Origin of the sequence: Rathayibacter sp. AY2B3 (assembly GCF_002931755.1) — a bacterium.
Lineage (GTDB): Bacteria > Actinomycetota > Actinomycetes > Actinomycetales > Microbacteriaceae > Rathayibacter.
Window position 1 is genome coordinate 1 of the sequence record NZ_PSUG01000004.1, and the last position, 51,029, is coordinate 51,029.

Consider the following 51,029-nt stretch of genomic DNA (forward strand, 5'->3'; position numbering starts at 1 on the left):
CCTGCACAACGCACCGCGTCCTGCAGATCGCACTCCGGGAGCCTGCAGAGCGCACGCGGGCCTGCAGATCGCACGGAAGCCTGCAGAGCGCACGCGCGGGAGCGGCGCCGCGCGGTCAGAGCTGCGAAGCGCTGAAGGTGTCGCAGCTGGTGGCGTCGCCCTCGAAGCCGGCCTGGAACCAGCGCTGGCGCTGCTCGGCCGAGCCGTGCGTCCACCCCTCCGGGTCGACGGTGCCGGTGGCCTGCTCCTGGATGCGGTCGTCCCCGACGGCGGCCGCGGCGCCGAGCGCGTCCTGGTACTCCTGCGCCGTCACCGGCTTGAGGTAGGGGGTGCCGGTCTCGTCGGGCACCGTCGAGGCGTCGCCCACCCAGGCGCCGGCGAAGCAGTCGGCCTGCAGCTCGAGGCGCACCGAATCCGACTCGGGGCCGGTGCCGGAGCGGTCCGCCGACTCCATCGCGCCGGTCAGGTTCTGGATGTGGTGGCCCCACTCGTGGGCGAGGATGTACATCTGCGCGAGCGATCCGCCCGAGGTGTCGAACCGGGTGCGCAGCTCGTCGAAGAAGTCGGTGTCGAGGTAGATCGTCCGGTCCGGCGGGCAGTAGAACGGGCCGACCGCGGCGGACGCACTCCCGCAGCCGGTGGTGGTCTGGTCCTCGAACAGGTCGACGCCGGTCGGGGTCGTGTAGGCGACTCCGAGGGTGAGCGTCTGCTCGCCCCAGTAGCGGTCGAGCGACTCGGCCGCGCCCTCGAGGCGGCAGTCGACCTGCGTGTTGGCGTCGGCGCCGCTGTCGCAGGCCACCGCGGTGGAGGTGACGCCCTCCGGCGAGGAGCCTCCTCCGCCGAACACCTCGCCGAGGCCCGAGAGGTTCACGCCGAGCAGCTGGGAGAGCAGCGCGAGCACGACCACACCCACCGCGCCTCCGCCGACGGCGATGCCGGTGGTGCGGCCTCGGCGGCGGACCTTGCCGCCGCTGAGCTGGGAGTCGTCGTTGAAGGTCATGCGGACGAAGCTAGCGCTCCGCGGAAGGGCGCCGCTCGGGCTTGCGGTCAGCCCCAGCGCGACTCGCTGGCAGAGCGGATGATCTCGAGCAGCGCCTCGCGCAGGGGGCCGTGCTCGAGCGAGCCCGGGAACATGTCGACCTCGAGGCGGTGCGCCCGGCGCCAGGCCTCGCTGCCCGCGGCGGTGAGCGCGACCAGCTGCCGGCGGCGGTCGGACGGATCCGTGGTGCGCGAGACGTGCCCCTCGCGCTCGAGGCGCTCGATGGTGCGCGACATGGTCTGCACCTCGACGTGGGCCGAGGCGGCCAGCTCCTTCTGCGCGACGGGGCCCGCCTGCAGGAGGTGCAGCACGATCAGTCCGGCGTGGGTGAGGCCGATCTCGGCGAGGGCGCCGTGCCAGGCGTGCTCGACCATCCGGGAGGCGGTGGAGAGCAGCCGGCCGGTGGGCCAGTCCTCCATCCCGGAGGAGTCGTCCGCGCGCATCTGATCAGGGTAGACCCGCTCCCGGGGCGCGACGGCACCGGGCGCGGGACACTCAGGCGCTGACGCCCCGCGCCTCCCGGCCGCGAGCCGCGGACGGGCCGACCGTCACGACGCGAAGCGGTCCGTCGCCTCGATCAGCGCGTCGAGGATGCCCGGCTCGTCGAAGGCGTGGCCCGCGTCGGCGATCATCCGGAAGTCGGCCTCGGGCCAGGCCCGGTGCAGGTCCCAGGCGGTGAAGGCCGGCGTGCACATGTCGTAGCGGCCCTGCACGATGACGGCCGGGATGTCGCGGAGGACGCCGGCGTCGCGGATGAGCTGCCCCTCCTCCAGCCAGCCCTTGTGCACGAAGAAGTGGTTCTCGATTCGGGCGAAGGCGAGCGCGAAGACGGGATCGGACCAGTCCGCGATCAGCTCCGGCTTCTGCAGGAGGGTGATGGTCGACGCCTCCCAGGTGGTCCAGGCGACGCCGGCGGGACCGTGCACCGCGGGGTCCGCGTCGTGGAGGAGGCGGTAGTACGCCTCGATGAGGCCGCCCCGCTCGCCGGCCGGGACGACGGAGGTGTAGCCCTCCCAGAGATCCGGGTAGACCGCGGCGGCGCCCCCCTCGTAGAACCACTCGAGCTCGGCGCGGCGGAGGGTGAAGATGCCGCGGAGGACGATCTCGCTGACCCGCTCCGGGTGGGTCTCGGCGTAGGCGAGGGCGAGGGTCGAGCCCCAGGAGCCGCCGAGCACGAGCCAGCGCTCGACGCCGAGGTGCTCGCGGAGGCGCTCGATGTCGGCGACGAGGTACCAGGTGGTGTTGGTCGAGAGGTCGGCCTCCGGCTCGCCGGCGTGCGGCGTGGAGCGGCCGCACATCCGCTGGTCGAACAGCACGATGCGGTACTTCTCGGGGTCGAACAGTCGGCGGTGGGCGGGCGAGGTGCCGGCTCCGGGGCCGCCGTGCAGGAACACGACGGGCTTGCCCTCGGGGTTGCCCGAGACCTCCCAGTAGAGCGAGTGGCCGTCGCCGACGTCGAGCATGCCGGAGTCGTGGGGCTCGATCTCGGGGTACAGAGTGCGCATGGCCCGCACCCTACCGACTGTCAGGGTCGCGGTCCGCGAGGCGGGCGGCCCGGCCCCGGAGAGGGCGGGAGCGCCCGCGTCCACCCGGCGCACCCGCCTCCCGCGGTCGTTACTGTGGAGCGGACCTGCACGCCCCCGTCGAAGGAGCCCCCATGCCCACCACTGTGCGCGGCGTCATCGCCCGGTCGAAGGGCGCTCCCGTGGAGCTCGTCGACATCGTCGTCCCCGACCCGGGCCCGGGCGAGGCCGTGGTCGACATCGAGACCTGCGGTGTCTGCCACACCGATTTCCACTACCGCGAGGGCGGGATCAGCGACGACTTCCCCTTCCTCCTCGGGCACGAGGCGGCCGGTCGGGTCAGCGCGATCGGCGAGGGCGTCACCCACGTCGCGGTCGGCGACTTCGTGGTCCTCAACTGGCGCGCGGTCTGCGGCGAGTGCCGGGCCTGCACCCGGGCCGAGCCCTGGTACTGCTTCAACACCTTCAACGCGACGCAGCGGATGACCCTGGAGGACGGCACCGAGCTCAGTCCCGCCCTCGGGATCGGGGCGTTCGCCGAGAAGACCCTGGTGCACGCGAAGCAGTGCACGAAGGTCGATCCGGAGGCGGACCCCGCCGCGGTGGGCCTGCTCGGCTGCGGGATCATGGCCGGCCTCGGCGCGGCGATGAACACCGGGAACGTGACGCGCGGTGACTCCGTCGCGGTCATCGGCTGCGGAGGAGTCGGCACGGCGGCCGTGGTCGGCGCCGCTCTCGCGGGCGCCGGCACGGTCATCGCGATCGACCGGGACCCCAAGAAGCTGGTCGTGGGCGAGAAGCTCGGCGCCACGCACGTCATCGACTCCAGCGGCCTCGACGAGGCGGGCGTCGTCGCAGCGGTGCAGGCCCTGACGAACGGCTTCGGAGCGGACGTCGTCATCGACGCCGTGGGCCGCCCCGAGACCTGGCGTCAGGCGTTCTACGCCCGCGACCTCGCCGGGACCGTGGTGCTGGTCGGGGTGCCGACTCCCGAGATGACCCTCGAGATCCCCCTGCTCGACGTCTTCGGCCGCGGCGGCTCGCTGAAGTCGAGGTGGTATGGCGACTGCCTGCCTGAGCGCGACTTCCCGATGCTGACCGGCCTCTACCTCCAGGGCCGCCTGCCGCTGGACGAGTTCGTGAGCGAGCGGATCGGGATCGAGGACATCGAGGAGGCCTTCACCACGATGGCCGGCGGCGACGTGCTCCGCTCGGTGGTGGTGCTCTGATGGGCGCACGGATCGAGCGACTCGTCACGAGCGGCACGTTCAGCCTCGACGGCGGCACCTGGGACGTCGACAACAACGTCTGGATCGTCGGCGACGACTCCGAGTGCGTCGTCATCGACGCGGCCCACGACGCGGAGGCGATCCTCGCGGCCGTCGGCGAGCGCCGGCTCCTCGCCGTGCTGCTGACCCACGGGCACGACGACCACCTCGACGCGGTCGAGGGCGTCCGCGCGGCGACCGGCGCCCCGGTGCTGCTCCACGAGGCCGACCGGATGCTGTGGGACGCCGTGCACCCCGGCACGGCCCCGAGCGGCGGTCTGGTCGACGGTCAGGTCGTGACCGTCGCCGGCATCGCGCTCGAGGTGCGCCACACCCCGGGCCACACCCCCGGAGCGGTCTGTTTCGTGGCCGAGGCGCTGGGGACGGTGTTCACCGGCGACACGCTCTTCCAGGGCGGCCCGGGGGCCACCGGCCGCTCCTACAGCGATTTCCCGACGATCATCGACTCGATCACTGATCGCCTGCTGACGCTGCCCGCCGAGACGGTCGTCCGGACCGGCCACGGCGACTCGACGACGATCGGAGCGGAGGCCCCGCACCGCGAGGAGTGGATCGCGCGCGGGCACTGACCGGGCGGGGGGGGCAGGCGCGCGCGCTGTCGGCCCACCCTCTGCGGCGTTCTGCTCATCCGGGCCTTCGCCTCGGTGTGGGTATTTCGCAACAGGTAGGTCGTGCTCTCTTGTTACCGTGAACAATCGCCGGTACCGTGCGGAGACCACACCGCAGGCGGGATCCCCCGTCCGCCCACCGGTTCGCTGCAGAACCCGAGAGGACACGTCGACGATGACGTCACGACCCCCGGGCGGAGGCAGGCGCTCGCGCCTGCTCGCCGCCACCCTCGCCGCCTCCGCGACGATCGCCCTCGCCGCCGGCGCCGCCGTGCCGGTCGCCGTCGCCGCGACAGCGGCGACCACCCCCGCGCAGAGCCTGCTCGCGGACTTCACCTTCGACACCGCCCCGAGCGGAGGCGCCTTCACCGACAGGTCGACCCGCGCCGCCGTGAAGGGGACGCCGACCCTCGTCGCCGGGCGCACCGGGCAGGGCAGCGCCGTCTCGCTGTCCTCCTCGTTCTGGCTCGATCTCACCGGGACCGACGGGCAGCCGCTGCTGAAGGGGCGCGACTCCGTCACCCTGTCGTACGACTCCAAGCCCGCCGCCGCGGACAACGTCGGCTGGTCGGTCTTCGCCGCACGCTCGGCCGCGACCCAGGACTACGCCCAGGAGAAGTACGTCGGCGTCCTCGACAGGACGACCGGCATCACCGTCGAGCGGTACGCCAACAGCGGTGCCCGCGACTCCTCGGGCAACCTCACCGGCCCGAGCAGCACGGAGTGGAAGCACGTCGACCTCGTCCTGAGCGCCGGCACCGCCCGCCTCTACGTCGACGCGAAGCCCGTGGCCGTCACGACGGCCGGCCCCTCGCTCGCAACGGTCCTCGGATCGACCGGCGGAGTCCTGCAGGTCGGCAAGGCCAACTGGGGCGGCGGGGAGTACTTCACCGGTCTCCTCTACAACCTGCGCGTCTACGACCGCGCCCTGACCGGGGCCGAGCTGGGCGCGACCAGCAGCACCGTGGCGACCGACCTGCGCGCAGCACTCGACGTCCCCACGACCGTGCTCGGCGACCTGCCCGCGCAGGTGCTCGGGAACACCGTGACCTGGACCGTCTCCGGCGCCGGCGCAGCGCGCGTCTCCTCCACCGGCGCCGTGAACCTCTCGGGCCTCACCGCTCCCGTCGCCGTCCTCCTCCAGGCAGCCGTCGCCGGTCAAACCTACGCGTGGGACAGCACCCTCGCCGTGCCCGGTGGGCGCATCGCCACCTCCGTCAAGACCGTCACCACGACGAACGGAGTGAAGGACGACCCGCTGGCCTACAACGACGACCGTCGCGCGGACTCGCTCTTCACGGCCGCACTGCCCGCCGGCGCGACCACCTGGGAGCCGCTGAACCGCTCGCAGTCGATCCTCTCCGTCCTCAAGGACGGCGACCAGGCGCAGCGCCCGAACGCCCAGATGGGCTCGCCGCTGCTGTTCCGCTCGAAGGACGGCTCGCTCGGCGCGGTCTCGTCGCAGAACAACGCGACGGACTCCGTCTACCTCTGGAGCTCCGCCGACGGCCGCACCTTCCGCGACCAGCGCGTCCTCCGGGTCGCGCCGGGCTCGGTCGTGACCGACCCGCGGATCGTCTTCGACTCCGCCCTCGGCGTCTACAAGCTGTTCTGGACCGATCTGCTCACCACCGAGGGCCGCGTGACGCTGTTCACGGACCTCGCCTCCGGCACCGCTCCCGGAGCGACCACCCGCGCCGACGCCCGCGTCCCCGGTGTCCAGGGCTCGGGTCTCCCCGCCTGGTTCACCCAGGGCCAGGCCGGCGAGACGACGCTGACCTCGTCCGAGTTCGGCACGTTCTACCGCGAGTACGTCGACCTGAAGAACACCGGTGTGAAGTCGCTCAGCGGCTCCGTCGACGCCGGCGCCGGATCCGCTGCGATCGCCGCAGCGCTCCCGGGGCAGGCCGTGATGGAGTACAACGACGGCTCGACCAAGTCGCTCAACGTCGACTGGCAGGACGATCTGACCACCGCCGTCGACACCTCGCGTCCCGGGACCTACCAGGTCACCGGCGCCGTCCAGCAGGACCCCGAGGCGATGGTCAACGAGGCCCGCGCGGATCCGCACGTCTTCTTCAACGAGGACGACGGCTACTACTACCTCACGGGCTCGCACTACGGACAGGACTCCCTCGGCCCGATCGAGGAGAGCTCCAGCTACCGCAAGATCGGCCTCAAGCGCTCGAAGACCATCGCCGGTCTCGACTCCGCTCCTGAGCAGATCGTGATCGACCCCGACGCCGGCACGCCCGGCCTCCAGAGCCAGTACCCGAACACCTTCTACGGCTGGGGCGGATACATCTGGGCGCAGGAGTTCCACAAGATCAACGGCACCTGGTGGATCGTCGCCGGCATGAACAAGGGCTACGCGCCGGTGGGCGGCTGGTGCGACAACACCGTCCTGATCCCCTACACCGGGACCGACGCCTCGATCGCCGCGGGCGGCTTCCTCGACAAGACGAAGTGGGGCGAGCCGGTCGTCCTCGAGGGCGCGGCCTTCGACGTCAGCTACATCGACCGCCAGGAGAACGGCGCCACCCAGGGCTACTGGATCCTGCCCAACGGCAACACGCTCTCACTCGCCAAGGCGACGATGGGACCCAAGGGCACCGTCCCGCTGGTCTCCGGTGCGGTCAGCCGCATCTACGGCGAGAGCCAGCCGTGGGAGTCGGGCAAGCGCTCGCCGACCCCGTCCGACACCACCGAGGGCAGCGACCAGGGCGTCGTCGAGGCGCCGTTCATCGTGTCCGAGGGAGGACGCATGTACCTCACCTACTCGGGCGGAACGGTCGACAAGTACTACTCGCTCGGCATGCTCACGGCCGATGCGAGTGCCGACCTCCTCAACCCCGCGACGTGGACGCAGACCGCGTTCCCCGTACTGGACACCGAGGACACCTACCTGGGCCGTCTCGGCGCGGACGAGACGCAGTACTTCTCGCGCCAGCAGGCCGGCACCGGGCACAACTCGTTCGTCGAGGACGAGTCGGGCAACCTGCTCCTCGCCTACCACGCCCGCCCCTACCCGGACCCGCACACGGCGACCGACCCGCAGAACGCGGGCGGCCTGTTCGACTCGGACCGCAACACCTGGTTCAAGGGCGTGAACATCCGCGCGAGCGGCCGGCTCGACCTCTCGCTCTCGAAGGAGCAGGAGGTGGCCTCGGCCAACCGCACCGTCACGGCGACGATCACCGTGAAGGCGCCGGCTGTGCCCGTCACCGCCACGGCGGCGGCTCGCTGCGTCGCGGGCAAGGTGGTGGTCACGCTGACCACCGTCAACAAGGCCGCGTCGACCGCCGACCTCCGCTGGAACACCCTGTGGGGCGCGAAGACGCAGCAGATCGACGCAGGCCGGACCGCCTCGCTGGCCGTGACCACGCGGGCCGCCTCGGTCACCGCCGGCACCGTCCAGGGGGTCGCCACCGTCGGCAGTGCCTCCGCTCCCGTGAGCGCCGCCTACCCGGCGCTCCGCTGCGGATGACCTGACCGGCTCCTTCGACCGACGACGCCCGGCCGCCCCTCATCTGAGGGCGGCCGGGCGTCGTCGTTCCTCTCTGTGGTGATGTGCCGGGCGAACGGGTCGCGGCCCTCGATGATCTCGGCGGTGCAGCCGGCATCGCGGGAGAAGACCCACCGGATGACGCGGCCGCGTCGGACGACCGGACCGTTGCGATCCACGACCGACTCCCTCATCGAGGGGAGGTCGTCGGTCGACGAGGTACGGGGTGTCGTGAGTCGGACGGGAAGAGGCGAGCCGGTCTGTCGCTGCTGCACGAACCGGCCCGCCCCTTCGGCATCGTCTCAGTGGACGAGGGCGACCTCCGCCTCGTCCCAGGCGGGGTCGAGGTCCTCCTTCTTCCCTCGGATGAGGAGGAGTCCGATGACGGAGGCGGCGACCATGGTCACTGCGGCAGCCAGGAACACCGCCTTGTAGCCGTCGGTGAACGCGGCGAGTTCGGCCGTTCCGGACGCCATGGCGGAGTCCGCGGTACTCGCGTAGAACACGGTGAACACCGCGAGCCCGATGGATCCGCCGATGTGGAACACGGAGTTGACGACGGCTGAGGCCACTCCGGCGTCCTCGTTCTCGACCCCGAGAAGGGCGAGGTTCTGGACGGGTACGAAGAGCATGGAGAGTCCGATCCCGAGCACGACCATGGCGGGCAGGACCTGGAGGAAGTAGTTCCCGTCCGGGGTGATGCCGAGGAGCAGGAAGAGCCCTGCTGCCGAGACGAGCGGCCCGACGATCATCAGGGGTCGGGGGCCGAACGTGTTGAGGATCTTCGTGGTGACGGGCGAGAACGCCATGATCGCGACGGTCATGGCGAGGTTCGCGAGCCCGGCCGTCAGCGGCCCCATTCCGAGGACGATCTGGAAGTAGAACGCGAGGTAGAGGATGGCCCCGATCATCACGGCGCCGTTCGCGGCCTGAATCAGGATCGCGCCGCCTCGCACGCGACGCAGGATGACGCGCAGGGGCAGCAGGGGCTGGTCGACCGTGCGTTCGATGAGCACGAAGACGGTCAGCAGGACGATGCCGAGTGCGAGGAAGGCGACGGTGTCGATCGCGCCCCATCCGTGCTCGGCCCGCGTGAACCCGTAGACGATCGCGCCCAGTCCCAGGGTCACCGTGACGGTTCCCCAGACGTCGTGGCGATTGTCTCCGTCCGCCTTGCTCTCGCGAAGCACGAGAGCCCCGCCGACGAGGCCGAAGGCGACGAAGAGCAGGTTGACGAAGAGGCACCAGCGCCAGTCGGTGAATTCGGTGAGCACGCCGCCCAGGATCAGGCCGATGGCGGCTCCGGATCCGGCGACCGTGCCGAAGACGGCGAAGGCGAGATTGCGTTCCTTGCCGTGGGTGAACGTGACGGTGAGCATGGCGAGCGCGGCGGGGGCGAGCAGCGCTGCGAACGCGCCCTGGACACCGCGGGCGATGACGAGCTCCATACCGCTCTGAGCCAGTCCGGCCCAGAGCGAGGCGGCTCCGAAACCGGTCATCCCCACCATGAAGGTGCGCTTCCGGCCCCCGTAGTCGGCGATCCGACCGCCGAGAAGGAGAAGTGCTCCGAAAGCGAGGGCGTAGGCGGCGACGACCCACTGGCGCAGGCTGTCGCTCATCCCCAGATCTGCTTGGGCTTGAGGCAGGGCGATGGTGACGATCATCGTGTCGAGGACGACGACGAGCTGGGTCATGGCGAGAACGGCGAGCGCCCACCAGCGGGCGTTCGGCTTGTCCGCGATTCTGGACATGGAGAAACCTCCAGGCTTCTGAGGAATGAAGTCGCTGGAGGTTTTCAGCCTCGGATCCCGCACCGGCAGTGCACCTGACCGCCCGCAGCTCTGAAGCTGGGCAGGCGATCACGGTACCACAAGTTTACAATCATGAATGTACAGTTTCTCCCTGATTCGTCGACCGTGAGAGCCATCCCTCCGGGTGCGGTCCGTCGTCAGGACGACCCGCACCGAGGGGGTCGAGCCTCACCTTCCGACGTCGGCAGGAGAGGATGGCAGACTGGCGGCCGACGCTGTCGCACCCGCTCGTGCGGCGACGCGTCGCCACCCTCCGGGCCGCCTCAGCACCCACCATCCCTAGCCGCTCACTCGGACCGAGGGAGCGGCGGAATCGATCACGACATGGAATCGAACCCGCCCAGCGGTGAGGAGGTCCTGCCTTCTCCTCGGACGTCTCCTCGCGCGACGCGACCCAACAACCGGACTCGGATCCTCGACGCAGCGGTCCGCGTCGCGGCACGGGAAGGATCTGTCCGCGTCACGCTCGAAGCGACTGCCGAAGAGGCTGGGCTGACACGCGGTGGAATGATGTACCACTTCCGCGATCGAGCCGATCTCGCCCGTGCTCTCCAGGAGCACGTCGCGGCCGGCTGGGAAGCCCAGCTGATCGACGTCGCGGGGAAGACGGCGGACGAGGCCACCTTGACGGAGCGCGTGACCGCCTACGTCACCGTCGCCCTGACGCCGTCGACGCGCATGCAGATCGGACTCCTCCAGGCCACGGGCAGCGACACCGCTCTCCGAGCGCCGGTAGCGGAGGTGCGCCGACGGTGGACGCCCTCCGCAGAGGAGACCGCGGCCGATCCGATCGCTCTCCGCCAGTTCATCGCCTGTCTTGCTGCGGACGGCCTGTGGTCGCACCACTCCCTCGGAGGTGATCGGATACCGGACGACACTCGAGCCGCGGTGATCTCCGAGATCATCCAGCTCTCCAGCCCGGGGTGATGCACGAAGGGCACTTTCCGGCGCGAGGCGGGTCCCGGCCGGGAGGAGCCCGACCGGGACCGAGACTCTTCCTTCTGCGGTCGAGGATCAGGACAGGCCTGTCCCCGGACCCGGCTCCTGGGTCGAGCCGAGCCCCAGGCCGGCCTCACACTGCTGAGGATGCAGCAGGGACGGCCTCCTCGAGGAGCGCCGCCATCGCCTCGCACCACGGCAGCACGGTCGCGAACGTCACCGACACGACCGATCCGACGACGGCCGACCAGGAGACGTCCCGCGTGCGCCCGCACAGGCACTCCGCTCGTCAGCGGGACAGCAGCGCGACGTGGATCTCCTCGGCGAGGAGGTCGAGTGCTCTGGCGTGGGACGCCAGGAAGGCCCGGCCGTCGCGCGTGATCGAGAAGCGCTCGATGCGCTGCAGCGCGGTCCTCCTGCCTCTCTCGAGGAGCACCAGACCCCGGCGTGAGAGCCGGAGGAGGCGCTTGCGCACCTCGACGACATCGACGCGGTCGCCGGAGCGGAGGTCGAGAACTGCTCGCAGGCGGGACTCGTCTCGGTTCTCTCCGGTCGCCAGCGCGATCAGGATGAAGACGTCGATGCTGCAGTCGAGCCCGCAGGCTCCGCAGCGGTTCGTGCACCGCGCAGGGCGTGCCAGGGACACGAGGAATCGATCGAGGCGCATCACGGATGTCTCCTGGGGAACGGCGGCCTCCTGCTGCAACGGGAGGGTCCGGGTGGGCCGGTCACGGCCGGCGTGCGCGTCCGGGCATCGTAGCCAGGGCAGCTCCAGAGGTGCGGAGGCTCGACATGGTCGTCGGACGATCGGGTCGTGGGCTCATCCGGACGTTGCAGGGGAACGCTCAGGAGAGAGGGAGGGCGTTGCCGTTGATCAGCAGGAGGTCGTGCGCTCCGACCGCAGCTGCGCTTCCGGCCGCTCCGTCGTCCTTCTCCTCGGCGAGGCCGTGCGGTTGCGCGGCCTTCGCCAGCACGAGCCCGGCGGTCGGGACAGTCCCGGTTCTCACGCTGTGATGCATCTCGTCGGTCGTCCTTCAGAGGTGGCGGCACTGCAGGTCGGGCGCAGTGCCGGTCGGGGCGGTACCGCAGGGGAGCGGGCGATCGTGTCGCCCGCTCCCCCGCCTTCTCAGCGGCAGCTGCGTGCCGGGTAGTCGACGCTCGTCTGCGCGGTGACCGTCTTCCCGTCGACGACGGCCTTCCCTGTCGCGGCCACCGTCCCGGCGGGGATCGAGACCGCGCGGGTGGTGACGGCGCCCGACGCGGATGCTCCCGGCGCGACTCCGGTCACGGTCTTCGAGCCGAAGGCGGTGACGGTCGTGATGTCCATGATCGAGCGGCTGTCGTTCTTGACCACAGTGGTCAGGACGACCTTCCCGCTGACGCAGCGGGTCGACGCCGTGGCGGTCACGGTGAGCGGCGACGTGACGGTGACCTTCGCGGTCACGGTCCGGTTCGCAGGCGCGACCTCCTCCGTCGGCGTCAGGTCGAAGACCGGTCGGCCGTCGGCGGCGTAGTGGATGCGGGCGAGACGGGTGTCGCGGCCGTCACCCCCGACTCCGTTGCCCCAGGTGTGGTAGACGTACAGGTCGTTGCCGTCCTCGTCCTGGGTGACGGCTCCGTGGCCGGGACCCTGCTCGTAGGCGCGGTAGTCTACGACGCCGTCGGGCAGGGGGACGCTCTGCAGGAGCGGGCCGTCGTACTTCGTCCAGCTCGCGATGTCGGTCAGGTCACTGCCCTCCTCCGCCCAGGCGCCTCCCACGATGTACTTCGGGCTGACACCGCTGCTGGAGTAGACGAGCGTGATCCTCCCGTCGCGCTGGATCGCGAACGCTCCCTCGGACAGGTGGTCCTCGAACGTCAGCGAGGGCACGATGATCGGGGTCGGCTCGCCGATGACGCGGGTGGGGTTCGCGGGATCGACCTTGGCGATCCAGGTCGCCGGGTCGCTCACTCCGTTGTCGACGTAGCGCTGGGACCACGCGTAGTACCCGGTTCCACCGGACTCGAAGTAGGTCATGTCGAGGCTGATGTTGCGTCCCGTGCCGGGGCGTCCGAGGGCGCTCCCGTCGCTCTTCAGGACGGCGCGCGGCGCGCTCCAGTCGGAGGGGTTCGCGGGGTCTCCGCCGTCGCGCAGCTGCATGATGTGCGCCTGCACCGTGAACCACTGACCGTTCTGGTTCGACTGGTCGTTGTCCGGGTTGAAGCACGGGGCGAACAGGATGGAGAGCTTGCCGCCGATCTCGTGGATCTCGGGGGCCCAGTAGCAGCCCGCGATCACCTTGCCCTCGGCGGTGCGGTCCATCCGCGTGGTGCGGTTGAGGAGGTCCACCTCACGCGCGCGTCCGCCGTTGTCGTCGCTGAGCTGGTCGATGCTGTCGGCGACCCGGATCGGCAGGTGCTGCGAGGCGACGTTGTTGTTGTTCGTGTCGTCCGTGGCGGTGAAGAGGTACTGCGTCTTCCCGTTGCGCTCGTAGCGGTAGATCGTCGGATCCGCGCGGTTGTAGGCGAACGGCTCGTTGTACTGGCGCTGGCGGACGGTCCCGGAGAGGTCGTACGTTCCCGGGCCCTTCGCGGCGAGGTCGGCGAGCTGCTGCTGGTTCCAGTCGATGCCGAGGCTGCCGGTCGAGCCGTCGTTGTAGGAGAGCTGCGCCTTCACTCCGGACAGGGCGGAGGTGTCGCCCTGATCGATCGTCTGCGGTGCGACCGAGGATCCGGTGTTGACCGTGCGGCCGAACCTCTTGGCGAGCGAGTCGGCGACGGAGCCGGAGACGGTCAGCGCGCCGCCCGGCAGAGCGTCGGGGACGCGGCCCGAGACCCCGGAGAGGTCGGGAGCGGCGACAGTAGCGGGGCTTCCTCCGAGGACCGCACCGCGGTTCCCGTCGGTCACGACGACGCTGCGACGGCCGCCGTCCTTCGGCCAGAACGCCTGCGCGCGGAGCTCGGTGCGGGCGAGGTCCGTGACGGTCGTGTACTTCGCAGCCCCGGAGGAGTCCGTCCAGGAGACGAGGTAGCGGTTCTGGTCTGTGTCGTAGACGGCCTTCGGCGCGACGACGCCCCCGGTGGTGCCGAGGTCGATGAGGCCGAGCTCGGTGAAGTCGGACGCGGTGGCGTCCGTGGCCTTGAAGACCAGAGCGCTCGAGGCCCCGGTGCCGTCGGACGCGCCCGACTGCAGGACGCGGGTGGCGATCACGCCGACGGTCCCGTCGGCGAAGGTGAACAGCGAGGGGTTCGCGAGGCCGCGGTTGTCGGCCTTGTCGGTCCCGAGGAAGACCCCGTCGGCGAAGAGGACTCCCGAGTTGCCCGAGAGCGGTGCCGCGTCGGCGACGGACGAGCCGAGTGCCAGGTGGAGGCCGCGGGCGATCGTGTCCTGGTTCGCCTTGTCCTCGCCGGTCGGCGTCCGGGTGTACGACACCACGGTCTTCGCCGTGGAGGCGCTGAGGACGGTGGTGCGGAAGGTCTTCGTCAGCGTGGTGGTGCCGACCTTCACGGAGGCGGTGAGCGCGAGCGCCCGGTCGGTCGCCGTGTCGTTCACGAGGCGTCCGCCGGACAGGCCGGCGCCGTCCGCGCTCCACGACACGGTATAGCCGGCGAGCGTGGGAAGAGCGGTTCCGGAGGCGACGGTCGGCGGGACGACGAGGGCGGTGCGCAGGCGCGCCGTGGCGTCGGCCTCGGTGTCCGCGGCGACGGTGACGCTGCGCGCGGTGCCGGTGGCGGCGGATCCGGCGAAGGTCGCGGTCGGGGTCAGGGTCACGGTGGCGTTCGCCGAGCCGGGTGCCGGGCGGCGCACGGAGCCGTCGGTGCCGATCACAGCGGGGTCGCTGCTCGCCCAGGTGAGGACGGAGCCGCCCGCGCCGCGGGTCGGCAGGGAGAGGTCGCTGGTGACGGGTCCGGTCACGGAGACGGTCGCCGCGGCGGCGTCCGATGCGGCGATCGCGGCGGCGGCCGGAGCCGCGTCCTCGCGCACCTGGTCCTGGGTCAGTGCGGAGGAGTAGACGTGCACGTCGTCCATCGCCCCGGCGAAGAGAGGGTCGGGGCCGTAGAACGACTTGCCGAGGAGGCCGGAGAAGGCGGAGGTGCCGACGGTCGCCGCTCCGGTCGCGGAGGTCGGGGTGGTCTGGGCGAGCCGGCCGTCGACGTAGGTCGAGACGCTGACGCCGCTGCGCAGGACCACGGCGACGTGGCTCCAGCGGCCGGTGGCGGCGGGACCGGAGTCGGCCGCGCGCTGCTCCGAGCCGTTCTTCACGGCACCGATCAGGTTGCCTCCGCACTGGGGCGTGGTGAAGAGGTACCGCTCGGTCGACTGCCCGAGCGCGTACGCCCAGCTGCAGCTCTGGTTCCCCTCCCAGCGCAGCCAGGCCGACATGGTCACGTCGGTGGTGGCCGCCGTGGTCAGTCCCGGCGCGATCTCGGCGTAGGCGGCGGAGCTGCCTGCAGCGCCACCGGGGAGGCGGAGTGCGCGGTCGGTGCCGCCGCGCGGGCCGACGACGGTCGTCGCTCCGGTCCCGCGCACGGTGGCGGAGCGGCCGGCAGCGGAGTCGGTCAGGGTCGTGCCCGCGCCCACGGCGGAGCCGACGGCGGCGGACGAGGAGAAGTCGTAGGAGAGGACCGGGCTGGGCACCGCGGCCTGTGCGGGTGCCGCGCTGAGCGCAGCCCCTCCCGCTGTCAGGCTCGCGGCGACCAGGAGGGCCGTCGTGCGTCGGAACCGCATTGTTCGTCTACTTCCGTGGGAGAGGTGGATGCGGGGAGCACGGACCCAGGGTCCGTGCTCCCCTGCTCCGGTGGCCGGAGGCCCCGGAACGGAGGAGGTCAGGGGAGGGGCGGCTCGACGCCGCCCCTCCCCTGTCACCGGCCTAGCGGCAGGTGAGCGCCGAGTACGGCGCGGCGGCCGTCCTCGTGCCGTTCGCGTCCTTCGAGGTGACGCTCACCTCGCCCGCGGCGACCGAGGTCGCCCGGGTGGTGAAGGCGGCGGAGACGGACTTGCCGGGAGCGACCCCGGTGAAGGTCCTGCTCCCCCACTGCGAGCCGACGGTCATCTCGACCGTGGAGCCGCTCGTGTTGGTGCCGGTCGCGGTGACCGTCACCTTGCCGGCGACGCAGCGGCTCGCGGCCGAGGCCGTCAGCGACGGTCCGGGAGGAGCCGTGGCGGTGATGGTGGCGATGGCCGACGTCGCTGCCGAGTTGGCGAGCTGTCCGCGCACCTGCACGGTGTCGCCCGCCTTCTTCAGCGAGCTGAGATCGGCCGTCTCCCACGTCACGGCGACCGTCTCGCGGTGACCGTCCTTGAACGTCGCGCCCACCGTGGCGGGCAGGTCGACGGTGGTCGATCCGGCCTGCACGGTCCGCGCCACGGCGTCGATCGAGGTCACCAGGAGCGACGGGTTCCACTTCGCGGCGAGCCCGTCGCGCTCCTTCGCGGTGATGGAGACGACGGATCCGTGACGGGGCGAGGTCGGCAGCGAGAAGCTGCTGGGGATCGTCCACTGGATGTCGCCCTCGAGCGAGTTCGTGCCGAGCGGGATGTAGCCGCGTCCGCCGTAGTTGTCGGTCCAGAGGAAGTACTTGTACCCGGACCGGTCGCCCTCGTTGGTCTTGAAGATCTCGGGACCCTCGACCTCCGGCGTTCCGGCGGTGCGGCCGATGCAGGTGTCGATCAGGCTCCACGCGCCGGAGGCGGTGGTGGCACGGAGGTTCGTCGACTTCTGTCCGATGATGTCGGGCGAGGGGCAGCCGCTGGTCTCGGTCGCCTTCGTGAAGCGGTAGTAGGTGTCGCCGTCCTTGAGCATCGTGGCGTCGATCAGTCCGTTGCTCTTGTTGAGCGAGGGGACGTCAGCGGCCTTGAACCAGACCTCAGGGGTGGTGAAGTCGCGGAAGTCGCGGGTGGTGGACGTGAGGATCTGCGGTCCGTTGCCGTCCTCGACGTTGCGCGTGCTGTCGGTGAAGAGGGCCGAGGTCCAGTAGACGACGTAGGCGTCGATGGTGGGGTCGTAGGTGGCCTCCGGCGCCCAGGTCATGCCCGCGTTCGGCAGGTTGACCTCGACGTGGCGCTGCTGGCCCCAGTTGACGAGGTCCGTGGACTCCCAGATCTCGAGGTAGCGGCTGCCGCGGTTGGTCGATCCGCCGAAGCCGGTGGTGCCGACGGAGAGGTCGGTGGCCATCAGGAAGAAGCGGTCGCCCTCCTTCGAGCGGAAGATGAACGGGTCCCGCAGGCCCTTCGTGCCCAGGGTGGAGGTGAGGATCGGCTGGGCGTCGTTCAGGGTCTTCCACCTGAGCGAGTCGTTGCCGTCGGAGGTCGCGAAGCGGATCTTCTCGCCCTCGATGCTGTCGCCGGTGAAGTACGCGAACAGGTACGCGTCGAGGTCGCTCGCGGCCACGGGGGCCGCGGCCGGAACGGTGCGCGTGAGCGTCCGCACGAGGGGCGTGGTGCCGGGGACGGTGATCGTCGCGGTGAGGGTGACGGTGGTGTCGGCGGACGGACGCGTGAGCGAGCCCTTCGCGACGACGTTCGGCGCGGTGCCCTTGTCGGCGGAGGTGATGACGGCCTCGTTCGACGAGGTCCAGGTCACCACGGCGCTGGAGCTGTTCGCGCGCGCGGCGGTGGTGGCGACGTCGGCTCCGGTCGAGGGCAGGTTCAGGCTGCCGCGCACCGGTCCGGCGAGGGCGGGATCGTTGGTGATGCCGTCGGCGACGGCCCGGGCGAGCTCGGCCTCGGCGCTGTCACCGGCGGCGTACGCCGGGACGAAGACGGTGGTCGCACGGCCGACGACGGTGATGCCGCCGTGGACGGCGGTCGGGGTCAGCGTGACGGTGGCGTCCGGGCTGCCTGCGGCGGGCCGGGTGACGACGCCGCTGGTGCTGACGACGCCGGGGGCGCTCGACGTCCAGGTGATCGTGGAGCCGTTGGCGCCGGTCGTGGGAAGAGTGAGGTTCGAGGTGACGTTCGAGGTGTCGCCGAGCGACACGGCGGCGTCCTGGTTCGCGAGCACCGAGTGCACGGACGCGGCGCTCTGCTGCACCTGGCCGGCGGTGAGCGCGGAGGTCCACACCTGCATGTCGTCGATGGCCCCGGCCCAGTAGGCGTCCGCGCCGTAGAAGGACTTGCCGAGGAAGCCGGAGAACGTGGAGGTGCCGATCGCCGAGGCGGCGGTGAAGGTCGTGCTGCGCTGGCCGACGAGGGTCCCGTCGAAGTAGGTCGAGACCGACTGGCCGCCCTTGACGACGACCGCCATGTGCACCCAGCGGTTCGCAGCGACCGGAGTGGTGCCTGCGGCCCGCACCTCGGAGCCGTTCTTGATCGCACCGAAGCCCGCGGGTCCGCACTTCGTGGTGGAGAGGACGTGGGAGTCGACGCTGGAGCCGAGCGTGAAGGGCCAGGTGCAGTCCGGAGCACCGCTCCAGCGCAGCCAGGCGGACATCGTGACGTCCTGCGTGCCGGCGGGGATCAGGCCCGGGGCGATCCGGACGTGCGGCGCGGCCGACGTGCTCGATCCGCCCGGGAGCGAGAGAGCGCGGTCGGTGGAGGCGCCGGAGGGGCCCGCGACGCTGGTCGCGCCGGCGTTGATCAGGGTCCCGGGGTGGTTGCCCGGAGCGGAATCGGCGACGACGGCTCCGTTGGCGAGCGTCGCGCCGATGCCGTCGAACGAGTACTGCAGCGCGGGAGCGGGAACGGTCTCGGCGGCACCGGCGGCACCGATCGGTCCGAGGACGCCGCCGAGGCAGGCGATGGCGAGCGTCAGCGCGGCGCCCGCTCGGGGGAGGCGTGAGCGCCGGGTGCGCTCCTGCCGGGGGGTTCGTGACATGAGGGGGTCCTTCAGGTGAGGGGTCGGAGGGGGAGGACGGAGCCCGCGTGACCGGCCGGCGGAGTGGTGAGTCCGGCGTTCGTCTGGCGGGGAGGGAATCGCCGGGAGGCGGCCCGGGACGCGGGCCCGGCGACCCGCGATCGGGAGGCGGACACCGACGTGCGGGCGAGGATGTGGCGTCGCGCGGTGCGGGCGCCGACAGCGGTCACCGCGTGGGAGGTGTCGGCGGGGTCGGCAGCCGTCGGGGCCGGGCGTGGGCCTGCGGCGGGTGGATGCGGCGGGAGGGTGGTGCTGTCGTCATCATCGACGTTCCTCTCAGGTTCGCCTTCGAACCGGTCGGAGTGGGACGCGAGCCGCGAGGACGCGCTCGCCCACTTCAGGGGACACCGTACCGACTTTTGTTAACGGTAACAATGGCGGATTCCCGGGGGATGCCGCAGCAGCGGCGAGTGTGAGCGCTCTCTCCCCGCGAGCACGGGGATCCGCGTCGACGGATCACCCGCGCACGGCGGGGCTCGAACCTGATCCGCTCGAGCCCGGCACTTGACACCGGCTCCGGGACCGGTCGATCGTTGTCCACGTCAACATGCAGGTCGTGATCAGCTTCCCCTCCCACACGGAGCGTCGGCGCTGACGCGTCCCGCGGCGGGACGACCGGATCACCATCCCGGTCGCTCCGGCGCATTCTCTGCCGTGCTCCGATCCCTTCGGACACGGCTTCTTCCTGCGACCCTCACCCGCGTCCCTTCGGGGACGCCGGATGTCTGTGAAAGGCACCCATGTCCCGGACAACGAAGTCCCACCCGTCCAAGCGCCTGATCGGCGCCGTGATCGCGGCCGTCGTCGGCATCACGACCTTCGGCATCAGCTCGCCCGCCTCTGCGGCCACCGCCCCGGTCGGCCTCGGATCGGCGCAGGAGATCCGCAACCAGCACAGCAGCATGTGTCTCGACGACTTCGACTTCGGGACTCAGCCCGGAGCCGAGGTGCGGCAGTGGAGCTGCACCGAGGGGAGCAACCAGCGCTGGCAGGTCACCGACCTCGGCACAGGCTACGCCGAGATCAAGAACACCTTCAGCAACCTCTGCCTCGACAACTTCGACTTCGGCACCACCCCGGGCTCGGAGGTGCGGCAGTGGAGCTGCAACGGCAGCACCGCCCAGCAGTGGCGGATCACCTCCGTCGGCGGAGGCTACGCCGAGATCGCCAATCGGCACAGCGACCTCTGCCTCGACAACAAGGACTTCCGCCAGCTCGACGGCTCCCCCGTTCAGCAGTGGACCTGCACCGGCTCCATGGCCCAGCGCTGGGCACTGACCGATCCGACCGTGCAGAAGATCACCTGGACGCTGAACCGCGTCGCGAGCCCGACCGCTGACGAGGCCGACGCCTACGCCCGCATCACCGACGCGATGGACCGCGCCGTGGCCCGCTACAACCGCCTCAGCAACATCTCCCGCTCCCTGACCGTCTCGTACAGCCCCGGAACCCCGACGGCCGATGCGAACATCTACGGCCAGATCCGCTTCGGCAAGGAGCGCGTCTACATGGTGGAGGGCACCGCCATGCACGAGATCTCGCACACCGTGGGCTTGGGCACGTCGACCACCTTCAACACGAACTGCGAGAACAGCAGCTGGGACTCGGCCCTGGCACTGCTGCGCACCTGGGACGGACCGGACGCGACGATCCAGTGCACCCCGGGTCACATCTTGAACTACGGCCTCAACTACAACAGCGAGTTCAGCCAGCTGAACCTCGAGCGCCACGTGAAGCTGGTGCAGTCCATGCTCAGTGACGGCATGTAGCCGTCACTCGAGGCACGCCCGAACGAGCATCCTCGCCGCCCCTCGCGGGCGGCCGGCGCCGGCGGGGCGGGGAACCAGAGCCCTCCCCCCCGCCGGCGCCGCAGGCCCCGATGTCTCCCTCCGGAGGCGCGGGGCAGCGGAGCGCTCGGGAGTCGAGGAGGGCCCCTCGACCGGGTGGTCGCAGCCGACGTGCCGGACGCCGCACCCTGGGGAGGGGGCGTCCGGCACGTCTTCCTCGTGTCAGCGCCGTCCGGTCCGCCGGACCCCCCGGAGGCGCATGACGGGCGGCGTCTGCGGGCGCTAGCGGTTCTGCTCGACGGTGCTCGGCGCGGTCCGGTGCGTCTCCGGCGCCTCCGTGCCGACGGGCTCCGCCTCCCCGCTCGCCGCGGCCTCCCGCAGGTACTGCGCCGACATGACGCGGTAGGTGCGGGTGAGCATCGCCGCGCCGGCCGCGATGATCATGACGACTCCGCCGACCAGGAACACCAGCGCGATCCCCCGGCCGATGCCGTCGCCGAGCAGCCCGCCGAAAGCCGAGCGCCCGGCCGGCGACTCCATGTACGGGATGAGCGCGAACTCGGCGATCGGGGCGATGAGGAACGACGTGATCGGAGCGGCGGCCGACTCGAACGCCGCCGCGAAGCCGAAGACGCGCCCCTGGGTCTCGAAGGGGACGACCTTCTGGATCACCGTCTGCTCGGCGGCCTCGACCGCCGGGATCAGGGTCATGTAGATCCAGATGCCGCCGGCGTAGAGCCACCACCAGTCGCGGAGGGTGAAGACCGCGCCGATCAGGCCCATCGCCATCACGAGCAGCAGCATCGTCCGGATCGGGTTCCTCCCGAGGCCGAACCTCGCCACCAGCAGACCGCCGATGACGAAGCCGGTCGCCGTCACTCCGAGCACCACGCCCCACAGCTCGACCGGGAACAGCTCGAGGCCGTACGGGTCCATCAGCGCCATGTAGACGCCGCCGATCAGGTTGTTGAACGTCGAGAAGACGAGGAGCGCGAAGAGCCCGGTCGCCGCCCGCACCGCGGTGAGGCTGCCGCGCAGATCGATCAGCGGCGCCCTCTCCCCCGTCGACACGGGCCGCTCCTCCGGGATGCGGAGGAACAGCAGGTGCACGAGCGCGGCGGCGGAGAGGCCGATCGCGATCACCAGCGTCCACCCCATGCCGAGCAGGCCGATGGCGAGCCCGCTGAAGACGCTCGTCACCACGAAGGCGAGGCCCTGGACCGTGCCGACGAGGCCGTTCGCGCGGGCGTGCCCCTCCACCGGGACCAGCAGGGTCACCGTCGTGGACAGGGCGATGTTGCGCATGTTCTCGATGACGGCGCCGAAGAGGATCGTTCCCGAGAACACCCAGAACCAGGGGACGCGGAAGTCCAGGAGCGCCGCCTCGGGCAGCGCGAGGAAGAGACCGCCCGCGACGCCGAACGACACGAGCGTGACCGCCCCGGCGAAGACCATGACGCGGAACTTGCGGTGCCGGTCCACGATCGTGCCGAAGGCCATCGCGAAGACCGCGACGAGCAGCATGTAGGCGCCGCCGATGATCCCGGTCGCCAGGACGGAGCGCGTCTCGAGGTACACCCAGAACGTGAGCGCGAACCAGAGGAAGCTCGTCGTCACGTTCGCGACGGCGGTGTTGAGGAGGATCTGGTGGAAGTCGCGGAGCCTCGACGAGGCGTCGGCGCGGGCTCCGGGCACCGGGGCGGTCGAGGACACGGCTTCCCTCCGCTCGCGACGGCGCCGTCGGTCCCGCGGCGGGAGTCGGGGGTCGTCGCAGCCACTGTAGGACCGCGCCGTCGGCGAGTCGAGAGGGGCCGGGCGTCCGGCGGGGATGCGCTGCCGCCTCCCGCGCGGAACGAGGGCGCCGCCGCCCTCGCGACCCGGATCAGCGGGCCTCGGGGGCGGCGGCGCCGACGGGTCAGACGATGGCGGCGCGGAGGGCCGCGGCGGCCTCGCCGACGTCCGGGGCGCCGTAGATGGCCCCGCCCGCGACGGCCACGAGGGCGCCGGCGCGCTGCACCGACTCGATGGTGGCGGTGCTCACGCCGCCCGCGACCGAGAACGGCACGCCGGAGGACTCGCCGTCGCGCAGCAGGGTCTCGAAGGTGAAGCCCTCCTCCGCCTGCTCGTCCAGACCGGCGTGCATCTCGACGAACTCGGCGCCGAGGGCGACGACCTCGCGGGCGCGGGCGGCCTTGTCGGGCACGCCGATGAGGTCGACGACGACGCCCTTGCCGTGCTTCCTCCCGGCGGCGATCGCGCCGGCGATGGTGCTGTCGCCGGCGACGCCGAGGACCGTCACGAGGTCGGCGCCGGCCGCGAAGGCCATGTCGGCCTCGAGCTCGCCCGCGTCCATCGTCTTGAGGTCGGCGAAGACCGTCTTGTCGGGGTGCGCCTCCTTGATGGCGGTGATGGCGGAGAGGCCGGCGCTCTTGATGAGCGGGGTGCCCAGCTCGAGGATGTCGACGTGCGGGGCGGCGGCAGCGGCGAGCTCGAGGGCGGCGTCGGTGCTGAGGGTGTCCATGGCGAACTGGAGCTTCACGGGGTTCTTCTTCCTGTCGAGGTGGGGAGTCGGGTCATTCGAGGTTCGCGTGGCGCGGCCAGAGCTCGTCGGCGCTGTCGCCGCGGCGCTGCCAGAGCGCGTGGAACAGGGCGTCGCCGGTGAGCACGACGACCTGCTCGAAGAGCCCGCCGGAGTACTGCGCCGAGGCGGCCCCGGAGCGGTCGAGCTTGTCGGCGGCGGGCACGACCACCACGGCGGAGGCGAGCCCGGCCAGCGGGGAGTCGGCGGCGGTCGTGATCGCCGCGACCCGCGCTCCGGCGTCGACGGCGGCCTGCGCGGCGCGGACGATGCCCCCGGTGGTGCCGGAGCCGCTCGCGGTGAGCAGCACGTCGCCGCCGCGGATCGCCGGGGTCGTCACGTCGCCGACCACGTGCACGACGAGTCCGAGGTGCATGAGGCGCATGGCGGTCATCCGCAGGGCGAGGCCGGAGCGGCCGGCGCCGTGGACGAAGACGCGGTCGGCGCCGGCGAGCAGCTCGAGGACGGGCTCGAGCCGGTCGGTCGTCAGCGAGGCGGTCGCGGCGGACACCTCGGCGGCGATCACGGCGAGCGCCTCTGCGGGGTCGGTGGTGCGGTCGTCAGCGGGCATGGGTCCACAGTGAGCCCGGCGACCGGATCCGCGCGCCACCTGATCGAGGAGGTCCGCCTACCCGATCGGGTGGGCGATGCCGCTCGCGGGTAGGACGGGTAGGTTCGGAGGATGGATCCCGCCGAGTCCCCCGCCTCCCGCACCCTGCTGCAGCAGCACGCCCGCACGGTGGCCGAGCAGGCCGACCGGCACGCGGTGGCGCTGGAGTCGGTGCTCGCCGCCCTGCGCGCCGAGCGCCTCGACGACCGTGCGGCCCGCACCGTCGCGATCGACATCGCCGCGAACGCCCTGGTCGAGCTGCGCACCGCCTCGGACGAGCAGCGCAGCGCGATGGTGGAGCCCGTCGTGGGCGCGTTCGCGCGGCTCCGGAGCGACCTGCGCCCGCTCGTCCGCTTCGGCGACCTCGACGTGCAGTTCGTCGAGCCGCCCGCCACCGGGCGCGCCCTCCCCGGCGAAGTGGCGCACGGGGCCCGCGCGATCGTGCGGAGCGCCGTGCTGGCGTTCGTGGAGTCGGAGCAGACGCGCCGGGTGCGGATCCAGTGGGACTGCGACGGGCTCAACCTGCTCATCGAGATCCGCGACGACGGCCGGGGCGAGCTGACGACCCGCGACGACGCCCTGCGCCCGATCGCCGAGCGCGTGCGCGGGCTCGACGGGGAGCTCTCGGTCGCGTCGACCGCGGGCTGGGGGTCGACCCTGTCGATCCGCCTCCCCCTCGATCCGCCGGCGCAGCCCGACGGGCTCGACCTCGCCGAGCTCAGCGCCCGCGAGCGGGAGGTGCTGAACCTGATCACGCTCGGCGCCTCGAACCAGCGGATCGCGGACGACCTCGGCATCAGCGGCAACACCGTGAAGTTCCACGTGTCGAACCTGCTGCGCAAGGCCGGCGCCCGCACCCGGGCGGAGCTGGCGGCGCTGGCGCGCTGATCGATCCGGGTGCCCCGTCCTGGCAGAGCCGCCCTCGCAGTGCCGCCCCCGGACGCACGGACGGGCCGCGGCGGCCGCCGAGGGTCTCCCCCTCCTGCGGCGCCGCGGCCCGTCCGGCCGATCAGCGCGCCCCGATCACTCGCTCCGGAGCAGCCCGAAGCGGAATCGGCCGGAGCCGTCGAGCGTGTCGTCGATGCCCGAGATCGTGGAGGAGGCGATGACGGTCTCCGTGCCCTCGAGGAGCGGCACGGTGATCGCCTTCTCCGCCGCGAGGCGCTGCGCCTCCTCGATCGCCGCGGTGCGCTCGTCGCCGGGCGCCAGGCTCCGCTCGCGCAGCACGACCTCGTTGTAGGCGTCGTCCTTCACGGCGGCGCCGAGGATGGAGGGGGCCTCGTCGGTGCCGTAGAGCAGGTTCAGGTAGTTGTCCGAGGCCGGGTAGTCCGCGAACCAGCCCTGCTGGTAGAGCGGGTAGGACGTCGACTTCTCCTTCACGTACTGCGTCCACTCCGTCGACTGCAGGTCGACCGTGAACAGCCCGCTGCGCTCGAGCTGGTTCTTGATGAGCGCCTACTCGTCCGAGGTGCTGGAGCCGTAGTGGTCGGTGTTGTACTGCAGCGTGAGATCGACGGGACCGGTGATCCCGGCGGCCTGGAGCGCGGCGGCGGCCTCGTCCGCGCTGGGACCGCCGCTCCCGTCGCCGAAGGCCTGCTCGTAAGCCGGCGTCGATCCGGTCAGGGCGCTGGGGACGATCGAGTAGACCGGCGCGTAGGTGCCCTTGTAGACCTGGTCCGACAGCTCGTCGCGGTCGATCAGGTCGGCGACGGCGGTGCGGACGGCGAGCGCCTTGTCGGCGTCGGCCTCGGGGGTCGCGGAGCCGTAGGGCATGGTCTCGGGGTTGAAGACGAGGAAGCGCATCTCGGCGCCGGGACCGGAGTGCACCGTCAGGCCCTCCTCGCCGCGGAGGTCCTCGGTGTCGGTCGCGTTCAGCGTGCGGTAGGCGACCGCGATCTCGCCGCGCTGGATGTCGAGCTTGAGGTTGCTCTCGTCCGCGTAGTAGCGGACGATCACGGACTCGTTGGCGGCGGCGCCGAGGAGGCCGTCATAGGAGTCGTTGCGGGTGAGCTGCACGAGCGAGTTCAGCGTGTAGCTCGTGATGGAGTACTGCCCGCTGAAGGCGGCGGCGGCGGCGATGTCGTCGTGTGTGGTGAGGGAGTCGGCCGAGAAGACGTGCTCGTCGACGATCGCGGCGGCGGGGCTGGTGAGGATCTGGGGCCAGAGGGCGTTGTCCGGGGTGGCCAGCGTGAAGACGACGGTGGAGTCGTCCTCCGCCTCGACCGAGACCATGTCCGAGAGCAGCGACGAGGGGCCGTTCGGAGCGGCGATCGCCACCTGGCGCTCGAAGGTGAAGACCACGTCCGAGGCGGTGAGCGGATTGCCGTTGGCGAAGGCGGCGTCCTCGCGCAGGGCGACGCGGTAGTGGGTCGGGTCGGTGAACTCGGCCGAGGCCGCGAGGTCCGGCACGGGATCCGTCGATCCGGGGGCGGAGGTCAGCAGCCAGGAGAAGACCTGGTTCTGCAGCGTCGCCGAGCCGAGATCCCAGGAGCCGGCGGGATCCAGGGCGGTGACCTTGTCCGTGGTCCCCAGGAGGATCCCGGGGGGCGCCTGGGCGCCGGTGGTGCCCGGCGAGCAGGCGGTGAGGGCGACCGGCGTCGTGCCGTCGCGGTTCCTGCTACTCGAGCAGCTTGCCCGCGGTGGCGACCTCGCCGCTGATCAGCGCCTGGATCTCCTCCGGCACCGCGGGGATCTCCTCGCGGGTGATCCCCGTGGAGGGCGACCAGACGAGGTTCACCTGGAGGGCCGGGTCGAGGTCCGGGTAGTCGCTGCGGTTGTGGCAGCCGCGGCTCTCCCGGCGCTCGAGGGCGGCCTCGAGGGTGGCCCGCGCGGCCATCGCGGCCGACTTGAGGTCGAAGGCGTGGGCGAGGTCCTGGAAGCCGGCGATGTCCGGGTGCACGCCGATGTCGGCGATGCGCGCCTCGATCGCGTCCAGCTCGGCGAGCCCGGCGAGCAGGCCCTCCTCGTCGCGGACGACTCCGGCGTGCTCGGTCATCGTGTTGCGGATCGCGCGCTGCAGGGCGCGGACGTTCTCGGTGCCGTCGGCCGCGAGCAGGCCGGCGATCTCGTCGCGGGCGACCTGGACGGACGCGGCCGAGCGGGTCTGGGCGGTCAGTGAGGCGGAGTACTCCGCCGCCGCCTGCCCGACGATCCGGCCGAAGACCAGCAGCTCGATCAGCGAGTTGCCGCCGAGGCGGTTGGCGCCGTGCAGTCCACTGGAGGCCTCTCCGATCGCGTAGAGGCCGGGGACGTCGGTGCTGTGGTCGTCCGAGCGCACCCAGACCCCGCCCATCGAGTAGTGCGCCGTGGGCGCGATCTCGATCGGGTCCTTCGTGATGTCGAGCATCTGCAGCTCGAGCATCGTCTGGTACACCCGCGGCAGCCGGGTCATGATCGTCTCGCGCGGCAGGTGCGAGACGTCGAGCCAGACCCCGCCGTTCGGCGTGCCGCGACCCTCCTTGATCTCGGTGTAGCAGGCGAGGGCGACGCGGTCACGGGTCGAGAGCTCGAGGCGCTCGGCGTCGTACTTGCCCATGAAGCGCTCGCCGAGGCCGTTGCGGAGGATGCCGCCCTCGCCGCGGGCCGCCTCGGAGATCAGCGTGCCCGCCGCGTTCTCGGGCTCGATGATGCCCGACGGGTGGAACTGGACCAGCTCCGGGTCGCGCAGCCGCCCGCCGGCCTCGACGGCCAGGCGGAACGAGTCGCCCGTGTTCTCGTCCCGGCGGGAGGAGGTGCGGCGCCAGATGCGGTTGTGGCCGCCCGCGGCGAGGATCACCGCATCCGCATGGATCAGGTAGCGGGTGCCGTCGACGAGGTCGAAGCCGTAGGCGCCGAACACGGCTCCGTCCTCGTTGACGAGGATGCGGGTGACGTAGACGGTGTCCAGGATCGGGATCTCGAGCTGGGCGGCCCGGTTGACGAGCGTGCGCTGGATCTCGAGGCCGGTGTAGTCGCCCGCGAAGGCGGTCCGGCGGTAGGTGTGCGCCCCGAAGAAGCGCTGCGAGATGCGGCCGTCGTCCTCGCGGGCGAACGGCATGCCGTAGCGCTCGAGGTCCTGGATGCCGCGGGCAGCGTTGGAGGTGACGATCTCGACCGTGTGCGGGTTGGCGAGCTGGTAGGACTCGGTGATGGTGTCGGCCGCGTGCTGCTGCCAGCTGTCGTCGGGGTCCATCGTGGCGAGGGCGGCGTTGATGCCGCCGGCGGCGAGGGAGGTGTGCGCATCCGACTTCGAGCGCTTGCCGAGCGCGAGGACGTCGACGCCCGCCTCGGCGAGCTCGATCGCGGCGCGCAGGCCCGATCCGCCGGTGCCGATGACGAGGACGGAGGTGGAGATCCGACGCTCCGGTGCGGTGGTCTCTGAAGTGGTCATGCCTCCACGCTAGGCACCGCGCTTCGATTACTCCAATGCATAATGCTGGGCACCGCCATGCACGTAGGGTATGGTCATGGATCTCGAGCAGCTGACCGGATTCGTCGAGGTCGCCCGCCTCGGCAGCTTCACCCGCGCCGCCGACGAGCTGCACCTCGCGCAGCCCTCGCTGAGCCGCCGGATCGCCGCGCTGGAGCAGGACCTCGGCTCGGAGCTCTTCCACCGGGCGCGCTCCGGCAGCACCCTCACGCCGGCCGGCGAGCTGCTGCTGCCGCTCGCCCGGCGCATGCTCGCCGACGCCGGATCGGTGCGCCGCGAGCTGGCCGAGCTGGCCGGGCTCGAGCGCGGCCGGGTCCGGTTCGGCGCGACGCCGACGCTCTGCATCAGCCTCGTCGCGGAGGTGCTGCACGCCTTCCACTCCGCGCATCCCGCCGTGGAGCTGCACCTCGCCGAGGACGGGTCGCGGAGCCTCTTCGACCGGCTGGCCCGCGGCGAGCTCGATCTGGCGCTGGTGACGACCTCGACCGCGGCCGCTCCCGGCGCCTTCACGGTGACCCCGCTGCTCGTCGAGGAGCTCGTCGTGGTCTCCTCCGCCGCGGAGCCTCCCCTCGCCGCGACCGGCGCGCTCGACCTGGCGGCGGTCGCCCGCCTCCCGCAGATCGTGTTCAACTCCAGCTACGACCTGCGCCGGACGACCGACGCCGCGTTCGCTGCCGCGGGCCTGGAGCCGGACGTGGTGCTGGAGGGCGCCGAGATGGACGCGGTGCTGCGCTTCGCCGAGCGGGGCCTGGGCGTCGCGGTCGTGCCGGCGATGGTGCTGCAGGGGCGCCCGGGCCTGCGCTCGATCCGCATCGAGGAGCCGACGCTCGAGAAGCCCACCCTGACCCGGACGATCAGCCTCGCGCGCCCGGCGGACCTCGCGCCGACCGCCGCGGCGCGGGTCATGCAGGGCACCGTCGCGGCGACCGCCCGCGCCTTCGCCGCCCAGGCCGGCGGCACGATGCGCCTGGCCGGCAGCGGCTGATCGAGCGGGGGTCCCGACACGCCGCTGCGGGGCCGGCACGAGGAGCACCCGCCGACGGCGGGCCGCGCCCTCCCTGCACGCTGATCGAGCAGCCCCGCACGGGGCGTGTCGAGATCCCCCCTCCCTCGCGCAGGAGCGCCCCCGACCCCGCAGGGCCGGGGGCGCTCCCCGGTGGTTCAGCCGTGCGCTACGAGCACGGGCGCGCCGCGTACGGAGCGCTCACCTCCGTCTCGACGGGGGCGCCGTTCCTCGTGGCCGTGGCCTCGACGGTCACCGCACCGGCCGGCAGGTCCGCCTGACGGGTGGTGAAGGCGTGCGACACGGTCTTGCCGGGCGCCACCGAGGTGAACGTCTTCGTGCCGGACGTCGACGTGAAGGTCACGCCGACCGGGACGTCGGAGCCGTTGCTCGCCTGGACGGTGACGATCGCCTTGCCCGCGATGCAGCGGGTCGCCGCGCTCGCCGTGATGTCGAGCGCCGGAGCCGCCTCGCCCTCGGTGAAGGCGAAGGTGTCGAGCTCGAACAGGTCGCCGGCGGGTCCGGAGTAGCTGAAGAACACGTCGTGCACTCCGGTCGCTCCGGTCAGCGCGGCGCTGACGTCGGTCCACTCGCCGGTCGTCCCGTTCACCGCGACGGTGCCCGCGACGGGCCCGGTCTCGGAGTCGAGGCGGACCGTGACGGTGCCGCCGGCCTGCAGCGCCTTGGCCTTCGCGGTGAACGTCGCGGCTCCGGTGTCCCCGAAGTCGACGGCGGACAGCGCGGTCCAGTCGCCGTTGTCGAGGTCCTTCAGCACGAGGTTCTGCGTCGCGCCCGCGGCGGGGGTGCCGAGCGGCGCGGTCGCGATGCCCTTGCTCCAGCCGATGGTCTCGGCCGGGAAGGTGCGGTACGGATCGAAGTCCTTCACCTGGTCGACGCCCTTGTAGTCGCCGACCACCTGCTGCACCGTGCCGTCGGCGTTGAACTGCAGCTCCTGGATGTGCGGGCTGCGGTACCCCTGGGTGGTGTCGCCGTTGATCCGCTTGTTGAGCGTCGGCGCGTGGTAGGTGAAGTAGTACTTGCCGCCCAGCTCGAACACCGACTGGTGGTTGTTGCCGCCGGTGCCGTTTCCGAAGAAGCGGCTCTGGTTCGGGAACATCACGCCGGCGTAGTTCTCCTTGGGCCAGGACATCGGGTCGTCCGAGATCATGTAGCCGATCTCGCCGCCGCCCGGGTAGCCGGGCTCGCGGGTCTGGTTGCCGCCGAAGTCGTTGCCGCCGAAGTGGGACGAGTACGAGAGGTAGTACTTGTCCTGGCGCTTGAACACCTGGGCCGCCTCGAACGCGACGGGCGCGTCCACGACGGCGGAGGTGCCCTGGGTCGAGATCATGTCGTCGCCGAGCTCGATCACTCGGATGTTCTTCGGGTTGTTGAAGCGCTCGGCCGCGGGGAGCGCGGTCGAGGCGGGTCCGCCTCCGAAGAACAGGTAGCCCTGGCCGTCGTCGTCGACGAGCGGTGCCGGGTCGAACTTCCACGCGACCGCCTCGGCGCCCGGGGTGGACGCGTTGATGAGCGTGGAGGTGCGCTGGCTGGTCCACGGGCCCACCGGCGAGTCGCCGGTGATCACGTTGCTGGAGCCGCCGCCGTTGGCGTAGTAGAGGAAGTACTTGTCGACGCCGTTCACGGTCTTCTTCGCCATGCCGGGAGCCCACGAGTTGCCGGTGTAGGGCGCGACTCCGGTGGAGCCGGCGACCTGGATCTCGCCGTGGTCGGTCCAGTTGACGAGGTCGTCCGAGGAGATCACGGTGATCTGGTTGATCTTGCCGTAGTCGATTCCGGCCGAGACGCCCGTGGCGGGGTTCGGCGCGTAGCCCTGGGTGTCGTTCGTCATGTACATGTACACGCGGCCGTTCTCCACGAAGCCGAAGCCGTCGGCGCCGAACTTCCAGCCCATGAGCGGGTTGTGGTCGCCCGGGATCTTGCCCACGACCTCGATGGTGCGCGAGGCGGGCGCAGGAGGCGCCGCTCCGACCAGCGAGACGTCGTCGAGCTTGTAGTCCATCAGGTGCGTCTCGGGCGCGGCCGACGGCGTCGCGGTCCACGGCGTCTCGAAGAAGAGGCGCGCGGTGGCGACGCTCTGCCCGGCGGGGATGGTGAACGATCCGTTGATCGTCGCCCACTGGCCCTTGGTGGCGGTGACGCTCGCGAGGTTCGTGTAGGTGCCTCCGCCGTAGTGCATGGTGGCGAAGAACTGCTTGGTAGCGGGGCTCGCGGCGTTCTCGTACTTGATCTGCGCCTTGACCTGGTAGGTCTGGCCGGCGACGACCTTGCCGCTGAGGTCCTGCATGGCGCCCGCGCCGGTGGTCGTGCGGCCGGTGACGAGCGCTGCGGCGGTGCCGGTGCGCGCATCCGTGGTCGTCGCGATGGTGCCGGCGTCGGCGGCGTTGCCGTTGTTGACGAACCAGCTGCTGATGCCGCTCTCGAAGCCGCCGTTGACGATGAGCTCCGCCTCAGCGGCGGACGAGGTCTGGGCGGCGAAGGGGGCCACCAGGAGCGCGGTCAGCGCGGCCGTGGCCAGCAGCCTCAGCCGCAACCGCCCCTTCGGAGCGGCTTCTCGTTGTGGTGATCTCACGGATCCTCCTTGATCGTGTCGTGCAGGAGATCGTCGGCGACGGGTGCCGCTGACGCGTTCGGGGGCGGGGGCGGCCGCGCGGGCCGCCCCCGGAGTGCTCAGCCGCAGGACGCGGCCGGGTGGGGCGCTCTCACCGTGGTCGTCACCGGCTCGCCGTCGAGGGTGGCGGTCGCGGTCACGACCACCTCGGCGGCGGGGACCGAGGCCGCCCGCGTGGTGAAGGCGTGGCTCGTCGTGGCGCCGGGTGCGAGCGCGGCGACCGTCTTCGTGCCGGAGGCGCTCTCCATCCGGAGGGCGACGGGCACGTCGTCGGCGTTGGTCGCCCGCACGGTCACGACGACCTTCCCCGCGATGCAGCGGGTCGCGGCGGCGGCGGTCACATCGAGCGACGCCTCCTTCAGCGTCCCGAGGCGAGCCAGCTGGTAGCTGAGCGCGCGCTCCGGGGCGTCGATCTGGTTCTGCGTTCCCGCGGTGCCGACCGCCTGCACCTTCGCGAGGACCGAATGGAAGTCGGACCAGGCGTCGACCGGGTAGTCGTCGGAGCGGAGCGTCGCCGCGTGAGCGACGGCCGCGTCGAGCTGCGAGCGGTCGAGCGCCTTCCCCTCCGAGGAGAGGGTGTCGCTCAGGAGGAACTCGTCGACGTCGACGTGGCCGCCGGCGGTCTTCGTCGCGTAGCTGAACAGCCCGAGGCGGTGGCCCATGAAGTGCGTGAGCTGACCGTCGAGGGTCTGCGGGCCGACGCGGCTGCCGAGCTTCGTCCAGCTCGTCCCGTCGAGGCTGTACGAGAAGGTCGTCCAGAGCTGTCCGGCCGGAGCCGAGAGCTCGAGGTCGGCCTTCAGGCGCACCTGCGAGGCGTCGCCGAGGGCGGCGGTGCTGCCGGGGAGGAAGGACTCGACGGGCGCCTGGTCGAACGTGGTCGCGAACGGCTGGCTGCGGTTCACGACGCCGACGGTGTTCACGCCGTCCTCGCGCTGGACCGCGACGTAGGCGAAGCCGCGGTTGTAGGCCGCGAGCCCGGCGACGTCGCCGTCCTTCATCCCGGAGACGTCGAACGCCGCCTCCGCCGACTGCTTCGGCGCCACGATGCGCTGGGAGAGCGTGTTGCGCGCCTCCTCCAGGTACGTCATCTCGGGCGAGCCCGAGAGACGCGTGTGCGCGGCCGTTCCGCTGAGCACCTTCCCGTTGGTGAGGCGGAGCCAGCCCTCGCGCTCGGTCAGCGACCAGTAGCGGTTGTCGGGGGCGTGGTTCCACTGCCAGGGGAGGGCGAGGGTCGAGCCGTTCGGCTCGATCTCGGCAGCCGTCGGGCGCTCGAGGGTGGGAGCGGCGCCGACGAGCGAGACGTCGTCGAGCAGGTACTCGGTGCTCGAGGACGCCGGCTGCGGGTTGCCCCACGGCGTCTCGACGGCGAACTTCACGCTGCCGACGTTCGCGGTCTCGGGCACCGTGTAGGTCCCCGTGATCGTCGTCCACTGCCCCTGCGCGACGGCGGCGGAGGCCATCGTCACGGGTCCGGCGCCGAAGTCGGCGCAGAGGTTGAAGCGGACCGACGCGGGGCCGGTCGTGTACTTCACCTTCGCGGACACGGTGTACGTCACGCCGCGCTGGAGCGTGTTCGCGAGCACCTGGCTCGGGCCGGAGCCGTTGAGCGTGCGGGTGCCCACGCGGAGCGCGGCGGTGCCGGACGCCGGGTCGGTCGTGTCGGCCGACAGCGTCGCGCCGAACTGGCCGGCCCACGACGCCGTCCCCGACTCCGCTCCCGGATTCTGCAGCAGCTGCACGCCGAGCAGCGACGCGTCGTAGGAGGGCGCGGGCGGGATCGTCCACGACTCGTCCTGGTAGGCCTTCGCCGGGGCGTCGTTGTCGAAGTCGTCCGAGACGACGATGCTCTTCTGCCGCTCGAACAGCTCCTCCTCGGGGCTGAGGCGGATCGGCTTCGGGAAGCTCCCGCCCACCGGCACCGAGCCGTTCGTCCCGAACGTCGGCCAGCCGTCCTTCCACGTCGCCGGGATGAGCCCGGGGATGCGGCCGGTCGGGAAGCTGTCGCGGAAGAACATGCCGTGCCAGGCGGTCGAGCCGTCCTCCTTCGCGATCGGCACGAGGCTCCCCTGGGCGAACCCGCTGGAGTTCAGCACGCCCTTGCCCTCGTAGGGGTTGCTGCCGTCGGCGGTCGCGTAGCGGCCCAGCAGCTCGGAGGAGCGGAACAGCGCCACCTGGCGGCCCTGGCCCGAGGGCCAGGTGATGATGACGATGTAGTACTGCCCGTCGATGTACTGCACCTGCGCGCCCTCGAACAGGCCGCCGAGGTAGCCGGCCCCCGGGTAGTCGGAGGTGCGGAGGATGTTCGGGTACTCGGCGACGACGGTCGTCAGGTCCTCGCTCAGCTTCACGGCGCTGGTGGATCCGGAGCCGTAGAAGATGTACGGCGTGCCGCCGTCCGCGTCGTCGAAGAAGAGCGACGGGTCGTGGAAAGCGCGGCCGAGGGCCGTGCGGGTCCAGGCTCCGTCCTCGATGTCGTCGGTCGAGTAGAGGTAGGAGCCGCCGAGGTTGTTGGTGTTGAAGACCGCGTAGTAGCGGCCGTCGTGGTACCTCAGCGACGAGGCCCACTGGCCGTTGCCGTAGGAGTTCTGCCCGTTGCGGAGCGAGAAGCGGTCGCCGATCTCGAGCCGGTCGAAGACGTAGTTGACGATCTCCCAGTTGACGAGGTCGTAGGACTTCATGATCGGAGCACCCGGGCTCAGGTGCATCGTGGTGCTGATCATGTAGTAGATGTCGCGGCCCTCGTCGTTCTCGGACGCGGGCACGCGCTCGACGCTGACGTCGGGCACGTCGGCGTTCAGCAGCGGCACGGAGTAGGTGCCGTCGCCGCGGTCCGTCGACGTGTACGAGGCCTTCGGCGACCACGCGCCGGCCGCGGTCGCCGGAGCTGCACCGGAGGCGAGCAGGCCCGCCGCGAGGAGGGCGCCGATCGCCGTGGAGGCGACTGCGCGCATCGGGGTCATTCGAACAGCGACAGCGTCAGGACGGAGGAGTAGTCGCCGGGGGCGACGTCGGCCTCGGTCTTCAGGGTGAGGCCCGCGGACACGGTCCAGGACCCGTCCGTCGCGGTCTCCTGCGAGTCGAGCGACAGCGCCAGCAGCTCCTGGTCGAACAGGCCCACGGCGTCGGCGCCCTCGTCGAGGATCGTGTCGACCGGGTCGCCCTCGGACACGAGGCCCGACTCGCCGCCGTCCACGAGGACCGGCGTCCAGCCGAGGTGGTCGGAGGAGATGTCCTCCTGGTCCGCGTCGCCGGTGAAGGCGCTCGCCGAGCCGAGGACGTACCACCCGGCTCCGTCCGGGATCTCGTCGACGGTCCGGGTGTCCGTCACGGTCACGTCGGGCAGCTGCCCGGTGAAGGCGCGCACCGTCGGGGTGGAGCCCTCCTCGGCGAGCGTGGCGGAGGTGCCGTCGATCGACATCGAGAGGGCGCCGGGCTGCTCCAGCTCCTCGATGCTGACGTTCACGTCGACGTCGTCGGAGCCGTACTCGGTGTCGGCGGCCGCGGCCGCGGCGGCGACGCCGGACAGGAGCAGGCAGCCGGCGAGAGCGGCGCCCGAGCGGACGAGCCAGAGGGGTCGGGGGGTGCGTCGCGTGGACATGGTGTTCCTCACTCGATCGGCATCGTCGCCGATCAGGTCGAGCGCCGGACGGCGCGGAGTGGTGGCGCGGCTCGAGGCCGCGAGAGGACGGAGCACGGCGCAGCCCGAGGGGCGTTCGGCCGCGCCTGGTGCGCAGGACGCGCGGAGAGTGGCGGACGGCTCGTGCGCGGCGGCTTCCACAGCGTGGCCACGCGAGCTCCAGCTCTCGACCCCCTCAGCACTGAGGGGAGAAAGGCTGCTCGACACTTGTCGCTCTCGACTGCTGAGCTTTCCCTCAGCTAGTCTTGCGGGCAATGTTACCGGGAACATACCCGATTGCAAGGACGTGTTCTCAACCGACCGGAGCAGCGCAGCGAGGCGATCACCGCGTTCCGCCGCGGCCGGGCGGGGACGGCGGGAGGGGACGAGGATGTCCGCAGGGGCGGCGACGGCGGAGGCCGAGCACGAGGCTCTGACGACGGAGTGCGCGGAGCGCTCGGGCGTCATCGGCGTGCTCCTGGGCGACTTCGAGCCGTTCGGCACGGAGGTGCTGCAGGGAGTGGCGACGGCGCTCCGGGGGACCCGGTTCGACCTCCTCGCCGGCAGCGGGGCGAGCCGCCCGGGCAGGGCGGGCTGGGAGCAGGAGTCCCTGCGGCGCTTCACCGAGGCGCACGTATCGGGAGCGATCCTGGTGACGCCCTCCGGCGTGATCCCCTCGTCGGACCTGCCGCTCGTGGTCGTGGATCCGCTGACCGCGCAGACCGAGCTGCACTCGGTCGCGACCGACGACTTCGGCGGCGCGCAGCTGGCGACGAGCCACCTGATCGGGCTCGGCCACCGCCGCATCGGCTTCGTCGCGGGCCGCCCCGACCTGGAGTCGTCGCACCGGCGCGGCGCGGGGTACCAGCGGGCGCTCGCAGACGCCGGCCTCCCCTACGACCCCGCGCTCGTGCGGGTCGGCCACTACCGGCACGACCCCTCCCTCGTCGCCGCCCACGAGCTGCTGCTGCTGCCCGATCGGCCGACGGCGGTCTTCGCCGCGAACGACGCCTCCGCCATCGCCGTGATCGAGGCGGCCCGGGCGCTGGGCCTCTCGGTGCCCGGGCAGCTGTCGGTCGTGGGTTACGACGACGTGCCCGACGCCTCCCGGGTGGTCCCCGCGCTCACGACGGTGAGGCAGCCGCTGCACCGCGTGGGGCGCGCGGCCGCCCGGGCTCTCCTGACCCTGATCGACGGCGGGAGCGTGGCCGAGCCGCACATGCGGCTGCGCAACAAGCTCGTGCTCCGCGGGTCGACGGCGCCGCCCGCCGACGGCCCGGAGTCGGGCTGACTCCTCCCCCTCCCCCAGCCGGCGGGAATACGCTCGGCGCATGAACCAGCAGCGCACTCCGGTCACGGTCACGGTCACGGGAGCGGGGGGCGCCATCGGCTACGCGCTCCTGTTCCGCATCGCCTCGGGTCAGCTCCTCGGGCCGGACGTCCCCGTCCGCCTGAACCTGCTCGAGATCCCCTCCGGCCTCCGCGCGGCCGCGGGCACGGCGCTCGAGCTGCAGGACGGCGCCTTCCCCCTCCTCCGCGGGATCGAGGCGACGGACGACGCGGCCGCCGCGTTCGACGGCGCGAGCGTCGCCCTCCTCGTGGGCGCCCGGCCGCGCAGCGCGGGCATGGAGCGCGCCGACCTGCTCGCCGCGAACGCGGGGATCTTCGGACCCCAGGGTGCCGCGCTGAACGCGCACGCCGCCTCCGACATCCGCGTGCTGGTCGTCGGCAACCCGGCCAACACCAACGCCTGGATCGCGCGGCGCAGCGCTCCGGACATCCCCGCCGGCCGCTTCACCGCGATGACGCGCCTCGACCACAACCGGGCGCTCGCGCAGCTCGCCGCGAAGCTCGACGCCCCCGTCGACGCGATCGAGGGCGTCGCGATCTGGGGCAACCACTCCGCCTCGCAGTACCCCGACGCGACGCACGCCACCGTCGGCGGGCGGCCGGTGCCCGAGCTGGTCGACCCCGAGTGGCTGCACACGGAGTTCGAGCCTCGCGTCGCCAAGCGCGGCGCCGAGATCATCGAGGTCCGGGGGGCCTCCTCGGCCGCGTCCGCCGCCTCCGCCGCGATCGACCACGTGCGGGACTGGGTCGACGGCACGTCCTGGACCTCGGCCGCCGTCGAGTCGGACGGCTCCTACGGGGTGGAGGAGGGGCTGATCTCCTCGTTCCCGGTCCGCTCCGTCGACGGCGAGTGGCGGATCGTCGAGGGGCTCGAGATCGACGCGCACTCCCGCGCGCGGATCGACGAGTCCGTGCTCGAGCTGCGCGCCGAGCGCGACCAGGCGCTGGCGTTCCTCGCGTCCTGACGCGCCCCTGCCCGTCCCCTCCCCGCGAGATGCCACCTGTGATTGCGACACGCCGGGGGCGACCGCCACAGGTGGCATCTCGCGGAGGGGGTCAGCGGCGCTTCTCCGGAGTGGGGAGGGTGCCGGAGGCCCGGGCGGCCTCGTACCAGGCGTGCGCCTCCTCCTGGCGCTCCGCCTCCGCGCCGGTCGCGATCGCCGCGCGCACGTGCTCGGGCCCGTAGCCGAACGCCGCGACCAGGTCGGCGGCGTGCGGGCGGATGCGGGCGAGCAGGCGGTCGATGTACGACGTCACCGCGACCGCGCGCTGCGACGACAGGCGCCCGTGGATGAGGTACCAGTCGAGGTGCTTCTCGATCAGGCCCAGGCCGAACAGATCGCGGAGCCACGTGAGGACGGTGCGCGTGCCCGCGTCCTCGACGCCGGCGAGGGCCTCCGTGAACGCCTCCCACTGCAGCAGCTCGGTGTGCGCGCGGGCCGCCTCGATCAGCTCGCTCTGGTGCGCGTTGAACAGGCGGGCCGCTTCGTCCGCGGGCAGCTTCGACGCCGGACGCAGCCGTGAGGCGATCCCCGCGACCATGCTCTCGACGCGGCTGGTGAGCAGCTCGCGCTGGTCCTCCCGCAGCTGGCCGACCGATCGGGCCGTCGATCCGCGGTCGGCGACAACCTGGGCCAGACGGCGCAGACCGGAGTTGTCGACGGTCGCCCCCGCGACCTGCGAGGCGGCGTACCGCGCCAGCTCCGCGGGCTGGGCGCCCTTGAAGCGGCGTCCGACGTCGGTCAGCAGGCGCTTGGCGACCAGCTGGAGGAGCACGGTGTTGTCGCCCTCGAAGGTCGCGTAGACGTCGAGGTCGGCGCGCAGCTGCGTCAGCCGGTTCTCCGCGAGGAAGCCCGCGCCTCCGCAGGCCTCGCGCGCCTCCTGCAGCGTGTCGAGAGCGTGCCAGGTCGAGAGCGCCTTCAGCCCGGCGGCGAGGGTCTCGAGGTCCTGCCGCGACTGCTCGGTGTCGTTCGCGCCGGAGAAGACCTCGTCGAACGCCCTCAGCAGCTTCTCGTGCGCGAAGGCGGCGGCGTAGGTGGTGGCCAGGCGCGGCAGGAGGCGGCGCTGGTGCCGCTGGTAGTCGAGCAGCACCTCCTCCCGCTCACCGCCGCCGGTGAACTGGCGGCGCTGGTCGCCGTAAGTGACGGCGACCGTCAGCGCGATCTTCGCCGCGGCGACCGAGGCTCCGTCGAGCGAGACGCGGCCCTGCACGAGCGTGCCGAGCATGGTGAAGAAGCGGCGGCCCGGGCTCGCGATCGGCGAGGAGTAGGTGCCGTCGGCGGCGACGTCGCCGTAGCGGTTCAGCAGGTTCTCGCGCGGGACGCGGACGCCGTCGAAGTGGAGGCGGCCGTTGTCGATCCCGTTCAGACCGCCCTTGAGCCCGTCGTCCTCGCCGCCGACACCGGGCAGGAACGCGCCCTGCTCGTCGCGGATCGGGACGAAGAAGGCGTGGACCCCGTGGTTCACGCCCCGGGTGACCAGCTGCGCGAAGACGACCGCCGCGCGCCCGTCCACCGCGGCGTTGCCGAGGTAGTCCTTCCAGGCCGCACGGAACGGGGTCCTCAGCACGAACTCGCCGTCCTCGTAGGTGGCGGTCGTGGCGATCGATGCGACGTCGGAGCCGTGCCCGGTCTCGGTCATCGCGAAGGCGCCCGGGATCTCGAGGCTCATGATCCCCGGCAGCCACTTCTCGTGGTGCGGGCGGGTGCCCAGGTGCAGGACCGCGGCGCCGAAGAGCCCCCACTGCACGCCGGACTTGATCTGCAGGGAGGGATCGGCGGTGACCAGCTCCTCGAAGCCGGCGATGTTCCCGCCGTGGTCGGCCTCCCCGCCGAGGTCGACCGGGAAGGCGCGGTGCACGCCGCCCTCGGCGGCGAGCACGCGCATCTGCTCCGAGACGCGGAGGCGGTGCTCCTTCATCGGGAGGCCGTCGGTGCGGTGCAGCTCGGGGCGGGCGGTCAGGGCGCGGCTGGCGAGGCGCTGCTCGCGCCAGGCGCCGAGCAGGGTCTCCCCGAGGGCGGCGACGTCGACGGCGGGGGCGCCGTCCTCGTCCAGGCGCGCGTCGACCTCGGAGCCGAGGGAGTCGACCGGCGGCGTGGGCGCGATGGGGCCCGAGCCGGAGCGCCGGGCCCGCGTGCGTCCGGTGGCCGCCCGATCGGCGGCGTCGGCGGCGGAGCGGGGGTGGGGAGCGGTGCTGACCATGGTGTTCGTGTCCCTTCGACCGTCTGCGGTTCGGGCCGCTCCCGGTGCGTCGTGCGCCGGCGGGTGCGGCAGCGGAGGCGGTCCTCGCACGGTAGGACGCGCGGCGGCGCGGCGGAAACGTTCCGTCGCCCGGGCACAAACGGCGCCGGGTGGAGGCGGAAGCGCGTTGTCGGAACCGACCAGGCGGAGGCGGGGCGCGCGGAGGTTCCGGGCGGCGGCGTGCGGAGCGGAGGAGGGTGCGGCTCGGTGCGGAGGAAGGGGCGCCTCCGCGGGCACCGCATCGCTAGTCTCTCGTCATGAGTGAGCCGCCACTGCCTCCCCCTCCGCCGGCCCGGCCTCCGGTGCCCGCGTCGCCCACGGCCGGCCCCCCAGCTCCTGTCGGTGCGGCGGCCTCAGGAACGGCGGGAGCGTCGGGTACCCGGGTACCGGGCTCCGGGACGCCGGATGCGCCGGGCACGGCGGCCCCGACCCGGCCCCCCGCCCGCGTGTGGGACGTGGTGCTGACGATCGTCCTGATCCTCGTCGCCTCCGCGGTGACGCTGCTTCTGTCGTTCTTCGGGCTGTTCTTCGCGATGGCCAGCGACTCGTGCGGCGGATCGAGCGCCTGCGACATCGGCCTGATCGAGGGCGGGATGGTCCTCGCTGCGGGAGGAGTGTGGGTGCCGTTCCTCGCGGCAGTCGTCGTCTCGATCGTGCTGCTGGTGCGCCGCCGGCTGGCGTTCTGGGTACCGGTCGCGGGTCTGGCGGTCTCGTTCGGCTGCACGCTGATCGGCGGGTGGATGGCGTCGACGGGCGCCGCCGGCTGAGGACGATCCCGCTCGCCGCCGACGAAGGGCGGACGCCCGCCACGGCCGACAGCGCGGCGGCCGTGTCTCAGGACCGGATCAGTAGCTGTCCCAGCCGGGTTCCCAGTCGGGCTCGTCCGGCGGCACCCAGTCGTCCTCCGGCGGCTGAGCGGCGGACACCGGCGGACCGGACGACTCGCGGCCGAACGAGGGCTTCGCTCCTCCCGAGCGGGAGGACCCGCCACGGGCGGCCGGCGCACGGCGCGGAGCGGGAGCCTCTTCACCGGGTTCCGGGACGGCGATCTCGGGGCTCTCCCCCGCGACGACGGCGAGCACGGCCTCTCCGTAGGTGAGCAGCTTCTTCTGGCCGACGCCGCCGATGATGCTGAGCGCGTCCATCGTCGCCGGCTCGGCCGTCGCGATCTCGCGGAGGGTCGCGTCGTTGAAGACGATGTAGGCCGGGACCGCCTGCGCGCGGGCCTGCGCGGCGCGCCACTCCCGGAGCCGCTCGAACAGCGGCTGAGCCTCACCCGACAGCTCGGCGACGGTGGACCGCCCGGAGCGGGAGGATCCGCTGGAGCGGGCCGGCTTCTCCGGCTCCTGCCGCAGCTCGACCTTGCGCTCGCCGCTGAGGACGGAGCCGGACGCGGGCGTGAGCACGAGCGTGCCGAAGCCGTCGTCGTTCACGCCGAGGAGGCCCTGCGCGAGGAGCTGGCGGGCGACTCCGCGCCACTGGGTGTCGCTGAGATCGGCGCCGATGCCCCAGGTGGCCAGGCCGTCGTGCTGGTGCTGGGTGGTGCGCGGCGTGGTCTTGCCGCGGAGGACGTCGATGATGTGCCCGGCGCCGAACTGCTGGTTGCGCTCGCGCTTGAGGCGGACGACCGTCGACAGGAACTTCTGCGCCGCGACGGTGCCGTCCCAGGAGGCGGGCGGCTCGAGGCAGGTGTCGCAGTTGCCGCAGGCCGTGCTCTCCTGGCCGAAGTAGGCGAGCAGGTTCACCCGGCGGCACTGGACCGTCTCGGAGAGCGCGAGCATCGCGTCGAGGTGCGCGGACATCCGCCGACGGTGCGCCAGGTCTCCCGGCGACTCGTCGATCCACCGGCGCTGCTGCCCCACGTCCTGCAGGCCGTAGGCGAGCCAGGCGGTGGAGGGCAGTCCGTCGCGGCCGGCGCGACCCGTCTCCTGGTAGTAGCCCTCGACCGACTTGGGCAGGTCGATGTGCGCGACGAACCGCACGTCCGGCTTGTCGATCCCCATGCCGAAGGCGATCGTCGCGCAGACGATGACGCCCTCCTCGCGGAGGAACCGCGACTGGGCGGCGGCGCGCACCCGCGAGTCGAGGCCCGCGTGGTACGCGACGGCGTCGAAGCCCGCCGAGCGCAGCGCCTCGGCCGTCGCCTCGACGCTCTTGCGCGAGAGGGCGTAGACGATGCCCGCGTCGTGCGCGTGCTCGCGCCGCAGGAAGTCGATCAGCTGCTTGCGCGGCTCGACCTTGTTGACGATCCGGTACTGGATGTTCGGGCGGTCGAAGCTCGAGACGAAGTGGCGGGCCGCGCCGAGGTGCAGGCGCGAGGTGATCTCGCGGTGGGTCGCCTCGGTGGCGGTCGCGGTGAGGGCGATGCGCGGGACGTCGGGCCAGCGCTCGGCGAGCTCGCCCAGTGCGAGGTAGTCGGGGCGGAAGTCGTGGCCCCACTGGCTGACGCAGTGGGCCTCGTCGATGGCGAAGAGGGCGATCCGGCCCCGGGCGAGGAACTGCTTCATGCCCTCGCTGCCCAGGCGCTCCGGGGCGACGTAGAGCAGGTCGAGCTCGCCGTCGAGGTAGGCGCGCTCGACGCGGCCGCGCTCGCCCGCGTCCTGGGTGGAGTTGAGGAACTCGGCGCGGACGCCGTTCGCGCGGAGGGCGTCGACCTGGTCCTGCATCAGTGCGATGAGCGGGGACACGACCACGCCGGTGCCGGGCCGCACGATGGCGGGGATCTGGTAGCAGAGGGACTTGCCGCCGCCGGTGGGCATCAGGACGACGGCGTCGCCGCCTCCGATGACCTGCTCGACGATGGCCTGCTGCTCGCCGCGGAACGAGCCGTAGCCGAAGACCTTCTCGAGGATCGCCTGCGCCTCGGAGGATCCGGATCCCGGGGCGCCGCTCGCCGCGTCGCTCCGGACGCCGCCGCGGGACTCCGCCGAGGGGTCGGCGAGCGGCGGGGCGGGGAGGGCTGTCGCGGTGGGCTCTGTCACCCGGGGAACTCTACCCGCCGCCTCCGACGCGGCCCCGGGGGTCCGCGGAACGGTGGAGAAGGGCTGGAGGGAGGGGGCTGGGGAGGCTGCTGCAGGGAACGTCGGGCGCTTCTGCGGCGTCCGGCTCAGAGGTCGGTGAGGGTGCGCGAGTCGCCGTCCCAGAAGCGGACGCCCGCGAGGCCGACGGTGAACGGCTCGCCGAGGAGGGGGACGGCGTCGCCGAGCTGCTCGGCGCGGAGGCGGCGCGAGACGCTGATGTGCGGCGTCCAGGCGCTCGGCAGCGAGGTGTCGACGCCGCCCGGAACGAGGCGCGTGGCGCGGTCGTGCAGAGCGTCGAGGGCGGGCGAGCGGACCACTCCCCAGGCGAGGACGAAGCGCCCGGCGTGCGGGAAGAGGAGGACGGCGCCCAGGTCGGCCGTCGCCGGCAGCGGACCGAGCGCGCCCGGCTCCGGGGCGGTCAGCTCGGGCCCGGCGACCAGGGTGAGGTGCGGGCGGTTGCTGGCCGACGTGTGCAGCGCGAGGCTCGGGATGCCGGCCGCCTCGAGCGCCTCCCACTGGCTGCGGACGCGAGCCTCCGACTCCGGATCGAGGAGGACTTCGAGGCTGCGCATGTCCACATTCTGCCGCGGCTCCTGTGTGAGGCCCTTCGCGGGTGCGCGCCCACTCGCGGGCGCGCGCTCCTCGCCCACTCCCGCGAGTGTGCAGAAGTCGTCGCCCTCGCGAGTGCGCAGGAGTTGTCGCACTCGCGCTCGACTACGACAACTCTCGGAGACTCGACGAGCAGCCACTCGGGCGCCCCCGCGAGTGTGCAGAAGTCGTCGCACTCGCGCTCGACTACGACAACTCTCGGAGACTCGACGAGCAGCCACCGGGNNNNGCGACTCGACGAGCAGCCACTCGGGCGCCCCCGCGAGTGTGCAGAAGTCGTCGCACTCGCGCTCGACTACGACAACTCTCGGAGACTCGACGAGCAGCCACTCGGGCGCCCCCGCGAGTGTGCAGAAGTCGTCGCACTCGCGCTCGACTACGACAACTCTCGGAGACTCGACGAGCAGCCACCCGGGTGCTCCCGCGAGTGCGCAGGAGTTGTCGCACTCGCGCTCGAGTGCGACGACTTTCGAGTACTCGCGGGGGGCAGGGGCGGGGAGCGGAGAGCGGGCGAGCACCGCCGGCCCGCTCCCCGCTCCCGCGTCCGCGTCAGCCGATCGTCACGAGGGCGGCGAACAGCTCGGGCGCTCGGCGGTCGACGATCCGGCCGCCGACGCGGATGCCGACCAGCGCGAAGACGGTGCCCAGCACGAGGGCGGCCGCCAGTCCGATCAGGCCGAAGGCCGGGTCCCCGCCGATGAGCGAGATCGCGCCGAGGACGATCGACGGGAGCGCCAGCAGGCCGGTCGCGGCCATGCTCCCCAGCATCACGACGCTCGAGATCATCCCGGAGCCCGGCGGCGTCTTCAGCGGGCTGTCCCCCGGCCCGGGCACGGGGTACACGACGAGCGACGAGGCGACGCTCGACACTCCGAACCCGCTGAGCACGAGGGCCAGCGCCATGCCCAGCACGGCCGGGATCGCGTCGGCGCGTCCCGCGTACAGCGCGGTGCCCACCGCCACGACGACCACGGCCGGGATGCCGATGATCGCGGCGGCGATGACGCGACCGGCGCGGTCGGCCGACCCCGTCACTCCGGAGCTCACGTGCGCCGCCCAGGCGGTGCCGTCGTACGACACGTCGGCGCAGAGGGTCACGCCGAAGATCAGACCGACGAGCACGGCCGAGAGCAGCACGAAGGTATCGCCGCCGCTGCCGATCGCGGAGTAGAAGACCGCGAGGACGACGACGGCGGGGATGACGAGGAGCCCCCGGCTGTAGCGCGGGTCGCGCCACCAGTAGCCGAGGGCGCGCGCGGCGACGGCGCCGGTCGGGGTGCCGGGGAAGCGCCCGAACAGGCCCAGGCCCGCGGATCCGGAAGCGGAGTGCGCGCCGGACGCGGCGGGCTCCGCGAGCGCGTGCCGCAGCGCCCGGGCCCACGCCCAGACGAGGACGGCCAGCGTCGCGATCCCGATCAGCAGGCGCGCGATCGCCGCCACCCCGTCGCCCGCGACGACGGATCCCGGGACCGCCCAGATCGCGCCGAGCGGCGACCAGCCGAGGGCGCCCGCGATCACGGGCAGGACGTCCAGGCCGTCGCGGATCACGGTGGTCAGGCCGACGAAGAGCGGTCCGAGCAGGATGACGACGACGAGCACGACGCCGCCGATCACCTCGCGGTAGCGGCGGCTCGAGCCCAGGCCCGTGGTGAGCGCGCCGATCAGGCGGGACGCGACCACGCAGGTCGCGACGCCGATCACCGCGGCGACGAGGCCGGGCAGGACGCCGATGGGCCGGCTCCACCAGGTCGGGGCGGAGGCGAGCGCGCCGAGCGAGGTCACCACGCCGGGGGTGCCCGCGAGGCCCGCGGCGGCGAGCCCGAGGAGGAGGGTCCGCAGCGGGATCGGGAACGTCGCGAGGGTGGGCAGGTCGAGGCTCTGATCGGAGCCGGACAGGAAGATCGGCCCAAGCACCCAGCCGAGGATCAGAGCGGAGCCGCCGAGCACGATCGCCACGTTCGCGAACGCCGGGTCCGTGCCTCCGAGCGCGACCAGCCCGGCCGCGACCAGGCCGAGCACCGCGATCGCGTAGAGGCCGCCGAGGATCACGCCGATCAGCTGCCACACGTTCCGCGTCAGCGAGTTGCGGAGCAGGAGCAGCCGCAGCCTCAGGAGATGCGCAACCATGCCGGGCCCTCCTGGTGGGTGCGGCCGCCGACCAGCTCGACGAAGCGCTCCTCGAGGCTGGAGCCGGCGCGGACCTCCTCGAGGGTGCCGGAGGCGAGCACGCGGCCGTCGGCGATGACCGCGACCCGGTCGCACATCCGCTCGACGAGGTCCATGGAGTGCGACGAGACGATGACCGTGCCGCCCGACGCGACGAAGCCGGTGAGGATGTCGCGGATGTTCGCCGCCGAGACCGGGTCGACCGACTCGAACGGCTCGTCGAGCACCAGGAGGCGCGGGGCGCGCACGAGCGCGCAGGCGAGCGCGATCTTCTTGGTCATGCCCGCGGAGTAGTCCACGACGAGGGTGCGGTCGGCCGGGTCGAGGCCGAGCAGGGCGAGGAGGTCGTCGGTCCGCTCGACGACGACGGAGCGCCCGAGCCCGCAGAGCAGGCCGTAGTAGGTGACGAGCTGGAGACCGGTGAGGCGGTCGAACAGCTTGACCCCGTCGGCGAGGACGCCGATCAGCCGCTTCGCCTCGAGGGTGTCCTTCCAGACGTCGACCTCGTGGATCGTGACGACGCCGCTGTCGGGGCGGAGCAGGGCCGTGGCCATCGAGAGGGTCGTCGTCTTGCCCGCGCCGTTGGGGCCCACGAGCCCGAAGAAGGAGCCGGCGGGGACGTCGAGATCGATGTCCTTCACGGCCTCCTTGTCGCCGAAGCGCTTGCGGAGGCCGCGGATCCGCAGGGCGACCTCGCCGTGGCGGCCGGAGGCCTCGGGGGCGGCCCACGCGGGAGTCGCGGAGTCGGTGCGCTCGGAGTCGGAGTGCTCGGCAGCGGTGCCGTCCGCGGCGGTGCGCGCGGCGGCGGAGCTCTCGGTGTCCGTGCCGTCCTGGGGAATGCCGGGGGGCGTCGTCCCGTCCATGTGTGTCCCTTCCGGGCCGCGGTGGGCGGCCGCTCGACCACCCTAGGCAGGCGCTGCGGCCGGGGCATCCGTCCAGCGGTGGAGTCGCGCGGAACGCGCCGGCGCGACCCGGCAGCTCGGCGGGGCGGCGCGGAACGGGGCGGGATCAGTGCCGCACCGCAAGCTCGGCAGCCCGGCGGGGCGGAGCAGGATCTTCGCGGCACAGCGGCGCCGATGGTCCGGCGAGGCGGAGCGGGATCTTCGCGCCGCAGCGGCCCCGGCGGTCCGACAGGGCGGGGCGGGAGCACGGCCGCCTACGCTGGCCCCATGCCCACGCTCCTCCTCGTCCGGCACGGACGCACCACCGCGAACACCGCGGGGATCCTCGCCGGACGCACCGCCGGAGTGCGGCTCGACGACGTCGGACGGGCGCAGGCGGCGCGCACCGGGGAGCGGCTCGCAGCGGTCGAGCTCGCGACCGTGGTGTCGAGCCCGCTCGAGCGGTGCCGGCAGACCACCCGCTTCGTCCTCGAGCGGCAGACCGGATCGCCGGCGACCGTGATCGACAAGGGCATCACCGAGTGCGACTACGGCGACTGGTCGGGTCGCTCGCTGCGGGATCTCGCGACGGAGCCGCTCTGGGCGACGGTGCAGAACCAGCCCTCCGCGGTGGTCTTCCCCGGCGGCGAGGGGATGCTCGCGATGCAGGCCCGGGCCGTGTCGGCGATCCGCCGGCACGACGCGGCGGTGGCGGAGGAGCACGGGGCCGGCGCGGTGTGGGCGGCGGTGAGCCACGGCGACACGATCAAGGCGATCCTCGCGGACGCGCTCGGCATGCACCTCGACCTGTTCCAGAGGCTCAGCGTCGGACCGGCGTCGGTGTCGATCATCCGCTACGGCGCGGGGCGGCCCGAGGTCGTCGCGATGAACACGGACGCCGGTCCGACGCTGAGCCTCTGGAACAGGTCGAGGTGCATGCCGAGCGCGTCCGCGAGGATCGCCTTGATCGTGTCGCCGTGGCTCACCGCCGCCCACACCGCGCCGGCCCCGTGCTCCTCCGCCACCGCCGCGTCGTGCCGGCGGATCGCCGACACGGCCCGGGCCTGCATCGCGAGCATCCCCTCGCCGCCGGGGAAGACCACCGCGGAGGGCTGGTTCTGCACCGTCGCCCAGAGCGGCTCCGTCGCGAGATCCCGCAGCGAGCGACCCGACCAGTCGCCGTAGTCGCACTCGGTGATGCCCTTGTCGATCACGGTCGCCGGCGATCCGGTCTGCCGCTCGAGGACGAAGCGGGTGGTCTGCCGGCACCGCTCGAGCGGGCTCGACACCACGGTCGCGAGCTCGACCGCTGCGAGCCGCTCCCCGGTGCGCGCCGCCTGCGCCCGTCCGACGTCGTCGAGCCGCACTCCGGCGGTGCGTCCGGCGAGGATCCCCGCGGTGTTCGCGGTGGTGCGTCCGTGCCGGACGAGGAGGAGCGTGGGCATGGGGCCAGCGTAGGCGGCCGTGCTCCCGCCCCGCCCTGTCGGACCGCCGGGGCCGCTGCGGCGCGAAGATCCCGCTCCGCCTCGCCGGACCATCGGCGCCGCTGTGCCGCGAAGATCCTGCTCCGCCCCGCCGGGCTGCCGAGCTTGCGGTGCGGCACTGATCCCGCCCCGTTCCGCGCCGCCCCGCCGAGCTGCCGGGTCGCGCCGGCGCGTTCCGCGCGACTCCACCGCTGGACGGATGCCCCGGCCGCAGCGCCTGCCTAGGGTGGTCGAGCGGCCGCCCACCGCGGCCCGGAAGGGACACACATGGACGGGACGACGCCCCCCGGCATTCCCCAGGACGGCACGGACACCGAGAGCTCCGCCGCCGCGCGCACCGCCGCGGACGGCACCGCTGCCGAGCACTCCGACTCCGAGCGCACCGACTCCGCGACTCCCGCGTGGGCCGCCCCCGAGGCCTCCGGCCGCCACGGCGAGGTCGCCCTGCGGATCCGCGGCCTCCGCAAGCGCTTCGGCGACAAGGAGGCCGTGAAGGACATCGATCTCGACGTCCCCGCCGGCTCCTTCTTCGGGCTCGTGGGCCCCAACGGCGCGGGCAAGACGACGACCCTCTCGATGGCCACGGCCCTGCTCCGCCCCGACAGCGGCGTCGTCACGATCCACGAGGTCGACGTCTGGAAGGACACCCTCGAGGCGAAGCGGCTGATCGGCGTCCTCGCCGACGGGGTCAAGCTGTTCGACCGCCTCACCGGTCTCCAGCTCGTCACCTACTACGGCCTGCTCTGCGGGCTCGGGCGCTCCGTCGTCGTCGAGCGGACCGACGACCTCCTCGCCCTGCTCGGCCTCGACCCGGCCGACCGCACCCTCGTCGTGGACTACTCCGCGGGCATGACCAAGAAGATCGCGCTCGCCTGCGCGCTCGTGCGCGCCCCGCGCCTCCTGGTGCTCGACGAGCCGTTCGAGTCGGTCGACCCGGTCTCGGCGGCGAACATCCGCGACATCCTCACCGGCTTCGTCGCGTCGGGCGGCACGGTCATCGTCTCGTCGCACTCCATGGACCTCGTCGAGCGGATGTGCGACCGGGTCGCGGTCATCGCCGACGGCCGCGTGCTCGCCTCCGGCACCCTCGAGGAGGTCCGCGCCGGCTCCAGCCTCGAGGAGCGCTTCGTCGAGCTGGTCGGCGGCCGCACCCACCAGGAGGGCCCGGCATGGTTGCGCATCTCCTGAGGCTGCGGCTGCTCCTGCTCCGCAACTCGCTGACGCGGAACGTGTGGCAGCTGATCGGCGTGATCCTCGGCGGCCTCTACGCGATCGCGGTGCTCGGCCTGGTCGCGGCCGGGCTGGTCGCGCTCGGAGGCACGGACCCGGCGTTCGCGAACGTGGCGATCGTGCTCGGCGGCTCCGCTCTGATCCTCGGCTGGGTGCTTGGGCCGATCTTCCTGTCCGGCTCCGATCAGAGCCTCGACCTGCCCACCCTCGCGACGTTCCCGATCCCGCTGCGGACCTTCCTCCTCGTGCTCGCCGCCGCGGGCCTCGCGGGCATCCCCGGCGTGGTGACCTCGCTCGGCGCGCTCGCCTCCGCCGCGGCCTGGTGGAGCCGGCCCATCGGCGTCCTGCCCGGCCTCGTCGCCGCGGTGATCGGCGTCGCGACCTGCGTGGTCGCGTCCCGCCTGATCGGCGCGCTCACCACGGGCCTGGGCTCGAGCCGCCGCTACCGCGAGGTGATCGGCGGCGTCGTGCTCGTCGTCGTCATCCTGCTCGGACCGCTCTTCGTCGGCCTGACCACCGTGATCCGCGACGGCCTGGACGTCCTGCCCGTGATCGCGGGCGCCCTCGGCTGGTCGCCGCTCGGCGCGATCTGGGCGGTCCCGGGATCCGTCGTCGCGGGCGACGGGGTGGCGGCGATCGCGCGCCTGCTGATCGGGATCGCGACGCTGGCCGTCCTCGTCTGGGCGTGGGCCCGGGCGCTGCGGCACGCGCTCGCGGAGCCCGCCGCGTCCGGCGCGCACTCCGCTTCCGGATCCGCGGGCCTGGGCCTGTTCGGGCGCTTCCCCGGCACCCCGACCGGCGCCGTCGCCGCGCGCGCCCTCGGCTACTGGTGGCGCGACCCGCGCTACAGCCGGGGGCTCCTCGTCATCCCCGCCGTCGTCGTCCTCGCGGTCTTCTACTCCGCGATCGGCAGCGGCGGCGATACCTTCGTGCTGCTCTCGGCCGTGCTCGTCGGTCTGATCTTCGGCGTGACCCTCTGCGCCGACGTGTCGTACGACGGCACCGCCTGGGCGGCGCACGTGAGCTCCGGAGTGACGGGGTCGGCCGACCGCGCCGGTCGCGTCATCGCCGCCGCGATCATCGGCATCCCGGCCGTGGTCGTCGTGGCGGTGGGCACCGCGCTGTACGCGGGACGCGCCGACGCGATCCCGGCCGTGCTGGGCATGGCGCTGGCCCTCGTGCTCAGCGGGTTCGGAGTGTCGAGCGTCGCCTCGTCGCTCGTCGTGTACCCCGTGCCCGGGCCGGGGGACAGCCCGCTGAAGACGCCGCCGGGCTCCGGGATGATCTCGAGCGTCGTGATGCTGGGGAGCATGGCCGCGACCGGCCTGCTGGCGCTCCCGTCGATCGTCCTCGGCGCGATCTCGCTCATCGGCGGGGACCCGGCCTTCGGCCTGATCGGACTGGCGGCCGCCCTCGTGCTGGGCACCGTCTTCGCGCTGGTCGGCATCCGCGTCGGCGGCCGGATCGTCGACCGCCGAGCGCCCGAGCTGTTCGCCGCCCTCGTGACGATCGGCTGACGCGGACGCGGGAGCGGGGAGCGGGCCGGCGGTGCTCGCCCGCTCTCCGCTCCCCGCCCCTGCCCCCCGCGAGTACTCGAAAGTCGTCGCACTCGAGCGCGAGTGCGACAACTCCTGCGCACTCGCGGGAGCACCCGGGTGGCTGCTCGTCGAGTCTCCGAGAGTTGTCGTAGTCGAGCGCGAGTGCGACGACTTCTGCACACTCGCGGGGGCGCCCGAGTGGCTGCTCGTCGAGTCTCCGAGAGTTGTCGTAGTCGAGCGCGAGTGCGACGACTTCTGCACACTCGCGGGGGCGCCCGAGTGGCTGCTCGTCGAGTCTCCGAGAGTTGTCGTAGTCGAGCGCGAGTGCGAC

At 72.4% G+C, this 51,029-nt stretch carries 36 protein-coding genes and 1 pseudogene; 14 read left to right on the forward strand and 23 right to left on the reverse strand.

Going from position 1 to position 51,029, the window contains the following annotated elements:
• Positions 1–115 precede the first annotated feature (115 nt).
• The 3 genes from C5C24_RS02425 to pip form a co-directional block, all read right to left on the reverse strand.
• Positions 116–1,000 (reverse strand): neutral zinc metallopeptidase, encoded by an 885-nt coding sequence (locus C5C24_RS02425; protein WP_104304217.1) that lies wholly within the window; start codon positions 998–1,000, stop codon positions 116–118.
• A 47-nt stretch (positions 1,001–1,047) separates the two neighbouring features.
• Entirely contained in the window at positions 1,048–1,482 is a 435-nt protein-coding gene (locus C5C24_RS02430; protein WP_104277181.1) for a MarR family winged helix-turn-helix transcriptional regulator, read from the reverse strand.
• 105 nt (positions 1,483–1,587) lie between these two features.
• Positions 1,588–2,544, reverse strand: coding sequence for a prolyl aminopeptidase (gene pip / locus C5C24_RS02435; protein WP_104277180.1), 957 nt, complete (start codon positions 2,542–2,544; stop codon positions 1,588–1,590).
• Between the two features lie 152 nt (positions 2,545–2,696).
• Here pip and C5C24_RS02440 point away from each other — a divergent pair, with 152 nt between their 5' ends.
• The 3 genes from C5C24_RS02440 (at position 2,697) to C5C24_RS02450 (ending at position 7,946) form a co-directional block, all read left to right on the forward strand.
• Positions 2,697–3,791, forward strand: coding sequence for an S-(hydroxymethyl)mycothiol dehydrogenase (locus tag C5C24_RS02440; RefSeq protein ID WP_104304218.1), 1,095 nt, complete (start codon positions 2,697–2,699; stop codon positions 3,789–3,791).
• Positions 3,791–4,420 (forward strand): MBL fold metallo-hydrolase, encoded by a 630-nt coding sequence (locus C5C24_RS02445; protein ID WP_104277178.1) that lies wholly within the window; start codon positions 3,791–3,793, stop codon positions 4,418–4,420. Before C5C24_RS02440 ends, C5C24_RS02445 begins: the two co-directional genes overlap by 1 nt.
• 214 nt (positions 4,421–4,634) lie before the next feature.
• Positions 4,635–7,946 (forward strand): family 43 glycosylhydrolase, encoded by a 3,312-nt coding sequence (locus C5C24_RS02450; RefSeq protein ID WP_104304219.1) that lies wholly within the window; start codon positions 4,635–4,637, stop codon positions 7,944–7,946.
• Between the two features lie 320 nt (positions 7,947–8,266).
• Here C5C24_RS02450 and C5C24_RS02460 read toward each other — a convergent pair whose 3' ends face one another.
• A complete protein-coding gene (locus tag C5C24_RS02460) occupies positions 8,267–9,715 on the reverse strand; it encodes an MFS transporter (RefSeq protein WP_104304220.1) in 1,449 nt (482 codons plus the stop codon).
• Positions 9,716–10,099: 384 nt separating this feature from the next.
• Between C5C24_RS02460 and C5C24_RS02465 the strand changes: the two genes are divergently transcribed.
• Positions 10,100–10,702, forward strand: coding sequence for a TetR/AcrR family transcriptional regulator (locus C5C24_RS02465; protein ID WP_104304250.1), 603 nt, complete (start codon positions 10,100–10,102; stop codon positions 10,700–10,702).
• Between the two features lie 301 nt (positions 10,703–11,003).
• Here C5C24_RS02465 and C5C24_RS02470 read toward each other — a convergent pair whose 3' ends face one another.
• From C5C24_RS02470 to C5C24_RS02480, 4 genes are all read right to left on the reverse strand, one after another.
• Positions 11,004–11,381, reverse strand: a complete 378-nt coding sequence (locus C5C24_RS02470) for a hypothetical protein (protein ID WP_104304222.1) — start codon at positions 11,379–11,381, stop codon at positions 11,004–11,006.
• A gap of 178 nt (positions 11,382–11,559) precedes the next feature.
• Positions 11,560–11,721: a hypothetical protein gene (locus C5C24_RS17795; RefSeq protein WP_181118478.1), complete on the reverse strand. Its 162-nt coding sequence runs from the start codon at positions 11,719–11,721 to the stop codon at positions 11,560–11,562.
• Between the two features lie 119 nt (positions 11,722–11,840).
• On the reverse strand, positions 11,841–15,422 hold the full coding sequence (locus C5C24_RS02475) for a LamG-like jellyroll fold domain-containing protein (RefSeq protein WP_104304223.1): 3,582 nt from the start codon (positions 15,420–15,422) through the stop codon (positions 11,841–11,843).
• A gap of 142 nt (positions 15,423–15,564) precedes the next feature.
• Positions 15,565–18,510, reverse strand: a complete 2,946-nt coding sequence (locus tag C5C24_RS02480) for an immunoglobulin-like domain-containing protein (RefSeq protein ID WP_104304224.1) — start codon at positions 18,508–18,510, stop codon at positions 15,565–15,567.
• A gap of 779 nt (positions 18,511–19,289) precedes the next feature.
• Here C5C24_RS02480 and C5C24_RS02485 point away from each other — a divergent pair.
• Entirely contained in the window at positions 19,290–20,318 is a 1,029-nt protein-coding gene (locus tag C5C24_RS02485) for an RICIN domain-containing protein (protein WP_104304225.1), read from the forward strand.
• A 300-nt stretch (positions 20,319–20,618) separates the two neighbouring features.
• Here C5C24_RS02485 and C5C24_RS02490 read toward each other — a convergent pair whose 3' ends face one another.
• The 3 genes from C5C24_RS02490 to hxlB all read right to left on the reverse strand — a co-directional run bounded on the left by C5C24_RS02490 (position 20,619) and on the right by hxlB (position 23,485).
• Complete coding sequence (locus C5C24_RS02490; protein WP_104304226.1) at positions 20,619–22,049, reverse strand: MFS transporter; 1,431 nt, start codon at positions 22,047–22,049, stop codon at positions 20,619–20,621.
• A gap of 202 nt (positions 22,050–22,251) precedes the next feature.
• Positions 22,252–22,875: a 3-hexulose-6-phosphate synthase gene (gene hxlA, locus C5C24_RS02495; protein ID WP_104224387.1), complete on the reverse strand. Its 624-nt coding sequence runs from the start codon at positions 22,873–22,875 to the stop codon at positions 22,252–22,254.
• Between the two features lie 34 nt (positions 22,876–22,909).
• Positions 22,910–23,485: a 6-phospho-3-hexuloisomerase gene (gene hxlB / locus C5C24_RS02500; RefSeq protein ID WP_104249685.1), complete on the reverse strand. Its 576-nt coding sequence runs from the start codon at positions 23,483–23,485 to the stop codon at positions 22,910–22,912.
• A gap of 111 nt (positions 23,486–23,596) precedes the next feature.
• On the opposite strand from hxlB, the gene C5C24_RS02505 reads away from it, so the two are divergent.
• Positions 23,597–24,412, forward strand: coding sequence for a response regulator transcription factor family protein (locus C5C24_RS02505; protein ID WP_104304227.1), 816 nt, complete (start codon positions 23,597–23,599; stop codon positions 24,410–24,412).
• A 135-nt stretch (positions 24,413–24,547) separates the two neighbouring features.
• Here C5C24_RS02505 and C5C24_RS18295 read toward each other — a convergent pair whose 3' ends face one another.
• From C5C24_RS18295 to C5C24_RS02515, 3 genes are all read right to left on the reverse strand, one after another.
• Positions 24,548–24,904, reverse strand: coding sequence for a hypothetical protein (locus tag C5C24_RS18295; RefSeq protein ID WP_258065014.1), 357 nt, complete (start codon positions 24,902–24,904; stop codon positions 24,548–24,550).
• Positions 24,905–24,979: 75 nt separating this feature from the next.
• Positions 24,980–25,933: an ABC transporter substrate-binding protein gene (locus tag C5C24_RS18300; protein ID WP_258065015.1), complete on the reverse strand. Its 954-nt coding sequence runs from the start codon at positions 25,931–25,933 to the stop codon at positions 24,980–24,982.
• A gap of 208 nt (positions 25,934–26,141) precedes the next feature.
• Positions 26,142–27,893 (reverse strand): L-aspartate oxidase, encoded by a 1,752-nt coding sequence (locus C5C24_RS02515; protein WP_104281446.1) that lies wholly within the window; start codon positions 27,891–27,893, stop codon positions 26,142–26,144.
• 70 nt (positions 27,894–27,963) lie between these two features.
• Here C5C24_RS02515 and C5C24_RS02520 point away from each other — a divergent pair, with 70 nt between their 5' ends.
• The gene (locus tag C5C24_RS02520; RefSeq protein WP_104304228.1) at positions 27,964–28,917 is read left to right on the forward strand and encodes a LysR family transcriptional regulator; all 954 of its coding nucleotides are present in this window, start codon (positions 27,964–27,966) and stop codon (positions 28,915–28,917) included.
• A gap of 187 nt (positions 28,918–29,104) precedes the next feature.
• On the opposite strand, the gene C5C24_RS02525 is transcribed toward C5C24_RS02520, so the two are convergent.
• The 3 genes from C5C24_RS02525 to C5C24_RS02535 form a co-directional block, all read right to left on the reverse strand.
• Complete coding sequence (locus C5C24_RS02525) at positions 29,105–31,525, reverse strand: family 43 glycosylhydrolase (protein WP_219812816.1); 2,421 nt, start codon at positions 31,523–31,525, stop codon at positions 29,105–29,107.
• A 98-nt stretch (positions 31,526–31,623) separates the two neighbouring features.
• Entirely contained in the window at positions 31,624–34,515 is a 2,892-nt protein-coding gene (locus tag C5C24_RS02530; protein ID WP_258065016.1) for a family 43 glycosylhydrolase, read from the reverse strand.
• Between the two features lie 5 nt (positions 34,516–34,520).
• A complete protein-coding gene (locus C5C24_RS02535; RefSeq protein WP_104277190.1) occupies positions 34,521–35,162 on the reverse strand; it encodes a hypothetical protein in 642 nt (213 codons plus the stop codon).
• 409 nt (positions 35,163–35,571) lie between these two features.
• Here C5C24_RS02535 and C5C24_RS02540 point away from each other — a divergent pair, with 409 nt between their 5' ends.
• Complete coding sequence (locus C5C24_RS02540) at positions 35,572–36,471, forward strand: LacI family DNA-binding transcriptional regulator (RefSeq protein ID WP_104281442.1); 900 nt, start codon at positions 35,572–35,574, stop codon at positions 36,469–36,471.
• A 40-nt stretch (positions 36,472–36,511) separates the two neighbouring features.
• A complete protein-coding gene (locus C5C24_RS02545; protein WP_104277162.1) occupies positions 36,512–37,495 on the forward strand; it encodes a malate dehydrogenase in 984 nt (327 codons plus the stop codon).
• Positions 37,496–37,586: 91 nt separating this feature from the next.
• On the opposite strand, the gene C5C24_RS02550 is transcribed toward C5C24_RS02545, so the two are convergent.
• On the reverse strand, positions 37,587–39,731 hold the full coding sequence (locus tag C5C24_RS02550; protein ID WP_104304231.1) for an acyl-CoA dehydrogenase: 2,145 nt from the start codon (positions 39,729–39,731) through the stop codon (positions 37,587–37,589).
• A 296-nt stretch (positions 39,732–40,027) separates the two neighbouring features.
• Between C5C24_RS02550 and C5C24_RS18190 the strand changes: the two genes are divergently transcribed.
• Positions 40,028–40,537, forward strand: coding sequence for a DUF6264 family protein (locus tag C5C24_RS18190; RefSeq protein ID WP_219812817.1), 510 nt, complete (start codon positions 40,028–40,030; stop codon positions 40,535–40,537).
• A 78-nt stretch (positions 40,538–40,615) separates the two neighbouring features.
• Here the strand turns inward: C5C24_RS18190 and recQ are convergent, their stop codons facing one another.
• The 4 genes from recQ to C5C24_RS02575 all read right to left on the reverse strand — a co-directional run bounded on the left by recQ (position 40,616) and on the right by C5C24_RS02575 (position 46,428).
• Positions 40,616–42,751, reverse strand: coding sequence for a DNA helicase RecQ (recQ, locus tag C5C24_RS02560; protein ID WP_104304233.1), 2,136 nt, complete (start codon positions 42,749–42,751; stop codon positions 40,616–40,618).
• Between the two features lie 125 nt (positions 42,752–42,876).
• On the reverse strand, positions 42,877–43,362 hold the full coding sequence (locus tag C5C24_RS02565; RefSeq protein ID WP_104281438.1) for a hypothetical protein: 486 nt from the start codon (positions 43,360–43,362) through the stop codon (positions 42,877–42,879).
• Positions 43,363–43,948: 586 nt separating this feature from the next.
• Positions 43,949–45,526 (reverse strand): transporter, encoded by a 1,578-nt coding sequence (locus C5C24_RS17800; protein ID WP_104304235.1) that lies wholly within the window; start codon positions 45,524–45,526, stop codon positions 43,949–43,951.
• Positions 45,508–46,428 (reverse strand): ABC transporter ATP-binding protein, encoded by a 921-nt coding sequence (locus tag C5C24_RS02575; RefSeq protein ID WP_104277156.1) that lies wholly within the window; start codon positions 46,426–46,428, stop codon positions 45,508–45,510. Before C5C24_RS02575 ends, C5C24_RS17800 begins: the two co-directional genes overlap by 19 nt.
• A gap of 306 nt (positions 46,429–46,734) precedes the next feature.
• Between C5C24_RS02575 and C5C24_RS02580 the strand changes: the two are divergent.
• Positions 46,735–47,349 (forward strand): annotated as a pseudogene (locus C5C24_RS02580) (histidine phosphatase family protein); the annotation flags it as partial.
• Here C5C24_RS02580 and C5C24_RS18195 read toward each other — a convergent pair.
• Positions 47,301–47,984, reverse strand: a complete 684-nt coding sequence (locus tag C5C24_RS18195; RefSeq protein ID WP_374955318.1) for an MSMEG_4193 family putative phosphomutase — start codon at positions 47,982–47,984, stop codon at positions 47,301–47,303. The pseudogene C5C24_RS02580 and the gene C5C24_RS18195 overlap by 49 nt on opposite strands.
• A 213-nt stretch (positions 47,985–48,197) precedes the next feature.
• On the opposite strand from C5C24_RS18195, the gene C5C24_RS02590 reads away from it, so the two are divergent.
• From C5C24_RS02590 to C5C24_RS18200, 3 genes are all read left to right on the forward strand, one after another.
• Positions 48,198–49,118, forward strand: coding sequence for an ABC transporter ATP-binding protein (locus tag C5C24_RS02590; RefSeq protein WP_104277156.1), 921 nt, complete (start codon positions 48,198–48,200; stop codon positions 49,116–49,118).
• Positions 49,100–50,677: a transporter gene (locus tag C5C24_RS02595; RefSeq protein WP_104304237.1), complete on the forward strand. Its 1,578-nt coding sequence runs from the start codon at positions 49,100–49,102 to the stop codon at positions 50,675–50,677. Before C5C24_RS02590 ends, C5C24_RS02595 begins: the two co-directional genes overlap by 19 nt.
• Before the next feature lie 31 nt (positions 50,678–50,708).
• Positions 50,709–51,029 (forward strand): hypothetical protein (locus C5C24_RS18200; protein WP_219812818.1); only part of this gene is annotated, 321 nt, incomplete at its 3' end.

Bases quoted from the DNA above. Each gene is read 5' to 3' on its own strand.
- C5C24_RS02520 (WP_104304228.1), top strand. From the start codon at position 27,964: ATGGTCATGGATCTCGAGCAGCTGACCGGATTCGTCGAGGTCGCCCGC.
- C5C24_RS02565 (WP_104281438.1), bottom strand. From the start codon at position 43,362: ATGCGCAGCCTCGAAGTCCTCCTCGATCCGGAGTCGGAGGCTCGCGTC.
- C5C24_RS02545 (WP_104277162.1), top strand. From the start codon at position 36,512: ATGAACCAGCAGCGCACTCCGGTCACGGTCACGGTCACGGGAGCGGGG.
- C5C24_RS02475 (WP_104304223.1), bottom strand. From the start codon at position 15,422: ATGCGGTTCCGACGCACGACGGCCCTCCTGGTCGCCGCGAGCCTGACA.
- C5C24_RS02450 (WP_104304219.1), top strand. From the start codon at position 4,635: ATGACGTCACGACCCCCGGGCGGAGGCAGGCGCTCGCGCCTGCTCGCC.
- C5C24_RS02595 (WP_104304237.1), top strand. From the start codon at position 49,100: ATGGTTGCGCATCTCCTGAGGCTGCGGCTGCTCCTGCTCCGCAACTCG.
- C5C24_RS02505 (WP_104304227.1), top strand. From the start codon at position 23,597: ATGGATCCCGCCGAGTCCCCCGCCTCCCGCACCCTGCTGCAGCAGCAC.
- C5C24_RS02590 (WP_104277156.1), top strand. From the start codon at position 48,198: ATGGACGGGACGACGCCCCCCGGCATTCCCCAGGACGGCACGGACACC.
- pip (WP_104277180.1), bottom strand. From the start codon at position 2,544: ATGCGCACTCTGTACCCCGAGATCGAGCCCCACGACTCCGGCATGCTC.
- C5C24_RS02550 (WP_104304231.1), bottom strand. From the start codon at position 39,731: ATGGTCAGCACCGCTCCCCACCCCCGCTCCGCCGCCGACGCCGCCGAT.
- C5C24_RS02575 (WP_104277156.1), bottom strand. From the start codon at position 46,428: ATGGACGGGACGACGCCCCCCGGCATTCCCCAGGACGGCACGGACACC.
- C5C24_RS02445 (WP_104277178.1), top strand. From the start codon at position 3,791: ATGGGCGCACGGATCGAGCGACTCGTCACGAGCGGCACGTTCAGCCTC.
- C5C24_RS02530 (WP_258065016.1), bottom strand. From the start codon at position 34,515: ATGCGCGCAGTCGCCTCCACGGCGATCGGCGCCCTCCTCGCGGCGGGC.
- C5C24_RS18195 (WP_374955318.1), bottom strand. From the start codon at position 47,984: ATGGTCCGGCGAGGCGGAGCGGGATCTTCGCGCCGCAGCGGCCCCGGC.
- C5C24_RS18190 (WP_219812817.1), top strand. From the start codon at position 40,028: ATGAGTGAGCCGCCACTGCCTCCCCCTCCGCCGGCCCGGCCTCCGGTG.
- C5C24_RS02485 (WP_104304225.1), top strand. From the start codon at position 19,290: ATGTCCCGGACAACGAAGTCCCACCCGTCCAAGCGCCTGATCGGCGCC.
- C5C24_RS02465 (WP_104304250.1), top strand. From the start codon at position 10,100: ATGGAATCGAACCCGCCCAGCGGTGAGGAGGTCCTGCCTTCTCCTCGG.
- C5C24_RS17800 (WP_104304235.1), bottom strand. From the start codon at position 45,526: ATGGTTGCGCATCTCCTGAGGCTGCGGCTGCTCCTGCTCCGCAACTCG.
- hxlB (WP_104249685.1), bottom strand. From the start codon at position 23,485: ATGCCCGCTGACGACCGCACCACCGACCCCGCAGAGGCGCTCGCCGTG.
- C5C24_RS02535 (WP_104277190.1), bottom strand. From the start codon at position 35,162: ATGTCCACGCGACGCACCCCCCGACCCCTCTGGCTCGTCCGCTCGGGC.
- C5C24_RS02460 (WP_104304220.1), bottom strand. From the start codon at position 9,715: ATGTCCAGAATCGCGGACAAGCCGAACGCCCGCTGGTGGGCGCTCGCC.
- C5C24_RS02430 (WP_104277181.1), bottom strand. From the start codon at position 1,482: ATGCGCGCGGACGACTCCTCCGGGATGGAGGACTGGCCCACCGGCCGG.
- C5C24_RS02440 (WP_104304218.1), top strand. From the start codon at position 2,697: ATGCCCACCACTGTGCGCGGCGTCATCGCCCGGTCGAAGGGCGCTCCC.
- C5C24_RS02470 (WP_104304222.1), bottom strand. From the start codon at position 11,381: ATGCGCCTCGATCGATTCCTCGTGTCCCTGGCACGCCCTGCGCGGTGC.
- C5C24_RS02540 (WP_104281442.1), top strand. From the start codon at position 35,572: ATGTCCGCAGGGGCGGCGACGGCGGAGGCCGAGCACGAGGCTCTGACG.
- C5C24_RS02425 (WP_104304217.1), bottom strand. From the start codon at position 1,000: ATGACCTTCAACGACGACTCCCAGCTCAGCGGCGGCAAGGTCCGCCGC.
- C5C24_RS02480 (WP_104304224.1), bottom strand. From the start codon at position 18,510: ATGTCACGAACCCCCCGGCAGGAGCGCACCCGGCGCTCACGCCTCCCC.
- C5C24_RS02515 (WP_104281446.1), bottom strand. From the start codon at position 27,893: ATGACCACTTCAGAGACCACCGCACCGGAGCGTCGGATCTCCACCTCC.